The following is a 57671-nucleotide window of genomic DNA, read 5'->3' as shown; positions in this document are numbered from 1 at the left end:
GTGATCCAGCCGCACCTTCCGATACGGCTACCTTGTTACGACTTCACCCCAATCATCTATCCCACCTTCGGCGGCTGGCTCCAAAAGGTTACCTCACCGACTTCGGGTGTTACAAACTCTCGTGGTGTGACGGGCGGTGTGTACAAGGCCCGGGAACGTATTCACCGCGGCATGCTGATCCGCGATTACTAGCGATTCCGGCTTCATGTAGGCGAGTTGCAGCCTACAATCCGAACTGAGAACGACTTTATCGGATTAGCTCCCTCTCGCGAGTTGGCAACCGTTTGTATCGTCCATTGTAGCACGTGTGTAGCCCAGGTCATAAGGGGCATGATGATTTGACGTCATCCCCACCTTCCTCCGGTTTGTCACCGGCAGTCACCTTAGAGTGCCCAACTAAATGATGGCAACTAAGATCAAGGGTTGCGCTCGTTGCGGGACTTAACCCAACATCTCACGACACGAGCTGACGACAACCATGCACCACCTGTCACCGTTGTCCCCGAAGGGAAAACCATATCTCTACAGTGGTCAACGGGATGTCAAGACCTGGTAAGGTTCTTCGCGTTGCTTCGAATTAAACCACATGCTCCACCGCTTGTGCGGGCCCCCGTCAATTCCTTTGAGTTTCAGTCTTGCGACCGTACTCCCCAGGCGGAGTGCTTAATGCGTTAGCTGCAGCACTAAGGGGCGGAAACCCCCTAACACTTAGCACTCATCGTTTACGGCGTGGACTACCAGGGTATCTAATCCTGTTTGCTCCCCACGCTTTCGCGCCTCAGTGTCAGTTACAGACCAGATAGTCGCCTTCGCCACTGGTGTTCCTCCAAATCTCTACGCATTTCACCGCTACACTTGGAATTCCACTATCCTCTTCTGCACTCAAGTCTCCCAGTTTCCAATGACCCTCCACGGTTGAGCCGTGGGCTTTCACATCAGACTTAAGAAACCACCTGCGCGCGCTTTACGCCCAATAATTCCGGACAACGCTTGCCACCTACGTATTACCGCGGCTGCTGGCACGTAGTTAGCCGTGGCTTTCTAATAAGGTACCGTCAAGGTACAGCCAGTTACTACTGTACTTGTTCTTCCCTTACAACAGAGTTTTACGAACCGAAATCCTTCTTCACTCACGCGGCGTTGCTCCATCAGGCTTTCGCCCATTGTGGAAGATTCCCTACTGCTGCCTCCCGTAGGAGTCTGGGCCGTGTCTCAGTCCCAGTGTGGCCGATCACCCTCTCAGGTCGGCTACGCATCGTTGCCTTGGTGAGCCGTTACCTCACCAACTAGCTAATGCGCCGCGGGCCCATCCTATAGCGACAGCCGAGACCGTCTTTCAGTATTGTCCCATGAGGGACAATAGATTATTCGGTATTAGCCCCGGTTTCCCGGAGTTATCCCAAACTATAGGGTAGGTTGCCCACGTGTTACTCACCCGTCCGCCGCTAACGTCAAAGGAGCAAGCTCCTTCTCTGTTCGCTCGACTTGCATGTATTAGGCACGCCGCCAGCGTTCGTCCTGAGCCAGGATCAAACTCTCCATAAAAGAAATTTGATTAGCTCAAATTGTTTTGCTGGCATCAATTTTGATGTCCAAAATTTTGTTTCGTTCACTAACAAAGTTAGCTAGTAAAAACTATATTGATTACGTTTTGCTTGTTCAGTTTTCAAGGTTCATTTTGTCGCTGTTCGTTTCAGCAACTTTTATATAATACCATTTTCAAACTTAGCTGTCAACAACTTTTTAAAATATTTTATTTCTTTAAGAAGTGACAACTTTTAAATCTTACCACTTTCGAATGTTGTTGTCAACACTTTTTCGCGGTCGTTATTTAAGAAGTTTGTAATACTTAGTGTTACGTCGTCTTAACGACAAGTAATAATTTATCACGATTCTAAGATCTCTGCAAGTATTTTTCTGCAAAAATATTATTTCTTTAAAAAAACGTCATTAGTAAGCTATTAATAGTAGTTTCTAGCTACGATGTTTTTACAATTATTCTTGCTTTGAAAACATTGTTATTACTATACCTCTGTTTTTGTCATTTCTCAATAAAAAAAGAGACCCTTTTCAACAAGGATCTCCTTTTTAATTATTATTTCGTTATGTGGCGCATTGTTGGGAATAATAGTACATCACGAATTGATGGTGAGTTTGTAAGAAGCATGATTAGACGGTCAATACCAATACCTAATCCACCTGTTGGCGGCATACCGAATTCTAAAGCTTCAATAAAGTCATTATCCATTTCGTGTGCTTCGTCATTGCCCGCTTCTTTCTCAGCTAGTTGCGCTTCAAAGCGTTCACGTTGATCGATTGGATCATTAAGCTCTGTGAATGCATTCGCATGCTCACGACGTACGATAAACAGCTCAAAACGATCTGTGAAACGCTCGTCCTCTGGATTTTTCTTCGCTAAAGGAGAGATTTCTACAGGATGACCGAATACAAAAGTTGGCTGTACTAGTGTTTCTTCTACTTTTTGCTCGAAGAATTCATTAATAATATGACCGACTTCATGCGCAGCTTTGACTTCTACCCCGTGTTCTTTTGCAAGTGCTTGCGCTTGTTCCTTCGTCATTGGCTGCCAGAAATCAACGCCTGTAGCTTCTTTAACCGCATCTACCATATGAACACGTCTCCAACCTACAGCAAGGTTGATTTCATCTTCACCGTATTGTACGGATGTTGTGCCAAGAACTTCTTGTGCTACATGGGCAATTAAGTTTTCTGTTAATGACATGATATCTTTGTAGTCTGCATATGCTTCGTACAGTTCAATCATTGTGAACTCCGGATTGTGACGAGTTGAGATACCTTCGTTACGGAATACACGGCCAATCTCATAAACTTTTTCTAGTCCACCCACGATTAAACGTTTTAAGTGCAATTCGATAGCAATACGCATGTATAATTCCATATCAAGTGCATTATGGTGAGTAATGAACGGACGAGCCGCTGCACCACCGGCAATTGTATGAAGCATTGGTGTTTCTACTTCTAAGTAGCCTGCATTATCTAAATAGTTACGAATTGCACGGATAATTTTAGAACGCGTAATAAATGTTTTTTTGCTATCTTCGTTTGTCATTAAATCTAAATAACGTTGACGGTATCGTTGTTCTACATCTTGTAAGCCATGGAATTTTTCAGGCATAGGACGTAGCGCTTTTGTTAGGAACGTAAATCCTTCAGCCTTCACTGAAAGTTCTCCCACTTGCGTACGGAATACGTTACCACGTACACCTACGATATCACCAAGGTCAGCTTGTTTAAATAAGTCATAAGCTTCTTCACCAACATGATCCTGACGAACGTAAATTTGAATTTGTCCACCTAAATCTTGAATATGTGCAAAGCCAGCTTTCCCTTTACCGCGCTTTGTCATAATACGACCTGCGATAATCACTTCTTGTAGGTTTTCTTCTAGCTGTTCTTTTGTTTGATCTGCAAATTGTTCGCGCACTTCTGTAGAAAGATGTGTACGCTCAAATCGACTACCGAATGGATCTTGACCGTTCTCTTGAATAGCAGTCATTTTTTGACGTCTCACCAATAGCTGATCATTTAACTCTTCTATGTTTGACACTTGTTTCACTCCTTATTAAATTGTCCGCGTTTACGTCCATAATATTTCTATTGTACACAATTTTAAAGTTGTATTCATCTGTTTCGGTTTAAATTCCATAAGAGTTAAAATAATTAATAATTCTAAAAATTAAAGTAGACAGATCAGGTTGTTCTATATTTACTTTTACATCAATCATAACAAAAGAGACATCTCAAAATTAAATTGAGATGTCTCTTATCACATTATATGATAATTTCTTTTTGCTCTGGTACATAAATTTCAGACTCACGTTGCTCATAGTCTTGCACAATTCCATTTAATATAGCACGTAGCTCTGTTGCTGTTTCAGTTTGATTAATAGCACTGCGGGCTTTACCGTTACCACGAATACCTTTTAAATACCACGATGCGTGCTTACGCATTTCGCGCACAGCCACACTCTCTCCTTTTAATTGCATCAGGCGTTCAAAATGCAATAAACATACATCCATTTTTTCGCGAACGCCAGGCTCGTCTTTTAACTCTCCTGTTTCCAAATACTGAACTGTACGATAAATCATCCACGGATTACCTAATGCTGCTCGTCCGATCATTACAGCATCCACCCCTGTTGTATCTAGCATACGTTTTGCATCTTGGGGCGATTCAACATCACCATTACCAAGTACAGGAATATTGACATTTTCCTTTACTTGACGAATAATATCCCAATTTGCTTTTCCTTCGTACATTTGCACACGTGTACGGCCATGAACCGCTACTGCTGAAGCGCCGGCACGTTCAACAGCCTGCGCATTTTCCACAGCAAAGACATGTTCATCGTCCCACCCAATACGCATTTTTACACTGACTGGCTTTTTCACCGCATCAACAACTGCAGCTACCATTTCGTAAACTTTGTTTGGATCTAGCAGTAAACGTGCACCTGCTTCACACTTAATTATTTTATTGACTGGACAACCCATATTAATATCAATAATGTCAGCAGTTGTATTTTCGTCTACATACTTCGCCGCTTCTACAAGTGTCGTTTTATCTCCACCAAAAATTTGTAGTGAAAGGGGATTTTCACGTTCGTCAATATATAGCATACCTAACGTTTTTTCATTTTTACTAACAATCCCTTTATCACTAATCATTTCTGCATATACTAGCCCTGCTCCGAATTCTTTCACCGTTAATCGAAAAGCAGAGTTACAGATACCAGCCATTGGTGCTAATACGACACGGTTGTCCATGACAATATCGCCAATTTGAAACGGCTTTTCAGTTGTCTGACTCAACGTCGATTTCCTCCTTCTATGGGCTTTCACCCGTCATTGCTAAAGATGTATTGTTAATGCTTTTGGCATTTATTATTAAGCTCTCCACAAATCAAACTTATGCACATTATTTCATAGACGGCATCAATCTCGTATCCGCCGATTGCTTCCATAGTGTTACGCCTTCCTCTTGCAAATTCATCTGTTGCAGGGTTGCGTGTGCTCTTTGTAATTGCTCTCCAGATGGAGTAGGCGTAATTTCTATTAATGGTACTAACACGAAAGCTCGTTCATACATTCTTGGATGTGGCACAAGTAAGCTCTCTGTTTCAATATTTTCGTGATTGTAGAGTAGAATGTCAAGGTCGATGATTCGAGGCCCCCATCGAAACTCCCGAACACGACCTAACTCGTTCTCTACCGACTGACAAATCTTTAGCATTTCACAAGATGAACTACTTGTTCTAACATGAACCGCGATATTTAAAAAATCTGCTTGGTCAGTAAAACCTACAGCCGCTGTTTCATAGATAGAAGAAACCCCAATAACTTCTAGCCCTTCTTTTTCCATTAAAAGTTCGATTGCACGCTGAAGGTTGGCATAACGTTCACCAATATTTGTACCAATCGATATATATACGTCATTCATTAGAAGTCACCTCTAGTTATCTCAACTGAAACTTCTTTGTAATAACCATGTATCGGTGGATCTGGTTTAATGAGCTCAACTCGTACACCTTTGACCTTATCAGGATATGCAGAGAGTATACTATTAGCGATTTTCGCAACAAGAGCTTCAATTAGTTTAAAAGGCTCGCCCTCAACGATATCACGACAAAGCGCATACACTTCAGCATAATTCACAGTATACGTTAAATCATCTGTGTCACCCGCTTTAGTCATATCAACCGCTAATGAAACATTGGCGCGGAAGCGTTGGCCCAGTGTTGTTTCTGCTGCTAAAACACCATGATAGCCATAAAACTGCATGTCCTTTAAATGAATATAGTCCATTACGCTTCCTCCTTATAAATACGTTTACCAACTAACACATCAGCCATATGTGCAGCACGAGCCATTTCTTTCACATCATGCACACGGATTAGATGACAACCTTTTTCAATGCCATAAACAACAGTTGCGCATGTTCCTTCAATCCGTTCTTCTACAGGAAGCTGCAATACGTTGCCTATCATTGACTTACGCGAGGTTGCTAATAACACAGGGTATCCCATATTCACTAAATCCGCTAGATGCTGCATCATTGCAATATTTTGAGCCGTTGTTTTAGCAAAACCGATGCCTGGATCCAATATAATATGAGAATCAGGCACACCCGCCTTCTTCGCAATAGCAATACTCTGTTCTAAATCCGCTTTGGCTGTTGCCCAAAAATTACTTCCATAATCTTTGTTTTCGCGATTATGCATTAAAATAATTGGTACATTTAGTTCCGCAGCAACTTCTGCAATGGCAGGTTCTGATTTGGCACCCCAAATATCATTAATAATATGAGCACCCGCTTCAATCGCCGCCCGTGCTACGCTCGCTTTATACGTATCAACTGAAATAATAGCTGGCACTTCCGCTACTAGTTCCCGGATAACCGGTACAATACGCGCAATTTCATCATCATCAGAAATACGCTCATAACCAGGGCGTGTCGATTCACCGCCAACATCAATAATTTTCGCACCTTCAGCTACCATCTTTTTAGCCTGCTCTACAGCGGCATCCACGTTATTATATTTCCCACCATCTGAAAAAGAGTCTGGCGTGACATTTAAAATACCCATAATAAATGTTTCACTGTTATAATCTAAAGTAATCCCATTAATTGTTAACGGTGTTGTATAGTTTTCTAGCATTTTAATGCTCCTTCTATTGTTGTTCCACCTCTTTGATAAACGCCTCATGTAAACGTAAATAAATCGGTCCTTTATTGCCTAACAACTGAATATCTTCTAACATGCAAATCGGAACAAGCTCTTGCACAGAGTTTGTAATAAAACATTCGCTCCCTTGCTCCACATCGTTTTTAGTAAATAAACCTTCTCGTATTTCAATACCTACTGACTGCGCATGTTCTAGTACCCATGCTCTCGTAATACCAGGTAATATACCCGCTTCTAAAGAAGGCGTATATAGTATATCATCTTTCACCCAAAATATATTTGAAGTGACACCTTCAGCCACATAGCCCTCCTCTGTTAAAAAGAAACCTTCCTGCATGGCTAAAGAGGACATTTCAAACCTTCCTAAAACGTTATTGCCATAATGATGCGACTTGACACGTAAAACGCCTTCAGGAGTATTCCGTCTTACCTCTAACCATTGCGCTGTTTTTTCCTTACCACGAGGAGTATCAGGCAACTCTTTCCGAAAGACGATTACATTGGGTTGTGTATACTCGCTCGGTTGCAAACCTATACTATGCTCCCCAGCAGATACATTTAAACGAAAATAACCATCTTGCCCACCGGCAGCTAAATTTAGTTGTTTAATAACAGCTAGTAAATCCTGTTTTGTATAAGGCAGATGAATATGGAACTGCGTAAGTGCCGCTTGTAAACGTTCCATATGCGCTTCCCAAAATAATACCTTCCCATTGTAAGTACGCAACGTCTCGAAAAAACCTAAGCCATATAAAAAACCATGGTCAAATGGTGAAATTCGCAATTCCTCCGCTGCTACATAGTTCCCGTTCAACCAGCACTGCATATTACTTCGCTCCTTCTACATACAATTCGATAAAATGACGTAGAAGCTTTTTCCCCTGTTCCGTCATAATAGATTCTGGATGATATTGAACTCCTTCGATTGGATACTCTTTATGCCGAATCCCCATAATTTCTCCTTCTGCAGTCCACGCTGTCACATCAAAACAGGCTGGTAAGCTTTCTTTTTCCACAATGAGCGAATGATATCGTGTTGCTTGAAATGGATTGGGCATACCTGCATGTAGACCCTTTTCCGCATGCAACACCGGAGACGTTTTACCATGCATTAAACGTTCTGCACGAATAACATGTCCTCCAAAAACTTGAGCTATTGCTTGATGTCCAAGACACACCCCTAAAATAGGAATATTTCCCGCGAAATATCGAATGATGTTTAGACTTTCACCAGCTTCGTTCGGACTACAAGGCCCAGGAGAAATCACAATCATATCGGGCGCAAGTTTTTCAATATCCGCAATTGTGAGCGAATCATTTCTTTTTACAATTAACTCATGTCCAAATTCTCCAAAATACTGCACAAGATTATATGTAAAAGAATCATAGTTATCAATCATTAAAATCATTTTGCTCGCTCCTCCGCCATTGCCTTAGCCTGCCACATAGCTTTTGCTTTATTTAAAGATTCTTGGTATTCTCTTTCCGGAACAGAATCAATAACTATTCCTGCACCAGCTTGGATATAGGCCATCCCATCTTTAACAAACGCTGTTCGTATTACAATATTCAACTCCATATCCCCTGTATAGCCTAACCAGCCAATGGAACCCGTATATAACCCTCGACGGACTGGTTCTAATTCTTCAATAATTTCCATCGTACGAATTTTAGGTGCTCCTGTAATCGTCCCACCTGGGAACATCGCTCGAACGACATCCGCATTGGTCTTTCCTTCAGCTATCTCACCACGCACATTTGACACAATATGCATGACATGGGAATAGCGTTCAATGACCATAAACTCATCGACCTCCACTGTACCGTATGCTGATACTCTCCCTAAATCATTGCGTTCTAAATCAACGAGCATCACATGTTCTGCTCTCTCCTTCTCGTTATCAATTAACTCCTGTGCCAACGCAATGTCTTGTTCATCAGACTTTCCTCTCGGACGCGTTCCTGCTATTGGTCGTGTTGATAACTCCTTACCTTGGCGTTTCACCAATAGCTCTGGTGAACCAGACACAACCGCAAAATCAGGGGCTTCAATATACGCCATATATGGCGAAGGATTAAATGCACGTAACGCTTCATAAACATCCATTGCTGTAGCATTTAATTTTTTCGATTGACGAACTGATAAATTCACTTGAAACACGTCACCTTGTGCTATATAGCTTTGAATTTTCCTCACAGCAGCTTCAAAGGCAGTGCCTGCAAATGACACAAGCAGTTCACTTTCATCATTTACCACTTCAACAGCATTTGTCTTTTCAAATTTCCTTAACTGCAAACCTTCCTGTGCCGCTACTTGCCAAGCATGTGCTCGCTCTTCAAGGTTCACATCACAGTTTGCTAACTTCATAAACGTTACTTCATTTGTCTTAACATCATGTACTGCCCAACAATCAAATAAATAAAAATAAATATCTGGCACCTTTAAATCATCTGTTGCTAGTTCTGGCAGCTCCTCAATTTTCCGTGCGTAATCATATGACACAAAACCGATGGCGCCTCCTTGGAAAACAGGCAGTTTAGCATCATAAGTTAATTGATAGTTCGCTACTAACTGTTCTAACAAATCAAGTGGCTCCCCGTATAACATTTCGCGAGTGCCATCTCTCCACTCTATAAGCAAACCACCCTCAATTGATTGAGCAGTTGCTAATGGCTGCCATGCGGCGATCGAATAGTGCCCGCCACGTCCACTCTCTAAAAATACATGGGCTTTTTCATCTGTCGTTTGCTTTTTATAGCTATAAAAAAACGCATCTGCGTCCATTTTCACTGATTTCGTAGATAATGTATTCACGTTGCTCTTCCCCTTTGGATCATATGATGTGATTCCATCTTAACGTGAAAAATGCAGAGATGCGAATTTTTTTTGCTCCTAAAATAAATAACTATATATGCCACTTCTTGCTACAACCGATTGCCAATACTGTTCATGTCTAATAGCACGATTTCTTGCTCAAAATAGCGAGGGAATATCAGCCATTTTTGTTCCATGTAGGCGTTTTGTATATAGTCTTTTTAAGAATTAAGTTGCAGACTAAAAGTTGCTCCTTCTCGTCAAATAGCGGCTCTTCCATAAAAAAAAACTGTAGGCACACTCTCAAATTTTTGAGATTGCCTACAGTCTATAAGACTCCCTTTTAGAAGGATGTCATTTTGTCTGAAAATTAGTCTTCAAATTGGTATAAAGGTGTAGATAGGTAACGCTCACCATTTGAAGGTACGATTGCAAGGACATTTGAGCCCTTACCTAAGCGTTTTGCTGTCTCAATTGCTGCATAGATTGCTGCACCTGAAGAAATACCGCATAGAATACCCTCTTCACGCGCTACTTTACGTGCTACTTCAAACGCAATTTCATTTTCTACAGGGAATACTGAAGAATAAACGTCTGTATCTAAAACAGAAGGCACGAATCCAGCACCAATACCTTGGATTTTATGTGGACCTGGTTGACCTCCTGAAAGTACTGGAGAATCTTTTGGCTCTACAGCAATAATTTCAATTTCTGGGTACTTCTCTTTTAATACGCTACCAGCACCCGTAATTGTACCACCTGTACCAACACCTGCAACAAATCCATCTAATTTCAAGCCGTCAAAAGCTTCCACGATTTCTGGCCCTGTTGTTAAACGGTGAACAACTGCGTTTGCTGGGTTAGTGAATTGCTGTGGTAAAAAGTATCCGTGCTCTGCAGATAACTCTTCCGCCTTTGAAATGGCACCTTTCATGCCAGCTGGTCCAGGTGTTAACACTAAATCAGCACCATAAGCACGCAGTAAATTACGTCGCTCTAAACTCATTGTTTCTGGCATTACTAAAATTGCTTTATAGCCCTTAGCTGCAGCAATCATTGCTAATCCAATTCCTGTATTACCAGAAGTAGGTTCAATAATCGTACCACCTGGTTTTAACGTTCCGTCTTTTTCAGCAGCTTCAATCATCGCCAACGCTAAACGGTCCTTTACTGAGCTCCCTGGGTTAAAATACTCTAATTTAACATATACAGTACCTTCATTTTCACTTGTTGCATGATTTAATTTTACAATTGGTGTTTTACCAACTAATTCAGCTACTGAGTTCGCTAATCTACTCATTTATTATTCCACTCCTAATCCCTACTAATTTTATAGGTTTTACTTATTTTGTATTTTATCAATTTTCCAGTTGCATTGTCAATCAATAAAGCTTATATTTTCAGAATATTTATTTGAAGCCAGAAAGTACGTTACTTTCTGGCTTCCTTTTATCATTTCTTTTCTTCACCATAATACCAAGTCGCCTTAAATTCAGACCAAAATGCTTCAGGTGTTATTGATTGTTGCAATTGCTCCAACGCAAGCTCCCGTTCGATATGTTCTTTCACATCGTCATATGTAAAGGATTGACCTTCTATTACTTCTTGAACTTGCACGATTCCGTAATGGCCATTATCTAACTTAAATACCTTACTAATTTCATTTGCCGATAACGTTTTAACCGCTTTTAACAGAGCTGGATCAATATTGCCCTGCTTCTCTGTTAAGAACCCTATGTCTCCACCTAAGCTAGCCGATGCACTGTCAATTGAAATTTCACGTGCCAGCACAGAAAAATCAGACCCATTTTTTAGTTCACTTAACGCTTCTTCAGCAGCTTTTTTTGAGTCTACCTCAATAAAATTTGTACGATAACTTGTGTCAGTATTATATAACGCTTTATTTTCTTCATAGTATTTTTTAATACTGTCTTCTTTAATCACAACATCTTTTGTTAGTACTTTATCTAAAATAAGCCCAGAGCGAATTTTCTGCTTTAACTGGTCGGCCGAAAGATTTTGCAATGCTGTATCGAATTTATCTTGAGCTGAACGCATTAACGCAAGTTCTAAATCAATCTCTTGATTAGACACTTTTATTTTATATTTATCAGCAGCCTTTTCCATAACAGATTCATTCACTAAGTTTTGGAGAGTTTCTTTACCATAGCGTTCTTCCATAGCAATCATCCACTCTTGGCGTGTTATTACATCGCCATCAACGGCAGCGACTTGTTCGTCGCTACCAATTTCCTGACCTTTATTTGGAATTAACCAAGCAATAAACCATAAAAAATTCCCTAGTAATAAGATAGCAATAACTATTAAAGCCGGCTTTGTTTTTAAACGGCGTTGCAATAAGGGCGTTTGGTTGGGTGTTGAAGATGTCTGTGGTCTCCGATTACGCGTTGAGCTCATCGATAAAACCTTCTAGTTCTTCTTTTGAGAAATGATATGTTTCTAAACAGAAGTGACATTGTGCTTCAGCCGCACCATCTTCATCAATCATTTCTTGAATTTCCTGCGAACCCAAACCTAAAATTGCCGCACCAAATCGCTCTTTTGAACATTGACATTTAAATTCAACCGGCATTGAATCTAAAATTTGGACTTTTCCTTCTCCTAATACAGCCTCTAATATTTGCTCTGGTGTATAGCCCTTTTCAATCATTTTCGATACAGGCTCTAGCGTCGCTAAATGTTGCTCGATTGCGTCGATTGTTTCTTCTTCACAGCCCGGCATAAGTTGAAGAATAAAGCCGCCCGCTGCTAGAATAGAATTATCCGGATTAACTAGTACACCAAGCCCTACAGATGAAGGCACCTGTTCAGATGTTGCAAAATAGTAAGTAAAATCTTCTGCAATTTCTCCAGATATAATTGGTGTTTGGCCAGAGAACATATCACGTAAGCCCAGATCCTTGACAATCGTTAACGCGCCTTCCGTCCCGACACCAGCTCGTACATCCAACTTGCCTTGTTCGTTTAAATCAAAATGCACGTGTGGATTTGTTACAAAACCACGCACTTCACCTTGAGCGTTACTATCAATTACCATAGGACCGATTGGACCATTACCTTCGATTTTAATGGTAATCTTTTCTTGACCTTTTAACATAGCTCCCATCATGACACCAGCAGTCATGGAACGACCAAGAGCTGCAGACACAACTGGCCATGTATTATGACGGCGTTGTGCTTCTCCTACAGTTGCTGTTGTACAAGCAGCGAAAACACGCACCTGCCCATTAAATCCTAAACCTCGAACTAAATAATCTTTCATAAATGAAAAGTCCCTCTTTTCTTATTGGTTACGTTTATATAACTTATATAAACCTTTTAATGTTAAAAATGGATCAACGACATCTATCACTTGCGTCTCCCCAGCAATTAAATTGGCTAATCCTCCAGTTGCAATAACAAGTGGCTCTTCTTTACTTTGTGCCTTCATGCGATTAACAATGCCCTCCACTTGTCCAACAAAACCATAAAAAATGCCGGCCTGCATCGCAGAAACGGTTGTTTTTCCAACAATATGTGTAGATCGAAGAATTTCAATACGTGGTAATCGAGCTGCCTGCGTATAAAGTGCCTCTGTTGAAATCGAAATGCCTGGAGCAATAGCACCGCCCATATAATCGCCTTTTTCATTCAAATAACAATATGTTGTTGCCGTACCAAAATCCACAATAATTAACGGTGCTTTATAAGCATCGAGCGCTGCTATAGCGTTTACGATTCGATCTGAACCAACCTCTCGTGGGTTTTCATATTTAATGTTTAAACCTGTTTTTACACCGGGTCCAACGACCAATGGTTTTTTCCGGAAATATTTTTTGCACATTGCTTCTAACGAAAACATAATCGGCGGTACAACCGAGGATATAATAATGCCAGTAATTTGTTCAAATGAAATGCCTGCATGGTTAAAAAAAGCGAGTACTTGCATCGCATATTCGTCTTCCGTTTTATGAAGATCCGTAACCATTCGCCAATGAAAAGCGAGCTGATCATTTGTATCATAGACTCCCAATACAATATTTGAATTTCCTGCATCCAATACTAAAATCATGGCCGATGCCTCCATATCAAATTCGCCCCCATGAAACCGACTGAGTTTCATTACTATCAACAAACGTTTGTTTGTGTAACTTCACTTCATCGAACTAGAGGCGCTTATTTTCAGTTTAAGAAGGCGCTTCGCTGAACACCAAATAAAGTTTGAACACTTTAGAAAATGATACCACACTTTTAAGCCAATGAAATAGCATTACTACTTACGATAAAAGGAGCCACCCTACATTTTAAAAGGTAGCTCCGTAACCATTATTTAAAATTAAATTTTTCAGGGTCTGGTCCGCAACGTAAGCCGTCATTCATAGCATCTAACTGTGCCATTTCTTCATCAGCTAATGCAAAATCAAAAACATCTAAGTTTTCAGTCATACGTGATGGTGTCATTGTTTTTGGGATTGTTACAACACCATGTTGAACATCATATCGCAAAACGATTTGTGCTGGTGTTTTGTTGTATTTACTTGCTAACTGTTGAATTAACGCTTCCTCCAACAAAGAACCATTCATTAATGGTGACCATGCTTCAACTTGAATACGATGTTCTTTACAATAATTACGTACTTCTTCCTGTGTCAGATGGGGGTGAAATTCTATTTGATTGATAACAGGAATAACCGTTGTTTCTTTTAATAAATGTTCTAAATGATGTACATGAAAATTGCTGACACCAATGGAACGAACACGCCCGTCCTGATAAATTTTTTCAAGCGCTTTATATGCCTCAATATAGTTCGTATCTAAACCTGGCCAATGAATTAAATATAAATCTAAATAATCTAAACCTAATTTTTCCAAACTGCTAGCGTATGCGGCAAGTGTCTCTTCATAAGAAAGTCCGTCATTCCAAACTTTTGAAGTTACAAAAAGCTCCTCACGCGCAACTAGACCTTCATCAATTGTTGCGCGAATTCCTCGCCCAACGCTTTCCTCATTACGGTACACTTGTGCAGTATCTATGCTACGATAACCTTTTGCGATAGCTGTTTTAACAGCATCAGCCAAATCATCTCCATCTGGTACACGGAATACACCATAGCCTACTAAAGGCATTTCTAGTCCATTATTCAATGTTACGTTTTCCATGTTCAACACTCCTATCCATTATGCAGATGCATAACATACTATTTATATCGTAATGCTTCATGCAAAAAAAAAGCAAAGAAAAAGACTGCTTATGAAAATTTCATAAGCAGTCTTTTATGTGATTAATCACGTTTTTCGTCGATCCCTTTAGGAGCATCCTTTTGGTCGAAACCTTCTTTTGGTAAATCCGCTGTTGTTGGATTTGGCGCTTCGCTTAGCAATTCTTTTTCAAGAACAGGTTTACCGACTTTTTCTAAAGTTGGTTGTGCTTCAGCTTTAGGCGCTTGTTCTACAACGTTTTCCGCCGCTTCAGGTTCTGGTAAAACACCATGATCACGTAAATGTTCGATTTCTTGCGCATTTAATGTTTCTTTTTCCATTAAAGTATTCGCAATTAAATCAAGTAAATGGCGTTTTTCTGTCAGAATACGTTTAGTACGTTCATACTGCGTATCGATAATTTTTTGCATTTCTTTATCGATTTCATAAGCAATTGAATCTGAGTAGTTTTGATCAGAGTTGAAGTCACGACCAAGGAATACATTCCCACCTTGACTTGACCCAAATTGCATCGCACCAAGATTTTCACTCATACCATATTCTGTAACCATTGCACGTGCAATGCTTGTTACCTTTTGGAAGTCATTATGAGCCCCAGTAGATACTTCACCTAGCACGATTTCTTCAGCTACACGACCACCAAGAAGTCCCGCAATACGGTCTAACAGCTCTTGTTTTGTTGTGAAGAAACGTTCTTCCTTCGGTAACATAATCGCATAACCACCCGCTTGACCACGTGGTACGATTGTTACTTTATGAACTGTATCTGCTTCATCAAGCTCTAGACCAACAACAACGTGACCCGCTTCATGGAAGGATACAAGCTTTTTCTCTTTTGCAGAGTAAACGCGGCTCGCTTTCGCTGGACCTGCAATAACACGGTCAGATGCCTCATCAATATCGGCCATATTAATCGTACGTTTACTTTTACGTGCTGCTACAAGTGCAGCTTCGTTTAATAAGTTTTCTAAATCCGCACCCGAGAAGCCTGGTGTACGTTGTGCTACAGCTGCTAAATCGACTGAATCCGAAAGAGGCTTATTGCGAGCATGCACTTTTAGAATGGCTTCACGACCTTTTACATCAGGATGTCCCACTGTAATTTGACGGTCAAAACGACCAGGACGTAATAACGCTTTATCTAAAATATCTGGACGGTTTGTTGCTGCGATAATAATAATCCCTTCGTTTGCACCGAAGCCATCCATTTCAACTAATAATTGGTTCAATGTTTGCTCACGTTCATCGTGACCACCGCCAAGACCAGCACCACGCTGACGACCTACAGCATCAATTTCATCAATGAAAATGATACATGGAGCATTTTTCTTCGCATTTTCGAATAAATCACGCACACGTGAAGCACCTACACCGACAAACATTTCCACGAAGTCAGAACCTGAAATCGAGAAGAATGGTACGCCAGCTTCACCTGCTACTGCACGAGCAAGTAATGTTTTACCTGTACCTGGAGGACCTACAAGTAAGATACCTTTTGGAATACGAGCACCTATTTCAGTGAATTTGCGGTGATCCTTTAAGAAATCAACGACCTCTACAAGTTCCGCTTTCTCTTCATCTGCACCCGCTACATCAGTAAAACGAACTTTTTTCTTTTGGTCATCATAAAGCTTAGCTTTACTTTTACCAAAACTCATTACTTTATTGCCGCCACCTTGAGATTGACTCATTAGGAAGAAGAATAAGAAGATGATAATGATGAATGGAATAATACCTGTAAAGAACTGTACCCATCCACTCGTTTCTGGTGCTTTCAAGAAATCTATATTGCTATTCTTATCCTTAGCAGCTTCATCGATTCGATCCATCAATGATTGGTTATCGCGGGGAAGGTTCACTGTGAAACTTTCGCCTTTTTCATAACCTTTCATGGAACCTTCAACAATATATACTGATTTATCAGGTTGAATTTTTGCTTCTGTAATTTCATTCTTATCAAGAGCTTCTAAAAACTCTGGGTAAGTAATTTCTTTCGTCGGCGATTTACCGCCATTGAAAGTACCAAATATACCAATGATCACTAGGAAAATCAGTAAATAGAATATGGTATATCGAAATATTCGATTCATCTCCAGCCTCCTCATTACAAACAGAAAAATTATAAGTAAAATCTTAACATATCATGATTTCATCATACAACGAAAAGCCTTACTTAAAAAAAGTTTCGTTCGAATTTTGTCGAAATCTAAACATATTTACTCCCACTAATTACAATCCCAGCGAATTTGCAACCGGTAATTCTCTTTTGGCGCAGCTTTCGATGCGTCCGAAAGAGAATTGTTTTTTAACTAAGTCATCCGCTGGAGGCATTAACTTGTACCCACTTTTTAATCCAAGTGGGCTAAGGCATTAAAATGAATAAACTTCCGGCTTTAAAATACCAATATACGGTAAATTACGGTATTTCTCAGCGTAGTCTAAACCATAGCCAACAACAAAGCCATCGGGAACTTTGAAGCCAACATAATCAGCAGCAAGGTTTACTTTTCGCCCTGATGGTTTGTCTAAAAGCGTTACAATTTTAATGGATTTTGCTTTACGGTATTTAAATAAATCCACCAAATAGCTTAGTGTTAATCCGCTATCGATGATGTCCTCGATAATTAATACATCACGACCTTCAACACTTGTGTTTAAATCCTTTAAAATTTTCACTTCACCAGATGAAACAGTCGCATTACCATAGCTAGATACATCCATAAAATCTAGCTCAATAAAAGAATCAAAACGTTTCATTAAGTCTGTCATGAAGGGCATCGCGCCTTTAAGTACGCCAACAGCTAACGGGAATGAATCTTGATATTCCTCTGTCAATTGGGCACCTAGCTCAGCGATTCTTTCTTGCAGTTGTTCTTCTGTAATCATAATTTTTTCGATGTCATTTTGTAACATATTGATTCCTCCTCGTGTGTATCAAAAATTTTCAACCTGTATGTAGGTGAAATATTTTACAAAGACCATTAGTCTACGATGAGCACTGTATCATCGCTTGGTTGCGGTGTAGTTGAAAAATAAACACCCATACGCACACCAATTACCGCTACGACCTCGTTAGATTGAGAAATCAGTAACGGCCAGCTATTTCGCTCATTTAAAGGAATCTTTTCATCTATAAAAAGGCGAGATAAACGTTTTGGCTTATCCATTCCTTTTAACAGCATTCGGTCTCCTTCCTTACGTGCCCTAATATAGAGTGGAAGTGTAAGTTTGTTAGCGTTAAAGTAAAAAAGTTGTGCACTATCCGTAAGCAATTCGGATGCTAATTCAGACAGCTTAACGACAGATAGACGGACACCATTTTTTAATGTTGTCCTATCATTAGCAGTTAAAACAATTCCTTTTTCAGGGTAAATTTCACTTTCTAATGATTCGCTTTTCTGAATCGTCAATTTGCCATAACAGCGAACTGCCATAAAACCTTCTGGTAAGTGAATTTCTGCATACCCAGATGTTGTTTCACAAAGCTTTAAAAGCGAAGTTAAGATAGCATAACTTTGTATCGTATTTGAATCTTTGTAAAGATAGTTTAATAGTATTAAAATGAGCCTCCTTTGTAAAGCAGGTGCTACCATTTCAAATGCTTCTATCTCCATACTATACATATTTTCGTTGTATATTTTTACTGTTTTTGAAAATATGTCTTGTGCAAGTGTCATTAAGTACGCATCATCCTCTTGCAAATGCTTTGTAAATCGACTCGTCTGCTCAGCTACACGTGGGTTTTCCGCCTCCAATAGGGGTACTACGTGGTGTCTATAACGATTTCTTACGTAGGAGTCTTTCAGATTGCTCGCATCTTCACGATAATTCAAACCCTGCTTCCGTAAATATTCCCTTATTTCAGACTTTGTAACCGTTAAAAACGGACGAATTAATGATTTTCCTGCAAAAATACGCTTTGGACGAATACCTTGCATACTATTCATCGTAGCATTTTTCGTCAGGGCCATTAATACTGACTCCAGTTGATCGTCCGCATGATGTGCAGTTACAAGCTTGGTTGCCATCGTTTTATGTATAACTTCTGCAAAATAACGATAGCGTTCTCTACGACAAACTAACTGTGAGTTGCCATTTTCCAGTGCTAAAATTTCTGGAATGGGAATGGCTGTTGCATGCAACCTAATGCCATATTTATCGCAATAGCGTTGGACAAAAGCTCTATCCTCAGCGGATGCCTCACCTCTTAACATATGATCGACATGCACTGCCTCGACCTCAATGCCCCATTGCTCTTTAGCTTTCACAAAGTAATGGAGTAGTGCCATTGAATCTACACCACCCGAAACGGCGACGAGAAGATGGTCGTCTTGCTGTAATAATTGCTCTTCATCAATATATTGTTTGACCTTTAATTCAAATGACAAACGCTTCTCCTCCCCTTTTCGTTTCTTTTTACGAAGATTTACTCATGGAATATTGAGCCGGTTTAAATACAGCCCATGTTGGCACGACGTGGGTAACCTCTAACATCAATACCGTACAGTCATCCTCTATTGCATAGTACGATTGGAAGGACTGCATGATTGTTGTTAACTTATCTTGTATGGTTTTATTTGTGCTTGCTACCTGCTGTGCGAATGCTAAAAAGGCTTCTTCTTGCTCATCCCAATCGGCAATACTTGAAAACAGGCCATCGGAATGCATTAGTATAACATCGCCCGCCTTGAGCTTTCTTTTTTCAGCTTCAACCGCCGAAATCGACAAAAACCCAACAGGTGCTGCGTTACTCTCTACTTTCAATACCTCTTTGCCTCGTAAAATATAGGTGGACATGCCCCCCGCCTTCCACGACCATAAATCGCCATGTTGTAAATCGACTAGAGCAAAGTCGAGCGTAGCGTACATATCATCCTGTTGCTTAAGAGACATCACATAATGTAAGGTATGCATCGCGGTCTCCGGATTCATATTGAAATTCAAACATTCCCGCATTAAATGAATCAATTTTCTACTCTCATGCTGTGCTTCTTTACTCTGTCCCATACCATCAGACAACAATATGGCAAATAACCCTGGATGCAGTTGGAATAGCGCGTGTGAATCACCTGAATATAGCGTTGCATCTTTTGACATGCTATATATATCATACTCTACTTCAAAGCTAATAGCTGATCTAAAGCTTACTTGAATGTGACGAAATGGTACATCACACGCAACAACTTTATCGATTTCAAACGGTTCTTCAAAAATATCGTATAAAATTGGCAAAATCATACGCTCTGCTACTGTTGTATCCTCTTCCCAATTAACACGTGCAGGAGCTAGTGCACATACGATTTTTCGCGCTCCCGCCTTATTGCTCAGCACATCAAGCTGAAAACACTCGATATGAGCATCCTTCAAGCGTTGAATAATATCCTTCTCTACGCTGACGAAAGAGATTGTTTCTTCTTTCATCTCTGCAATTAACTGACTAAGATGATTACTCATATCGCGTAACTGAAGGGCAATCATTTTTTTACCATGAAAATACTGTCCATTAATACGCTCCCTATACAGTTCCGTCTCCAATTCCTCGAAAATTTTTGTTGATTTAACACATTTATATCGAATTTGCTCTTCCACACGGTGGATAGACGATTCTTTCCCTACACCTTTCATATGAAACCAATCTGTCATAAGCTTGTCCATGCCATTATTTTGCGCTCCCCAGCACCGATCATGGCGAAAACAACTTAAACATGTATTCATAGGAGCCACTTCTTCTTTCACTGCTACAGGGGCCGTCATAAAGCGTTCAAATACAAGTTCTTTCATGAAATGAACGAAATGTTGAAAGTGCTCTAGCTTAAATGTAACATGTTCTGTCAACCAATGTTGCCTAGCTAATAACACTTCTTCACGTTGTGGGAAAAGCTTGTTACGCACTTTATCTGAATAGCTTTTAGGAAGAACTAAAAAAAGCAAACTGCCTATAGCAATTGACGTGAAGTACACGCTATCTAATGGCAACGTTGCGTCATAAAATAAAAAAAACACACTCGGCAAAATGCTACCAATTGCTACACCAAATCTCCCTGCACGAGCCCCCATACCTGCACAAAGCCCCGTTAAGGTTGCAACCGACAACATCCCTGTAAAAGATAACTTTGCCACACCTATAAGTGCTCCTAATACCGCTCCTATTACAGTAGCTAGCGGCACACTTCCCACCGATGCACCAAAACAAATAAGTAGTTGTAATAAAAAAATGGGTAGAGAAAAATAGCTAATGACGACGGCCTGCATCCCCGTAAGCATAGCCGCAAATACAACTAATGCTGAGCCTAGCCGTTCATATGTCCAATGGCTTGTAAACCACTCATAGGAGTTAACAAAAAGCACTTGCATAAATAACGTCATAATGAGCGCTAAAGCTACTTCACATCCTACATAAAATTGTACAAGCACTGGCGGAAGCCCTTGGTGCATTACTCCTTGCCATAATACTTGTACGATAAGTACTGCAAGTGAAACGGCAATACTTTGAGGTAACTGCCAATATCGGAAACGTTGTATACATTCATACATGCCTATTTGTAATGCTAGAATGAGGACTTGTCCAAAACCAAGGAAATAACAGCCTATTAAACCGCCTATTAAGACGAACTTCGCATACTCTTTATATTTACTGCGAATAATCGCCCAAAACGGGACAGAGAAAGGTACAGCTGCTTCAAACACCACAGATTGAGCTAAAAAAAAGGATGTTAAGAAAAATAGGGAACCTATCAGCAATTGCCTTTTTCTTGCCCCCGATTTTTGGTCGTCTACATTCGCTGTTTCATACCATTCAACACTAGTCATTACATAATCCCCTTTCTACACTTTTTCGTTATTATAAGAAATTATGTGTGGAAAGATTGTCTGACGATGGCAAAAAAAAATATAAACATTTCGACGAATACATATGCATAAATACGTTAATTGTCAGCAAGTACTAAAAAAATAGGATACTGAGCAAAATTACAGTAAATATTTTTCGGAATATTCTATTATTACGTGTTTTTATGGTGCTAACGTCATTTTTTGCGCTGATATTCATGCGCTCATGGTGTTTGTTCTCATACAAATAGATGCTTTTTCATTTTTTTAAGATTTTTATTAAACTTTTTTCATAAAGAATATTGACACTTGGTTTAATGGATTGTATTATTTAACTTGTCCTTAAAAAAGAAATGCGGAAGTAGTTCAGTGGTAGAACACCACCTTGCCAAGGTGGGGGTCGCGAGTTCGAACCTCGTCTTCCGCTCCAATAACATTTCGGCGGCCTAGCTCAGCTGGCTAGAGCGTACGGTTCATACCCGTAAGGTCGGGGGTTCGATCCCCTCGGCCGCCACCATAATTGGCCCCTTGGTCAAGCGGTTAAGACACCGCCCTTTCACGGCGGTAACACGGGTTCGAATCCCGTAGGGGTCATACTGCAAAATGGCTTAGAAGTATTTTCTAAGCCGTTTAAATTGTCGATAAAAGGCATCAAGAGTGAAGTTTAACTCCTTGATGCCTTTTATTTTTTTTGTGTTTTTAACAATACTGAAGTGAAACCTTTTGTAAACAAGAACCGATAGTACTTGTTGAGCATCACATGGCAAGTCCATCCTCAGTGCAAATCAACATCCATATTAATTGGCTATAATGCCTTACCAACTTACATCAGCACTTTTCGTATGCCTCTTTGCCAAAACTATGGCATACTTATGATAAAATGCACATGTTATTAGGAGGTTACCTTTCTTTGAGTTTATTAACGAAAGCAGCTTTAATTTGCGGGAGTGGCTCCATGATTATTCTCGTATCCATACTCATTAACTTACCGTTTGCCATACAAATATTTTTACTCCTTACTGGACTAGTCGTAAGCGTATACGGCGTGTACTTACTCGTAAAAATGGTGTCCCAGCCAGCGCAAAAGACAGTTAAAACAACACAGGAGCAACCTGCACCTGCTCCTAAGAAGAAGAAAAGACCAACCTCAACATTATAAGGTGTTTTCTTTATTTGCGTAGTTTCAATCTTTTGGAATTACGTTTTTTTTGACCCTTATCATTCCAAATATACATATTCTATAGACTTTAAACCAAAAAAGATTAGCCTTTGTCATAAACAAAAGCTAATCTCCGTTCTATTTAATACACTTTTTCTACGATTAAAACAGTCAGCAAACTACCCTCTTCTAGCCCCGCGACCACCACGTTTTGACTCTGTAGCACGTTTTAATGTTGCTAAACGCTCATCACTATCTTTTAAGAAACGTGCCATTTTTTGCTCAAAGTTTTCCTTCGGCTGATGGCGTTCGTTACGATCGTTAGAACGATTGTCACGACGCGGACGTTGAGGACGCTCTGGTCTCTCAGCTTGAGGCTTTGCTTTACGGATTGAAAGACCGATCTTTCCATCCGCTTCAACATTCATCACTTTTACTTCAACTTCATCTCCAACTTTTAGATGCTCATTGATATCTTTTACATAATTGTCAGCAACTTCACTGATGTGTACTAAGCCTGTTTTGCCGTCTGGCAGCTCAACGAATGCTCCAAAATTTGTGATTCCTGTTACTTTACCTTGTACCTTGCTGCCTACTTCAATTGACATAAAAAAAATGCTCCTCCTTAAAAATTAAGCGACTCTTTTGAGCCATGTAATCAATTTAATCAAACTTTTTACTTCAATAAGTTTCTCTTTTCATTATATATAACTAAAAAAGAGTGTCAACAATACATAGCTTTTCAGTCGTCTTTTTTATCTTCCTTATCTGGCATAATGAAAATAATTTCGCCTTCCTCAGATAAGAAGTACTCTTTACGCAATAACTTTGCAATATACTCATCATCTTCTAATTGTTTAATTTTAAGATTGAGTGAATCCTGTTCCTCTTTTACCTTCATCAAATGCTGATTGGCTTCTTCTTTTTTCTTTTCCTTTGTAGCTAGCGTTTCAGACTGATGGGCAAGTATATTTAAGAGAAAGGCGATGATAACGACTGGCGCAATCGCAAAAAAGACAATACGACGCATTTTTCGTTTACGCGATTGCACTTTACGATTTATAGCCTTATCCGTGTTACGGACATAGTCATTATCAAGCTTGGTGTAGTTTTTCTGTTCATCTTTTGATGAATGACGTCTAGTCATGCCCGCACCTCCGAAGTTATTGTTGTCTTTTATTATACTTGATATATCGAAATTTTTTTAATAAAGTGTAGGACAAATACGAATAAATTTTGACAAAAGGCCTTAAGACGAACGCAGCAATTTTAATGAATATCTGTAATATTTGTCGAATAATAGCGATTATTAATCGGACAATAAACCAAAAAGGTCTCCATGTTATATTCACTACAATGCGTGCCATGAAACGTAAAAAGGTTTGAAAAAAAGTCTGATATAAAAATATACCAGCAATCTGCGCTAGCGGGTCGTAAGCCCGCCACGCGCCATCTTTTAGCCAAAATAATAAATAATACGTTAACCCTCCAAGCAGAATCCATGTCAGTAGCTCTAACACCATCATCCACTTTCGGAGGCTTGACTTTTTTGGAGTTGAAAAAACTATGAGCCTTACACTATCAATTATAAATCCCACTGCTATACCGCTCACAACCATGACTAATAGCTGAACGAATTGCTGACTAACAATCATCCAAACAATTTATGAAGGAAACCTTTCGAGAAGCCACTTTCCTCCTCGTCATACTGCAAGGTTTTTACAGTTCCTTCAAGTGTCAATAACCCTTTGTCAACATCTAAGTGAACGATATGCAGTTCCTCTCCACGAATCAATAAATGCCCTTGGGACGTCTTGATAAAAAACTCTTCCTGATCAAAGCGTTCAATTGATTTTACAGAAGTCATGTCCATTCTTTTACGATTACGAATCGTTAAAATATGCTCTCCAGATGGAATTGTGTAACGATTACTTTCTTGATGTAGCGTCATTTTTTTCCTCCTTTAGTCGTCCTAGCTTCTGTTCACTTTATGCGGACAACCTTCAAAGCATGACAAACTTTATGGAAGTTGCCTTACTTTTAAGAAGAAAAATTTACAACGTTACCTACACTGCTATCCATGACACTTTGGCAAAACTGCCATTCAAATTGTTGGCAATCCTGCACAACTATATATTATCACTAGCACCTTCTCGTCTTTTTAGCTAGCGTTTTGCCCGCCTACATTAGCGCAGGTTTCTACTAAAGTAATTTTTATTAGTCCTCATCATCAATAAATTCAGGCTCAACCTTTTCAAGACGCTCTTCTTTTAAAATTGTAAACATCTTTGCTGCATCTTCTTTTTTCACTGTATCACGTAATTCTTCCACACGTGCTGTAACAATTTTTTGACCGAAGCGAATTGCTAATTCATCGCCAGCCTTCACACTGCTACTAGCCTTCGCTACTTTACCATTAATAGTAATACGACCTTGGTCAGCGACTTCTTTTGCTAACGTACGTCGTTTGATTAATCGTGAAACTTTTAAAAATTTATCTAATCGCATGTTTTTACTCCTTCTCAAGCTGCTTGGCTTCATCCCAAAAAGCATCTAATTGTTCTAGTGTATAATTTGAAAATGGCTGACCGCTCGCCTTTACCTTCGCTTCAACATAGCCAAAACGTCGTGCAAATTTCTCATTTGCATGCAACATTGCTTCTTCAGGTGATAGCTTATAAAAGCGCGCTAAGTTTACAAGTGTAAACAAAACATCGCCAAATTCATCGAGTCGTGTTCCATTAGACCCTTTCGCCACTTCCTGACGAAATTCCTGCCACTCTTCCGCAAACTTATCCCAAGCACCTTCTACATCTGGCCAATCAAAGCCAACTTTTGCAGCCTTTTTTTGATAATTGTATGCCGTTTGCAACGCGGATGACGGGCGGTATTCTTCTTCTAGCAGTGGTTTGTCACTAATACCCTTTTCTTCTGCCTTAATCGCTTCCCAATTAGCGACAACACCATCTGCATCCTCCACTGATACATCTCCAAATACATGAGGATGTCGACGAATCATTTTTTCACTAACGGAAGCCAACACGTCCTCAAGTGTGAAGTAGCCTTGATCTTCTCCTATTTGTGCATGTAAAAATACTTGTAGTAACACATCTCCAAGTTCTTCGATCATCGCAAAATCATCTTCTGCATCTACAGCGGCCAAATATTCATGTGCTTCTTCTAGTAAATATTTTTTAAGTGATTCATGTGTTTGTTTTCGATCCCATGGGCAGCCATTTGGCCCACGTAAAGTGGCAATTATTTGGCGGAATGTTGTCCAATCACGTAAAGCCTCTTCCTGTGATGTGACTGGAGGTACATAAACCGTTGTTAAATTATTTACTTCAACGCTTTGATCTAGCTCATACAGTGGCACTGTTACAAGCTTCTCTTGTGAGGAACCCGCTGCCGTAACAACAGTTACCGGATATTCATCATCATATTTTTCCATTAAAGTCAGCTTTACTTCAGATGCACTAAATGTATCATATACTTGCGCAATTAAAATGTGCTGACGCATATTAATGTCATGCATGGAAAAGCTTGTGCCATCGAGTAATTGAAAGCCCTCAATCGGATCGATTTTTAACGCACCAAAAATAGGATCTAAGAAGCTTTGTCCGCCTTCAATCACTACCTTCACTTTACCTTCATCCGCAGCTTGAATTAGCAATTGCACTGTTTGCTCTGCCACTAGCGGATGGCCTGGAACAGCATACATCACATCTCCAATTTTAGTCGCTTCAATTAATCGTTGTGCAATTTCTTCATACACTGGCTGGAACGTATGATGCTTTTCATATATTGCATCAAAGCTTTCAAATTGTAAGCCTTCGTTAGCTAACTCATCTAATACTGGATGATCCACCGTCCGAACAAATAACTTTTCGGCTGCCATTAATTTTTTATATACGCCCATTTGCAACTGATTGAAATCACCAGCGCCAAGACCAATTATTGTTAATGTATTATTCATTCATTCCACCTACTTCTTTCGATTTAACCATAGTTGATACACTGCCATTCTTCGACCGAAAGGCAGTAGATACCATTCTTTTTCAGCCAGTACTCGTAGCTTGGCAATGCACGTAATCATAACAAATGCACCAATACAAACCGCACTAAAACCAGCAACCACTGCCACTAAACGTTGAGATAATAAACCATCTAATAAAGATGGGGTAATTTGAAGCCAAAGTATGACTGCTATTGCCATACATAATGATGCAATGCTAATCTTTTTGTAAAAACTAGCAGGTGCTAATTGCATACCCGTTAATTTTTTTAAGTAAAAAACAAGCGCTAACGCTGTGAACAACAGACCCACATTATTTGCAATAGCAGCACCTAAAACACCTAATGTCCTAATTGTGAACACATTTAGCAGTACTTTCAACGAAAAACCTATCATTAAAAACAGGGCTGGCTTTTTTAATTTCCCAAAACCTTGCAAAATGGCTGTAAATGTCAAAATAATAGACAACGGTACAATTTGGAGTACATATAGCATCAGTACTTCCGATAATGCATCTGTTTTAAACAGCATTGTATTTATATAAGGCATCACTAATATTAACCCTAGTGAAGCAGCCCAGCCAAATAATATAGAAGCTCTATATGTCAATTGTATAAATGGCAACGCACTACGTCCATTTTGCTTATTTGACATATGGGCAACGAGCGGAACGATTGCTAGAGATAATGAGGCAGCGATGACAACACCAAGTTGCACTAATGGTTGTCCACGATCGTAAATCCCTTTCGTTTCCTTCGCTATCGTGTGGTCCATCCCGCTATCTATTAATAGCGAATAGATAGTAAAAGAATCGACTAGTTGATAACCAAGCAGTAATAAACTACTCATACTTACACTTAAACTTAGTAGTGTCACTTCTTTTAACACCGGAAAACTGGCTAAGCGTTGTTGCTGTTTTCCTATAAAAGAACCAAAGCGTTTTCTAAAGAGATACGCAATTAGTAATAAGCCTACGCCTTCTCCAATAACGGTCCCGATAATCGCCATCTGACCAGCACCGTAGAGAGATTTTGACGTCGCCATTATGATAAACGTACCGGTCAAAATAACAGCAACCCTTACCGTTTGCTCCAAAACTTGTGCATAAGCAATTGGCTCCATGATCCCTCTGGATTGAAAGCCTCCCTTAAAAATAGCAAGTGCCGGCATAACCAATACAATAAATGACCCCGTCCGTAATAAAGGAGCAAGATTTGCATCTCCCATCATTTTCGCAATGACGTCCGCACCAGCAAATAATGCAATAAAAAATACCCAGGAGAGTATCGTTAAATAACGAAATATAATCCGCATAATGCTTCGTCTTCTCTGTGTACGTTCTTCCACATCGACCACACAATCATTATCGGCTAGCATTTTGGAAATTGCTACAGCAAAACCACTCGATGTCCATACTACAAATATGGATATTACAGGATACACTTGTTGGTAAATATAAAATCCTTCGTCACCTACAAGGTTTTGAAAAGGCACACGATAAATTGCGCTTAAAATCTTCACAATGAGTGCCGCAATGGTTAATAATGCTGCACCCTTCATGTAACTTTTCATACCAAATCGTTCCGACATACATTGTCCTCTTTCCTTCGTTTAACAATGCCAATAGTATAGCATACCTCAAAAGTTTGACGCTCACCTGAACAATCTTTGCTATCAGCAATGCTTTATGTATACAAAAAAAGTTATTGTTCACCCTAAAAAGAGTTATGACAATAACTTTCGATGTTCATTAATTATTCATTTGTTTTGATAAGAAGTTAGCAGCTGTTTCCACAACTTTTACTTCTACTTCGCCAACAAAATGTACTTTAGATAAAACAATAATACAACCAATAGGATCCCCGTTCACCATGATTGGTGTTGCACAATAGGATTTAACTTGCTCATATTGTCCAGGAACAATTTCAATTGTTGTTTCCATCTTCTCAATTTTTGTTGAACGCTCGTCCATAAAACCTTCCGCAAAGGATGTAATACGACGATTAATGTATTCCTTCTTACCAATTCCTGCAACAGCGATTACTTCGTCTCGGTCTGTTACAAATGCCGGCGTGCCTAGTGTTTCATATAATGTTTCCACATATTCACGGGCGAATTCTCCTAAATCATTAATTGGAGAATATTTTTTCAAAATGATTTCACCTTCACGGTCCGTATAAATTTCTAACGGGTCACCTTCACGAATACGTAGCGTTCTACGAATTTCCTTTGGTATTACCACACGTCCTAAATCATCTATACGACGAACAATTCCTGTTGCTTTCATGCTAAACTGCCTCGCTTTCGTATTCATTAAAATTTTTCTTCAACAATAGTATGGTTTTTCTTGAGACAATCTATGCAAAAAATGAACGAAAAGGATTATGAATCCAACATTAATTTTTTTTAATAAAAATTTGTCTTTTCATACAATAAGGCTGAACTTGCCAATTTGTCAACAAGTTCAGCCTTTTTTCACATATTTTTTTTGGAATTTGCAATAATCTGCATTATTTCTTCTAATATATCAAAATGATGGTATTTTATGCATTTACGCTCATCAATTGTCAATATCAATTGCATACTATCCATACCGAAGCCAACAGCTCGCTCAAACTTCATCGTCTCGCTTACAATTTTACTTCCATCCACCTTGGCTGAACCTTCCTCAGATAGCAAAATGGAGATGACCTTTTGCTTTTCCTTAATAGAAGAAACGCCCATTTCTAATCCCCAAATCTTCATGCGTGCAATACGCAGCAATCGTTCTGTTTCAATTGGTAAATCACCAAAACGGTCTTGTAATTCTTCCATAATTTCTTCGTATTCATCCACTTGGTCCATCGCTTTAATGCGCTTATACATCTGAATTTTTTGATAGCCGTCTGGTATATACGCATCAGGAATATAAGCATCCACGTTGAGTAAAATTTCTATCTCTGGTTTCTCTTCTTTTTTCACGCCAGTTTGTCGCTCTGCAATGGCCTCTTCTAGCATTTGGGAGTACAAGTCAAAACCAACTGAATCAATAAAGCCATGTTGTTGCGCACCTAATAAATTGCCAGCCCCTCGAATGGATAAATCACGCATAGCAATTTTAAATCCAGATCCGAGCTCTGTGAACTCTTTTATCGCTTGTAATCGTTGCTCAGCTACATCCGTAAGTACTTTGTCACGTTGATACATAAAGTAAGCGTATGCCACTCGATTTGAGCGACCTACACGGCCACGTAATTGGTAAAGCTGTGCTAAGCCCATGCGATCTGCATCATGGACAATCAGTGTGTTTACATTCGGAATATCAACACCTGTTTCGATAATTGTAGTCGTTACTAAAACATCATAATCCCCTTCAATAAAGGCTAAAATCACAGATTCCAATTGCGATTCCGTCATTTTGCCATGAGCATAGCCGATACGCGCTTCCGGGACAAGCATTTGAATCTCCTCAACTTTACGTGCCATATCCTCTACTCGATTGTATAAGTAAAATACTTGACCACCACGCGCCATTTCTCGCTCAATGGCTTCGCGCACAAGTGCCCCACTATGCTCCATAACATAGGTTTGTACTGGGAATCGATTGGCAGGAGGTGTCTCAATAACCGATAAATCACGAACACCTACCATAGACATATGCAACGTTCTCGGAATAGGCGTTGCGGTTAATGTTAAAACGTCCACATTCGTTTTTAATTGTTTTATTTTTTCCTTATGGGTAACACCAAAACGCTGTTCTTCATCTACAATTAATAGGCCAAGATCTTGGAACGTTAAATCTTTAGATAAGATTCTATGAGTCCCTATTACAATATCTACTTGCCCTTCTTTTAATCCTTTTAAAGTCGCTACTTGCTCTTTTTTCGTACGGAAACGAGATAATAAGCCGACATTGATAGCAAAATCCTGAAATCTATCACGGATTGTCTCGTAGTGTTGTTGCGCTAAAATCGTCGTAGGCACTAAAAAGGCAACTTGTTTACCGTCCTGAATGGCTTTAAAAGCTGCACGAATGGCTACTTCGGTTTTACCATAACCCACGTCACCACATACAAGGCGGTCCATCGGTCGTTCACGTTCCATATCACGTTTCACTTCCACTATGGAACGAAGCTGATCCTCAGTTTCTTCATAAGGGAACGATGCCTCAAAATTACGTTGATCGTCATTATCCGGTGCGAAAGCATGCCCTTTTTCTGCTTCTCGCTTGGCGTATAGCTTTATTAAATCATCTGCAATATCTTGTACGGCAGAGGAAACCTTTGCTTTCGCTTTTTTCCACTCTGCTCCACCTAATTTATGTAGCTTCGGTTCGCGGTCTTCAGATGCCACATATTTTTGAATTAAATCGATTTGCTCCACAGGTACATATAATTTATCGTCTGCACGATAGCGTATATGCAAGTAATCCTTATGTGTGCCATTAACTACTAGCGTTTCTACACCAATGTATTTCCCAATCCCATGATGCACATGCACGACAAAGTCGCCAGCTTTAATTTCTGTATAGCTTTTAATACGCTCTGCATTTGTCATCTTTTGAGGGCGCGATTTTTTCTTTGCTTGTTGTTTAAATAATTCATCCTCTGTCACAATTGCCAGACGCTGCAATGGTAGTTCAAAACCACTCGATAATCCGCCTTCTACAATGTATAGACCTGGGTCATGAGGCTCTCCAATTGTTGCATGAATATCATATTCCTCAAGCATTTCCTGTACACGTTTCACACGGTTTTTATCTCTAGCAACGATTAGAACGGTAAATTTACCAAGCTGCCATCGTTCAACTTCACTTTGTAATAATGCCATTTGTCCGTGGAATTGTTGCATCGGTTTACATGAAAAATTAGTCGTTTTAGAAAAGGTAATACCCGCAAATGTACGAGAAAATAGCGAGAAATAAAGCTTCTGCTGCGACAGCATCGCCAGTATTTCCTTTAAAGAAAAGGCTGGTTTCACATCATGTACCATTTTCCCTTCTTCAATTAACGATAAAAACCATTCTTCCTCTTCACGTTCCCAGGCATCCATTACCTCCTGAATACGACCTAGCTCATCAAATAATACAATACCATTTTGTGCAAAATAGTCGCCTAAATAAGCTGTTTTATCATATAGCAACGAGCCATATTTATTTACAAAGTCAGGTAAGTTCCCTTGTTGCAACAATTCAATATCATACTGAATATGTTGATACAGCAGCTCTTTTGTCTCCTGCTTCTTAACTTTTTTCAAGCTTGTCGCTAGCGCACTTTCTAATCGACCTGCTAAAGCAATTCGCTCTTCCATTGTCAAAATTACTTCTGATGCTGGTAAAATACGCACTTCTCGCAATTTATCAATCGAACGCTGGTCATCCGCAGAAAATGTACGAATGGAGTCCACTTCTGTATCAAATAGCTCAATTCGAATCGGCGCCTCTAAATAGGGCGGATAAATATCCAAAATCCCTCCACGCAACGCAAACTCCCCAGGTGTCGTTACCATTGAATTACGAACATAGCCCATAGCTACGAGCGTCTGTAACCATTCCTCAATTTGTACTTCGTCTCCGACTGCTGTCTGTAAAAAATAATGAATCCACTGCTCTTTTGGCGGCATCATTTTTCTTAAACCAGCAATTGGGATAATATAAACAGCTTTTTCACCTCTCGCAAGGCAATCAAGCGTCGCAATACGCTCTGCTCGAAGCTCTGGCGAGGCAACTGCTAAGTCAGCAGCAATAAATTCATCGGCTGGGTAATAGTGAACATGTTCCTCTCCTAATAACCCAACAAGCTCATCCGCCATCTTTTGCGCCTGCAATAAATTGGGTGACACAATATAGATGGGTTTTTGCACATGTTCAAATAACGCATCAACCATAACTGGTCGTGCGCTTCCTGTTAAACCTGTAATAAGCTGTGATGCTGTATTGCCGCTCTGAATCTCCTGTAAAAATGATGTGATATGTTTGTCCTGCGACACAAGCTGTCGTAAAACTTCCACAGTCAAAAGCTCCTTTCAGTGCGAAAATTCTAATTATTCAATGTGTTTTATACTATTAATCTAGTACACTATTACACATTCCCATTGTCTAATTATCATGTTCACCTTTGTGTAATTGTCCTAGTTAGTTCACTTTTAGTTTAAAAAGATGATTCTCTATGTGTATCGATTTTTTTCATATTATTAAAAGCAGTGTAACCATGTGCTTCAAAAAATAAAAACGGAAAAAGCTTTGGACGCACATATTGTGCGCCAAAGCATCCTTCCAATTATTGAATCCATTTATTGAGTGCGTGATAATCTGGATATTGTCTAAGCGAATCCTCACATTGCTCACAAATGCAGTGGACGGTTGTTTCACCATGTTGATTCTTTTCAACATAATCGTCTGCCTCACCTAACTCAAAAATATGCAACTTTCGAATTGTATCATCTGCATCAAATGGTAGTGTTCCTATTTCTACTTCACAATGCCTACACCGGTAGCGAATTGCCATCTCCAAATCATCCTCCTTTAAGCAACTTACTACTTAAAGTATAGACATTTAGGAAAAAGATTATGCACCGTTAAATTGGTTCATCACATCAAGAAATGGTTTTGAAAGAGACGCTTCTATTGCATGAACACTATTATCAATAGCATCAGCCATAATAATATTCTCTTCTTTAGAAAACTTAGATAGCACATAATCCGCTACCTTCATGCCTGCTGGTGGGCGACTCACACCAATACGAATTCGGTTAAATTCCTGTGTTCCTAAATGCTGAATTAGCGATTTAATACCATTATGCCCGCCCGCACTGCCTTTTTGACGCAAACGCAATTTGCCTGTTTCTAAATCTAAATCATCATAAATAACGATTAGATCCTTCACATCTATATCAAAATAGTCCATGAGAGGTCTAACACATTCCCCTGATAAATTCATATATGTTAAAGGCTTAACAAGTAGAACCTTTCCTTCAGGACGATGTACAGTAGCATACATGCCATTAAATTTCGAATTCGTTAATGGTGCATCCCACTTTTTCGCTAATGCATCTATGACATCAAAGCCAATATTATGTCTTGTATGCTCATAAGGTTTACCTGGATTTCCTAAACCAACGATAATTTTCATAAGTACCTCACTTCTTTCAATCTAATAGTCATTATTTTACCATACTGCGCTCTAAGAAAGCATTTCGTTCATACCACTTCTGAACAATTATCCATATGCTAAAAATCCATTCACCATTAATATCATTATCGCTTTTCCAATAAAAAAAAGACTATCAAGTCCGTCTTTTACGACTTCCTCGATAGCCTTCCCTACTAACGTCTATTTAACCTTATGCCTCAACACTTTCTTCGACTTCTTCATCTTCTGCCGATACGGTTGGTGCCATAATTGTTGCTAAGATATGATCATCTTCGTTCACAATTTCAAAGTCTACTTGATTGCGAATATCTGCTACCATGATAGATTCTCCAATTGCTAGTTTCGTAATATCAATTTCTAATGTTTCCGGAATATCAGTAGGTTTTACTTTAATTCTTACTTCTAAGTTTGGCTGCATTAAAATGCCACCTTCACTTACACCAACGGATTCTCCAATAAGTGTTACTGCAACATCTACTTCTAATTCTTCAGTCATATTAATTGCTAAAAAATCAACATGATTCACTTCATCTTTCAGTGTACATTTTTGTACTTCTGATACAACGACATTTACCCGTTCACCATCTAACTCCACCGGAATAACACCATTACGCCCATTTTTTTGAACGAATTGCCTAAATTCTTTCGCTGAAATAGAAATTGGGGTTGAATCTAGTTTGTAGCCATAAATAACAGCAGGAATGGCTCCCCCTTTTCTAAGTTGGGTTAATGTCGAACGATGCCCAGTTTCGCGCTTATTTACACTTAACACGGTACTCATATCTATACCTTCCCCTTCCAAGAAAAATTAATGATTTATTTCACCGTAGTCGCAACCTATTTACAGAATTTTAATATAAATATTTATTCGTTCTGTTAAGAGTTTTTAACAACGCTGAAATTTTTTATAATATTTACATTCATTTTACATATGAATGCAGATATTAAGCAGTAACAATTACTATTATACCCCTTAATGAAAATCTTCACACATAACCGCTACGCAAAAAGGACAAATCTACTCATAAATGTAGATTTGTCCTTTTTTTGTCACATATTATGCTAATTCTTTTACGTAAAACTGAAATGAATCCCATAATTTGTATTTCTAGCTTTGCAGATAACCATTTTAAAAGCTTTAAAATAAATATAATATATATATTTTTGCTAAGCTAAGGCGGTCACTTTCCTTCGATGGAGTGCGCCGCCTTTTGCTTTATAAAAATGCATCTATCCAGAAAAACATTATAAACTGAACTTAATTAATCGAATAAAGTACTTACTGATTTGTTTTCGTAAACGCGAGAAATTGCATCTGCCATTAATTTAGCTACTGAAAGCTCTGTAATTTTTGGTGATTTTTTCTCTTCAGAAAGTTGAATTGTATTTGTTACTACTAATTCTTTAATCGCAGAGTTTTCAATACGCTCGATAGCTGGACCAGACAGTACTGGATGTGAGCAACATGCATACACTTCTTTTGCACCCGCAGCACGTAATGCATCAGCGCCAATCGTAATTGTACCTGCAGTATCGATAATATCATCAATCAAGATTGCCACTTTACCATCAACATTACCAACGATGTTCATCACTTCTGCAACATTTGGTTTTGGACGGCGTTTGTCAATTATTGCAATTGGTGCTTTTAAACGTTCTGCCATTTTACGTGCACGCGTTACTCCACCATGGTCAGGTGAAACAATTACGATTTCCTCAGCAGGAATACCTTTTGATTTGAAGTAATCAGATAGTAAAGGTACCGCCATTAAGTGATCGATTAAAATATCGAAGAAACCTTGGATTTGTGGTGCATGTAAATCTAAAACGATAACACGTGTTGCACCAGCCGTTTCAAGTAAGTTTGCCACTAATTTAGCTGTAATTGGCTCACGCGCTTTTGCTTTACGGTCTTGACGAGCATAACCATAGTAAGGCATTACAACGTTAACTGTACGTGCAGATGCGCGTTTTACAGCATCTACCATAATTAAAAGCTCCATTAAATGTTCGTTTACAGGTGCAGAAGTTGACTGCACGATAAACACGTCACAACCACGAATACTTTCTTCAATGCTAATTTGAATCTCTCCATCGCTAAAGTGCTTAACAGAAGATTTCCCTAATTCAACTCCCATTTCTTGCGCAATTTCTTGGGCAAGTGGATTATTAGAATTGAGTGAAAATATTTTTAATTGTGAGTTTGCATATTGATACGGCATGATGGCCTCCTGTTTAGTTGATAATTATTTTGAATTTAATTTGCTTACATAATTCGGTTTGTTTTCTTGTCTTGCACGAGCAATTGCTAGCGCATCTTCAGGAACTTCTTTTGTAATTGTAGATCCTGCTGCAATAAATGAACCTTTTCCAACTTTCACTGGCGCTACTAAGTTAGTATTACATCCTACAAATACATCATCTTCAATAATTGTTTGGAATTTGTTTTTCCCATCATAGTTCACTGTAATAGAACCACAGCCAACATTGACGTTATTTCCTATTTCAGCATCTCCAATATAGCTTAAATGGGATACTTTTGTATCATGACCTAGTGTACTTTTCTTCACTTCTACAAAGTTACCGATTTTAACATGGCTACCGATATCAGATAGTGGACGAATATGTGCAAATGGTCCAATCGCTGTATCTTCCGCTACAGTGCTTTCTCTTACAACAGAGGAATGTACTGAAGTACGGTCACCAATACGACTATCAATAATTTGTGAATTTGGGCCAATAATACAATCTTCTCCTATTACCGTTGCTCCTTCAATCATAGAGCCAGGTTGTAGAACAGTATCACGTCCAATGACTGCGTCTGAACTAATGTAAGTAGCAGTTGGGTTAATGATTGTTACACCATTACGCATATGACGTTCATTAATACGTGCACGCATTAATGTCTCCGCCTGTGACAATGCCACACGGTCATTGACACCGAGTGTTTCTTCAAAATCATCGGTTACATATGCTTCAACGATATCGCCTTGCTTTTGTAAAATTTCAATTACATCAGGTAAATAATATTCGCCCTGTGCATTGTCATTTTTCACAAGCTTTAACGTCTCAAACAACGCCTTGTTATCGAAGCAGTATGTCCCCGTATTAATTTCTTTTACTCGTTGCTGCTCTACACTTGCATCTTTTTGTTCAACAATTTGTTCCACCTGTCCATTATCGCCACGTAAAATACGACCATAGCCAGTTGGATTTTCAGCAACAGCTGTTAAAATTGTCGCTTTTGCATTATTTGCTAGATGATGCTCAAATAACGCTTTCATCGTTTCAGGACGAATAAGTGGCGTATCACCGCAAACAACTAATGTTGTTCCTTGCTCGCTACCTAAAATTGACTCTGCTTGTTGTACTGCATGTGCTGTACCTAGTTGTTCAGCTTGTAAAACATACTCACTTTTATCGCCAAGTTGTTGTTTTACTTTTTCTGCACCATGTCCTACAACCGTTACGATGCGCTCGACATCTAACGTTTGAATGTGATCCACTACATGTTGTACCATGGGCTTCCCACATACTGGATGGAGCACTTTATATAATTTGGACTTCATACGTGTACCTTGACCTGCAGCCAAAATGACAGCAAAAATATTGCTCATCAGTAAGTCCTCCAATACGCTCATTTTCTCTTATGACTATATAGCAAAATTCATCTATTTTCAAGGCATGTAGAATTGACTAAAAAGTGAATTCCTAAATCAAACACGGCTTATGCTCGATTGTTATCAGCTATGCACTAAAATCTGCCCGTTTTCTCTTTTTTGAAAAATAAAAAGAACCCTTCATTCATTGAGGAGTTCTTTCTATTTTTCATCGCCAAAAAGTCCTTATTTTGTAAATAACCTTTAAACGACCATTTATTTTCATAAAACTATACGCCAATTCCTTCTAATTCGGCTGCTTGTTCTGACTCAGGCGTGTCGCTCGAGTTATGATAAGCGTTTAAAATAATCTCTTGAATTTTGTTACGTGTCGTTGAATTAATCGGATGCGCAATATCTCTAAATTCTCCATCCGGTGTACGTTTACTTGGCATAGCAACGAATAAGCCTGTATTGCCATCAATTACACGGATATCATGTACCACAAACTCATTGTCGAGTGTAATGGAAGCAATCGCACGCATGCGACCATCCGTTTGAACATGACGTAATCTCACATCAGTAACTTCCATTTTCTCACCACCTCTCATCTTAGATGCCTAAATGAAAATATTTATATTCCTATTACCGAATATTTTCCTTTTCATAGTCTAACAAATTTTCTAAAAAATTTGAATACTTCATTTTTAATTCACTATAATATTTTCTCTAGTTCATCGTAAATTTGACAATAGTTTGTCAAATTTTTGGAAAACTAACGAATCTTTTATGTTTTTCTGTAATCCAGCTACATTTTCTAAGTAAACAATTTTTTAGATATCTAAGATAACTACTTAAAATGGCACTCGTAAGAAATTGTGAGTATTAGTAAAAAACCCTTTAAAAGAGTTATTGTTCTTTTAAAGGGCGCTTATTTTATTTTACAACGGCTATTACTTCTATTTCGACTTTCACATCTTTTGGTAAACGAGCTACTTCCACTGCCGAACGAGCTGGCTTATGTTCGCCAAAGTGACTAGCATAGACTTCGTTCATTGCCACAAAGTCATTCATATCCTTCATAAAGACAGTAGTTTTTACTACATTGTCTAATGATGAACCAGCAGCCTCTAACACTGCCTTTAGATTAGCAAAGACTTGGTGTGTTTGAGCGGCGATATCACCTTCTACTAATTCCCCTGTTGCAGTAAGCGGAATTTGACCTGAACTATAAAACATCCCATTTACAATTATGCCTTGTGCATATGGTCCAATTGCTGCTGGTGCATTTGTTGTAGATACTACATTCATTTGTCATTTCTCCCTTTTTGTAAAATAATTTCCTTCACTTAATGCAATCGTACGATCTTTTTCATTTACCTCATGAAGCTTTACAAGTGAATAGTAATCATCTACTAAAGTTTCATCGGCATGCTCTGCTTCAACAAGAACCGCGATACCTGCTAGTTGACAGTCAAACTCTTCTAGTAGATTTTTCATACCGTTCATCGTACCTCCGACCTTCATAAAATCATCGGTAATCAGTACGCGCTGTCCACTCTTCATGCTTCTTTTTGATAATACCATTGTCTGAATTCTACGAGAAGAACCAGATACGTAGTTTATGCTGACTGTAGAACCTTCTGTTACTTTGCTGTCTCTACGAACAACTACTACCGGTACATTTAAGTGTCTTGCTATGGCATGGGCAATAGATATTCCCTTTGTTGCCACTGTCATAATGACATCAATTTGTTGGTCAGCAAAGGCAGATGCAAAGACCTTACCAACTCGATTAATTAAATCTGGATTGCCCAGTAAATCCGTCATAAATAAATAGCCACCAGGTAACAAACGATCAGAATGTTCAAGTTCTGCTTTTAAATCCTGAATAACTAAACGAACTTCCTCTTCGGACATTTTAGGAATATACTTCACACCACCTGCAGCCCCTGGCACTGTTGTCAATAACCCGATTCCTTTTTCTTCGAAAGTTTCTTTTACAATCGTTAAATCTTCGCTAATTGAAGACTTTGCTGATTGATATAATTCTGAAAAATAAGTTAGCGGGATCAGCTGATGTGGATGTTCTAGTAAATAGTACGTCATATCAACTAGTCGTTCACTACGCTTCCATTTCATGCGACCCTCTCCTAAACACGAATATTTATAGGTAAAATTAACACAAATATGCGTTTTTAAGCAAGCGTATTTCGCTCCCCTAAAATGCGCACAGCATATACTTCTTCACAAAAGCCTCGTAAGCCATTGTAAATTCGACTTACACGAGCCTCACTATCCACAAGGCCAAAGACCGTTGGACCGCTTCCGCTCATTAATGTCGCATCTGCTCCAAAACGTCGCATCTGCTCTTTTAACATAATAACTTCTGGATGCAACTTAAATGTTACAGTTTCCAAAACATTTCCTAAAGATGCACATAATAGTTCATAATTATCCGTCTCAATCGCTTGAATCATTTGCTTTGTATTTGGATGCTCAAGTCCTTCAACTTTCAATCCTCCATATACTTCCGCTGTTGATACACCTATTTTAGGCTTGGCTAATACAACCCAACAGCTTGGCGGAGCAGGTAATTCTTGAATTTTTTCTCCACGTCCAGTTGCTAGCGCTGTACCTCCGTATACACAAAAAGATACATCAGAGCCGATTTTAGCACCAAGCTCTGCTAACTCATCTATGGACAAGTTTAAATTCCAAAGTTCATTTAAGCCTTTTAGTGTCGCCGCTGCATCACTACTGCCTCCTGCAAGACCTGCAGCGATCGGTATTTCTTTTTCAATTGTAATGGATACACCTTGTCTAATGCCGTATGTATCTTTTATAAGACGCGCTGCTTGATAAGCAAAGTTGCGGTGATCATTTGGTACGAAATTATCCGTTGAAATAATTTCGATAACTCCATCTTCTCGAGATTCTAAGCTAATACGATCTGCCAAATCGACAGTCGTCATGACCATCTCCACTTCGTGATAATTATCTGGTCGTTTATAAAGAACATCTAATGTTAAATTAATTTTTGCAGGCGCCTTTACATAAAGCATCTTACTTCCTCCCTCATAACTACACGCAGAAACAGCCATTCATTTTTCGCGCAAGATAATTCATTTTATTTTACCATAATGAGAAAGCAAACTGAAAAAAGAACCGTTTTATAACGGTTCTCTCTCGTCAGTTGTTTTGTTGTGTTCAGCATAGGCAACCCTAGCTAAATGAAGTAAATAAATGTAAGCAACCTATTTTAGGCAAAGTAGACTACTTACGCTCTTGTTCACTGCTTGCTCTTTCCGCCATCTCAATGGCACGTTTCACCATATTACCAGCATCTCGAGCTTTAATGCCGCCCCAACCTTCTTTTTGCACAACATCATAAAATCCAAGTTCTTTGGCGATCTCTTCTTTTAAACGAGGTGACATGATACCTTTTCTAGGCATATAAACTCCTCCTTGTAACAACTGACGACATTAGTATGTCCGATAAAACGAAAAGCACTCATGTAGTTTTTGACATACATGAGTGCTCCAAAATATAGAAATAAGTACTAGAAACTATTTCGCGACAGCAGCCTTTGCTTCGTCTAAAAATGTAATCTCTACTGCCTCAGTTAAAATATCTGTGTAGCTATACGATACGCGTTTGCACGTATTGTCTTCTTGATCAAGCTCAACTACAAAAATTGCACGATATGTTTCGCGCAATATCCCTGCACACTCGATCGTTTTCTTGCGACCACCGTTTGCTTTTAACTGCAAACGTTTACCCAAATGACAATCCAACGACTTTTTAATGTCCGCTAAAGTTTTTGGCATTTTCGCTTACACCTCACTAATACCTAGTATAAGTGATACGCCCAAAAATGTCAACAAAATATAATATTTTATCAGCCCTTCATAAATGTTGTCAACTTATTTTTTTTGAAAAAATACGTTTTTTTTTCATATCACATGAAAATGTAACAAAATTTTTTACTTTGCAAAGGTTGGATAAAGAGCATCTGCAAGCTTCCCAAACTCTTGAATGGAAAGTGTTTCACCACGACGAGTTGGCTCAATATTTACAGATTCTAAAGCCTCGATGATTTTATCTTTATTGGCCTTACCATTTGGTAAACCCGATTGTAAATTATTTAAGATGGTTTTACGACGCTGTACAAATGACGCTCTTGTGACAACAAAAAGAAAATCCTCATCAATCACATTAACCGGTGGCGCATCATGCTTAATAAGACGAATAACTGCTGAATCTACATTTGGTTGTGGCATAAAAACAGTTTTCGGTACAGTCATCGCAATTTCTGCTTTCACGTAATACTGAATGGCAATCGATAATGAACCATATTCTTTTGTTCCTGGTTTCGCTGTAATACGATCCGCTACTTCTTTCTGCATCATCACCACAAAACCACGGATTGGTAGACGATCATTTAACAACTTCATTAAAATAGGCGTCGTAACATAATAGGGTAAATTAGCAACAACCATAATATCCTCAATACCTGGCATTTCTTCCTCAATTACTTTAGCAACATCTGCTTTTAAAATATCGGAATGCACGATAGACACATTATTATATGGACTTAATGTATCGGCTAGTACTGGTAATAAACGCTGATCGATTTCAAACGATACGACCTTTTTTGCGCTGCGTGCCAAATGCTCCGTTAATGCGCCAATACCTGGACCTACTTCAATTGCACCACTGTTTTCTGTCAAATTCGCATGACTAACAATGTTTCTTAAAATGTTCGGATCGATTAAAAAATTTTGACCTAAGCTCTTTTTAAATGAAAATCCATATTTTTTTAAAATTTCCTGTGTTCGAATGGGTGTTGCAATATCCTTATGCATTATTTTCCTCCTGATCTACCTGTGCGACAGCAGCACCAAATTGCTGTTCTGTTATTTGAAACATTTTCAATCTTTTATGAAGTTGTTTACCATTTGTTGCACCAATATTCAATATTTCACCTAGACGATCACGGCGTCTTTTCGCCAATGGATGACCGATTAAACGAGCGGTCATTAAATCTTCTAGCGTAATATCATCGGTAATGGGCTCATTGTTATTTGGCGTATAGACAAGACTTAACGCTTCGCGAATATCCTCATCTGCCGCATGCTCAATGCCTAAACCTTTACCGTTTTTTGCAATTGTTTTTGATTTTGGTAAAAAGGCATGTTTTACCCCTGAGACATGTTGCTCAATAATAGCTCGAATTCGCCGTCCTGGATAATCAGGATCTGTAAACACAATGACTCCTCGTTTATCCTGTGCATGCTGAATTCGTTTAAGCGTCTCCTCTGAAATTGCAGATCCATTTGTTTCAATAGTATCTGCTTGAACAGCTCGCTTAATGGCTGTTGTATCATCTTTTCCTTCAACGACAATGACTTCTTGAATTTGCAAAAAGGCTCCTCTTTTCTACCTTATCTTCAGACCATTTTACAACTGCCCTGTGTGATTGTACAGAAATACAAAGTTAGTCGGTTCTATACGTGAAAAAAGCTTTCCCGCCAGTCAATACAGGAAAGCCAATGCTTAGTGAAAAACATTTTGTTATATTTTACAATTTTTTTAATTTAATACTTTAATACGCACTTTCTTACGTCCCCAGTTGCGGGCTTGAGCATCTGTTTGTACAAGTATATCGATCTTATTACCCTTAATTGAACCACCAGTATCCCCAGCAATAGCTGTTCCATAGCCTTCAACCCATACCTTTGAGCCAAGTTTAATAACGGATGGATCTACTGCGATTACCTTTAAGCCAGAACCTGAACGCAAGTTAATGCCAGTAGCTGATGTACCTGAACAGCCTTTACAATACGGTGTATATGCTGTTGCCGTTACATAAAATTCTTTCCCACTAGCAGGCTCCGCTGAACCACGAGACACAGTTGTTGCGCTAGCTACTAATTTTTTTGCACCAACAGCAACTACTTGTTTCTTTGGCTCTTTTATGACGTTTTCAGATTGTAAATTTTTTGCCACAATTTTGCCGTTTTCTTTCACGACTTCATACGTTCGAGAAACTGTACCCTTCTCGCCCGTCGTGACAACTTTTTGTTTTCCTTTAAGCAAAGAAGCATCTTGCTTCTTTTCAATTGCGAAATCAATAGAGTCTTCCACTACATCGATAACCTTTTCTACGCGAACTACTGCGATTTTACTCTCTGGAGTGATAACGTCCTCCAGGTTATTCTCGACACGATCGAATTCATTAAGTTGAATTCCTTGTTGTTTTAAAAAGTTAGCGACCGTAGTCGAAGTGGACCAAACTTGTCTGTTTTCTAAACCATCGACAAGCGTTACCTGAAACGCTTTTTGAATATCGATTTTGTTATCTGCTCCTACTTCTGTATCCAAACCTTGCGCTAATGAATCATGTTCTGATACTTCGATATTTGCTTCCTTCAAAATGTCTTTCACTAGTTTTTCAGTTGTCCAAACTTTTGACTGATTTCCATCAACTGAAATTGTTACTTCTTTTGCCTGTTCCCAAGTAATTGCTAAACCATTAACAATTTTGGCATTCAGAGAGGGTGATATTTTGTCATGCGCTGCTACGTCTATATTTTGATTTTGTAATAGTTCTTCTACAGTTTTAGCATGTGTTGATACTTCAATTGCTTCTCCGTTAGCGTTAAGCGTTACGGATTTTTTAGTACCTTGATAAAGTACGAATGAAATTACTGACACAAACAGGACAAGTGAAACAATTCTTATCACTGTTTGCTTACTCCTCAATGATCCTAAGAACAAGTTTTTCATGGAATTATTTGACATGAAAAAACGCCTCCTTAATACAAAGTTGGATTATACGGACTAGATTTAGCACTGTCAACCCGAATGTATTTCAAAAAAATTTGACCATGCTATTTTAGCCAACCGCAAACACAGTATTGGAGGCACTTTAGCTAGTTAAACGTCAATCCTAAAAAATTTTTTTGCATTGGCAGTCGTTACATTGGCAACTTCCTCAATTGGTATTTCTTTTAAACGTGCAATTTCTTCTGCAACTAATGGCACCAATGCTGGTTCATTACGCTTACCACGATAAGGATGTGGAGCTAGATATGGCGCGTCTGTTTCGATCATCAAGTGCTCTAAAGGTATCTCTGTTGCTACTTCTTTCGGCATGCGAGCATTTTTAAAAGTCACCGGTCCGCCAAGACTAATCATAAAATTCATTGCGATGCATTGACGTGCTGTTTCTACACTTCCGCTATAGCAATGCATAACGCCTCCAACAGAAGCAGCATTCTCTTCACGTAAAATATCCACAACATCTGCTGTCGCATCTCGATTATGAATGATAATTGGTAAATTTACTTTTTGCGCTAAATGAATTTGCTTGCGAAAAAGAGCTTGCTGAACATCCTTTGGTGATTTATCCCAGTAATAATCTAAACCTGTTTCACCAATTCCAACGACTTTAGGATGTGCTGCCAATTCCTCAATCCATTGTAAATCTTCTTCAGTGCAATCAATAGCATCTACTGGATGCCAACCAATCACACCATAAATAAAATCGTATTGTTCTACTAATTCCATTGTTTTTTCAATCGTTTTACGATCAAAACCTACAACTACCATGGTTTCAACCTTTGCTTCAAGAGCTCGATCTATGACTTCTTGTAAGTCTTCTTGATACTGCTCTGCATTCAAATGTACATGTGTATCGATAAACATTGTCATTCCCCTAACCTTGATTTTATTAAAGATTATTATTTCATATTTTTCATCTGCATTACAATTTTGTTACAAACAAATTAGTATTGTGACAATACACTTATAAATATTCGGCAAAACTATTACCATGTACCTAAAATTCGTCAATTTACGCGTTGCATAAGTTATAGTAAAATAACTTTTAGCCGAATAATAGTCCAAATTTAGAATGGCCTGCTGAATATTTTCTACTCAACAGGCCATACTGCATTTTTTATTTTACTTTTGCACCATTTTCAAGTTTTGGATCAACAGAGGCTAGCTTTAAAATTCCATCTTTTTCACCCGCTAAAATCATCCCTTGTGATAATTCACCACGTAATTTTACAGGTTTCAAATTTGCAACAACAATCACTTTTTGTCCGACTAGCTCTTCCGCAGTATAATACTTAGCAATTCCCGAAACTACTTGGCGTTGCTCATATCCAAGGTCAACTTGAAGCTTTAATAATTTATCCGCTTTCGGAATCGGTTCACATGCTGTAACCGTTGCCACACGTAAGTCTACTTTCATAAAATCATCAATAGATATTTCTGGAATTTCTGGAATTTCCACAACTTTTGATTCTGTGCTTGGTTCTTCTTCTTGAGAAGTTTTTACAGAGCCGCGCATTTCTTCACGAATGTAAGTAATTTCAATTTCACTATCTAAACGTGGGAAAATTGGTGTACCTTTTTCTACCACTTTAATGTTTGCTGGAATAGTATTACCGAATGTTTCAATTGTTTCCCATGATAAAAATTTGTCGTCTAATCCTAATTGTTGCAATATGCGTGTCGGTGTAGATGTCATAAATGGTTGTAACATAACGGCAATATGATGTAAACTCTCTGCCAAATTCCGCATAACAGCCCCTAATTTTGGCTTATCTGCTTCTTCTTTTGCAAGTACCCAAGGCTGTGTTTCATCAATGTATTTATTTGTACGAGATACTAGTGTCCAAAGGTCAGCTAATACAACACTAAATTGCATTTTTTCCATACTTTCTTCATATTTAATACGTACAGTTTCTGCATGCACTTTTAATGCCTCATCAAATTCTGTCGATTGAAGATTTTCTATAGGAATATTGCCATCAAAATACTTATTAATCATAGAAATTGTACGGTTTAATAAATTACCTAAATCATTAGCTAAATCAAAATTTGTTCGCTCCACAAATGATTCTGGTGAAAATACGCCATCTGAGCCAAATGGTAACTCTCTTAATAGGAAGTAACGTGTTGCATCTAATCCATAACGTTCGATTAACATTTCAGGATAGATAACATTTCCTTTTGATTTCGACATTTTTCCGTCTTTCATCATAATAAATCCATGCGCGAACACTTTTTTAGGTAATGGTAAATCAAGAGCCATTAAGAATATCGGCCAATAGATTGTATGGAAACGTACGATATCTTTTCCTACAACATGTACATCGGCTGGCCAATATTTATTAAATAACGTTTCATCTTCTGATAAGTAACCTAAAGAGGTAATATAATTTGTTAACGCATCTACCCAAACGTAAATTACGTGTTTTGGATCTCCCGGTACTTTAATGCCCCAATCAAATGAAGTTCGTGAAACTGATAAATCTTCAAGCCCTGGTTTAATAAAGTTATTAATCATTTCGTTTTTACGAGATTCCGGTTCGATGAATTCTAAATTTTCTTCATAATAAGCGAGTAGGCGATCTGCGTATTTCTTCATATTAAAGAAGTAAGATTCTTCTTTAACTTTGTGTACAGCGCGACCACAGTCTGGACACTTTCCATCTTCTAATTGCGTTTCAGTAAAGAATGACTCACAAGGGGTACAGTACCATCCTTCATACTCACCTTTATAAATATCGCCGTTGTCTAAAAACTTTTGGAAAATCTTTTCGACAGTTTTTTTATGACGTTCTTCCGTTGTTTGAATGAAATCATCATAAGAAATATCCATTAATGCCCAAAGTTTTTTCGCTGCCTCGGCTATCTCATTTACATATTCTTGAGGATGCTTGCCAGCTTCTGCAGCTTTTTCTTGAATCTTTTGTCCGTGCTCGTCCATCCCAGTTAAGAAACGTACATCATAGCCACGTAAACGTTTGTAACGTGCAATCGTATCAGACGCTACTGTCGTATACGCAGTACCAATATGAAATTTTCCACTTGGATAGTAAATCGGGGTTGTTATATAGAATGTTTTGTTTTGTTCGCTCACGAGAACTGCCTCCAATGTTTCACAGTATAATATCTATTCTATCGAAGTACGAAATTCGTTTCAATGAAAGTTTATCGAATGCGAAAAATGTCGAATATTATATTAATCCATTTAATGTCTTTTATAAGAAGCTTTTTTACTATAAAATAAAATCTATAATAAAAACCTTTTAAAAACGTACAAATAACAGTTTTCTCCTCAAAAATTTTTACAAACAAGAAATAATTACTGTATTAATTAATTGACGTTTATGGCATTACTTGGTATGATAACTATCAGACAAGGAAATTATGTCGAAATTTGACGAAACACAAATATAACTTTTACTTATAGGAGGAAAAATAATTATGAAATCAACAGGTATTGTTCGTAAAGTCGATGAATTAGGTCGTGTGGTAATTCCAATCGAACTTCGTCGTACATTAGGTATCGCTGAAAAGGACGCTTTAGAAATCTACGTAGATGATGACAAAATCATCCTAAAAAAATATATGCCAAACATGACTTGTGCTGTTACTGGTGAAGTTTCTGATGATAACTTCCGTCTAGTTGGAGGCAAATTAATTTTAAGCCCTGAAGGCGCAGAAATGCTGATGAAAGAAATCCAATCTAGCTTAAAAAAATAAACCCTTTCCTGCACCTAAATCGACAACAGCGGTTTAGGTGTTTTTATTATTTAATAAAAATTTCTTTTTATAATGGTAAAGTATTATATATACTTCCCATATAATGTCCATGTCAGACCTCTTTTAATAAGATTACTCGCTTTTACAATTATTATCAATTTAAACATTTGCATTTTAATAAGGATAATCATTCTCAATTGTTATGATTTGGTAAATATTGTTTGTTGCGAATAAAAAAGATTGCCTCCGTGGAGACAACCTTTTCATACTCACTCACTATGGTATTCGTTATAAATATCACGCTTCGCTACTTGGCGCAGTTTCGCTACCTCTTTTATTGCTTCCTTAGAAGTAACGCCTGATTCGGCAATAATATAATCGACATGTTCCACAACATTCATGTCAATCCAATATACATCTTCTTGCATATCTTCTTCTGCATTTTGATTTCCTTCTAAAACAATACAAAATTCTCCACGGATTTCTTCGGTTTGAGACCATTCCACCGCTTCTGATATAGTACCACGAAGAAACTCCTCGAATTTTTTTGTCAGTTCACGCGCCAGCACAATGCGGCGATTACCAAGAATTAATTCCATATCCTTTAGTGTTTCTTTTAAACGATGGGGAGCCTCGTAAAATAAGATGGTTTCTTGTCTTTTTTTTAATTGCTCTAATTGTTGTCGTCTCTCTTTTTTTCCACGATTTAAAAACCCGTAAAAGAAAAAGGGTTGTGGTGTTAAACCAGAAGCAATTAAAGCAGAAATTGCGGCATTTGCACCTGGAATTGGTACTACAGCTATTCCTTCGGCAATTGCCTTACTCACAATATCTGCCCCTGGGTCCGAAATACAAGGTAAACCAGCATCACTTACTAATGCCACCGTCTTTCCTTGACGTAAAAAACTTAGTAGCTTCTCTCCCCCGGCATCAATATTATGTTCGTGATAACTTACAAGTGGTGTTTCAATATCAAAATAGTTGCAAAGCTTCTTTGTATTCCGTGTATCTTCAGCAGCGATCACATCCGCTTCCTTTAAAATACGTAGTGCACGTACACTCATATCCTCTAAATTGCCAATGGGTGTTGCTACAAGATATAAATGTCCTTGATGATCGTGCATCGTACTTTTTTGTGATTTCACGATTTATCCCTCCCTATATAGTTCGTTTTTTGCGCCCGTGTTAACTGCTTAAAAGCATATTCTGCCCGCATCGCTTCTTGTTTTGTGTCGAAAGCTTCGACATAAATACATTCAACTGGTCCTCTAGCCCGTGTATATTTGGCACCTTTCCCTGCGTTATGTGCGGCAACACGCTTTTCTACATTATTTGTATAACCTGCGTAATAAGTCTTGTCCGCACATTCTAACACATAAAAGAAATGACTATTCGTTTTGTCCATAAAGCATTGCTCTCACTTCAGCTGTATATTCATTATTTGAATCATAGACATACAGTGGGGGTAATATTTTCAAATCTGGTTTACCATCCTTTATTGCTTCTATTAATAAAGTATTGGCTTCCTTCCCTACTTTCGGATAAATCAGTTGCATGCGTTTTGGTTCTAATCGATTTGCTCGCATAGCTGTGACAATATCCAATAACCGACCAGGGCGATGTACAAATGCTGCTTTTCCACCTTGTTTTAATAATCTACTTGCCGATTGCACTGCTTCATCGAGTGTTAAATGTAACTCATGTCGTGCTATCGCGTAATGTTCGGATAAATTTTTATCACTTGCTTCATGCGCTAAAAAATATGGCGGATTACAAGTCACTACATCATATTTTTCTATTCCTAATTGAGATGGAATTTCCTTTACATCCCCAAGTACCATATTGATTTGTTGCGCTAGGTTATTATACCGAATACTTCGCTCTGCCATATCAAATAAACGAGGCTGTAATTCTACACCCGTAATATGCCCTTTCGTTCTAGCACTTAAAAATAACGGAATAACACCATTGCCTGAGCATAAATCCACTATTTCCCCTTTATGATAAGGTACATTGACAAATTTCGAAAGTAACACTGCATCCAATGAGAAAGAAAAGACAGATGGGCTTTGAATAATACGTAAATTCTCTGCCAACAAATAATCTAACCTTTCATCATCCTTCAACCAATTTTCCATGAGCCTTCCTCCTACTATACAAAACAAAAGACTGATACCACCGAAGCGGGAATCAGTCTTCTATTACACATTTTGCTTATTTAAAAATGATAGACAAAACAGACAATCTTCACCTTTACGTGAACTTCCAAAATGAACATGACAAACGTGGAAGCCCTCTTGGTATAGACGTGCTAAGTTATCATATCCCTCGCCAATATCTAATGGATTCTCTTTCTTCTCATCTGTAGCCTGTACGGTGTTCTCTTTAGAAAGTAGTTCTTCTAGACGTGTACGAAGGTGATGATTTTCTGTTTCGAGTGCCTTATGTTCTTCCATCATTAACGCTACAAATTGCTTCAATGCACCAAATTGCGCCTGCATTGCTTCGAGCTGTTGTTCGAACTCCATAACGGTATCTAAGAAATTACGGTCCTTCACCCAAGCCACCTCGTTAAATTCTCTATCTTATATAAGATTTTTTTCGCATGCTAGCAGTTCTTCGAGCGTATACTCAACCGTGCGCTCTTGCTCCTGTAAATATACTTGAATAAGTCTCTCTAGCACATTTAAACCAACAACTCTCCCACGGCCATCTGGTGTCATTGTCATTTCACCAATATCCGGCATACCCTCTTTTGCTTCTTCGTATTCATCGTTTTCATACTTCAAGCAGCACATTAAACGACCACATAACCCAGATATTTTAGATGGGTTTAAAGATAAATTCTGATCTTTTGCCATTTTAATAGACACCGGATCAAAATCACCTAAAAATGTTGAACAGCATAGCATTCGGCCACAAGGACCAATACCACCTAATAATTTTGCTTCATCTCGAACACCAATTTGGCGGAGCTCGATACGCGTTCTAAAAACAGATGCTAAATCTTTTACTAAATCCCTGAAGTCAACACGACCTTCTGCCGTAAAGTAAAAGATTATTTTATTGCGATCAAATGTATATTCAACATCAACAAGTTTCATCTCTAGTTTATGTTCTATAATTTTTGCATTTGCTAGCTCAAATGCACGTTTTGACTCTATCGCATTTTCTTCAACTTGAATACGATCACGTTCATCTGCTGGTCGTAGTACTTGTTTAAGTGGCAATACGACATCATTTTCCCCTACTACTTTTTGAGGGACAACTACTTTCCCGTATTCTACACCACGAGCTGTCTCTACAATGACATATTGACTGTCCTCTAGTAGAAATGATGCTGGATCGAAATAATATATTTTACCCGCTTTTTTAAAGCGGATTCCTACTACATTATACAAATGTATATCCCTCCTGCAGATTTAGCATTAGCTGCTCCATCAATAACGTCCTATTCATGTTACGCTGTAAAGATGCACGCGCCTGTAAAATGGACTCCATTTGACTAGATAGGCGTTCAAAAGTCGAATGTAACGCAGCTTCTTTAAAAGTCTGTAACATGTCTGGATAAGTACAAGCTGCTTCGGGATTAGCTTTTATTGACACTATATCACGGTAAGCAAATAGTAGTAAATCCAATGCTTGCTCCATTTCGCTTTTTTCCTTAAATAGTGGCAACCATTCCTCATGTACAACTATCATAGCTTCATGTACATTTTGGCGAATTGCCTCTACTAATTTTAACACTGTTTTTCGAGCCTGTGCAAACTGCTCATCTTTTGCTAAAAAAATAGCGGTTTCGAGCTCGTTCGTCATCATGCTAACCGTAGAAGCCATGGAGTGGGGAACGTCATTTTCTTGCAAATGCTTTAACAACAATTGACGCGGCATCTTTTGAAACTTAATATGCTGACAGCGCGAACGAATAGTAGGTAATATTGATTGCATCTGCTCTGTTAACAAAATAGCCGTAACTTCTCCATCGGGTTCCTCTAAAAATTTTAAAATCATATTAGCAGATGCTATATTTAAACGATCTGCATGATGCAGAACGTAAATTTTACGTCCTTGCTCAACACCCATCATTTTCATCTCAGAAATAAGATCACGTATTTGATCAATTTTAATAAATTGACCTTCCGGATAGATTTCGTGAATATTCGGATGATTTCCCGAATCAACACGTCTGCAATTTCGACATGTTTCACATGGAACATTTTCATGTGGATGTTCACATAGCATTAATTTTACAAAAAAATGCATAATATCCACTTTCCCTGTTCCTTTTTCGCCATCAAAAATGTATGCATGGGCTAATCTATTTTTGTCAAAAATCGTTTGAAGCTGCTTCATTACGACTGGCTGTAGTGTGAAAAGCTCTTCAACATTCTTCGCCATTTTTTATTATATTCCTTCCTATATCTATAAAGCCTTTTGGACTTGTACATGTAAATTTATTTTTGGTAGAAGCAACGCTTTACCAATTGTGATAGTAAGGAGTCCTACTGATCAAATTTGAAAAAAGCCCGCGCCTACAAGTGAACAAGACACGGGTTTTACATATATAAATTAATTAATAGACCTTTAATCTCGCCAATTTTGTCAAGAAGGTCAATCGCTTCCTTTTCTTCATCTAAAATATCTTGTGCAAGCTCCACAAGACGCGTATCAATTGTCTCAATGATTTTCAATCGTCTTCCTTCACCAAAACGATTCCATGTATGCGATTGTTTTAATTCCATACCATGCTCTACAGTTTCCTGTAAGAAACGCTTCACAAGCATTTTAAAACGAGCAAGCTCTCGCAAATTACGGGATCTTGCGACACGGTCACCAGCAGTTGAAATATCCCCCAACAATCGTGTTAGTTGTTCGGTTTGCAATTTGGAGCCTTGCTTGACGACCATATCACCAAATCGGTTATTTTGATTATTATTTTGTAGAGGCTCCTTACGATTAGTATTGATCCCGACACGTATATCTTGATTGATCTTCAAGCTTCATTCGCCCCCAATTGCTTTATTATCAATGTCATCTATAGTTATGAATTTTTACTGCCAGTTTGGCAATGCTCACTAAATATTAAATACTGTTAAAAGTGGTGAAATTGTTCGATTGGTAAAACAAAGACGGTAGCGCCCCCTACCTCTACCTCCACTGGATATGGGATATAGGAATCTGCATTACCACCTAATGGCGACACGGGTGCAACCAATTGTTCCCGTGCTCGACAATTATCACGGATAATATCTAAAACTTTGGGTATGAGAGAGTCTTCTGTTCCAATTAGAAACGTCGTATTACCAGAGCGTAAAAAACCCCCTGTACTCGCTAATTTTGTTGCGCGAAACTGATTTTTCGTTAAAGCATTCGATAAGCGGCTACTATCCTGATCTTGTACAACAGCTACGACTAACTTCATTCGCACTCACCCCTTTATATAATTGGCCTTGATAGAATTTATTCAAAACAGCAACATCTACTAACAATTTCAATCCACACTTAGAACGAAAAGGACGCTAACAACATTCATGTTAAAAAATCTTTGCGACAATTTGTCTTTGTTCATACGCGTATTAGATGAAAGTAGGCACATTGCATTCTTCTTAGCACTTATAAGGTAAAGTTTTCTTTTATCCGATGCAGTAAATGGGTCATCAGATGTTACCATTATATCACAATATGGTAGTTAACTTCATGTTTTTACTGCATTGCCTTATACACTATTGTCCATACATCTTCAACTACATGCTCCATACTTTGGTCGGCATTAATAACTCTTATACGTTCTGGATATCGTTTTACTAATTGTAAATATCCCTCACGCACCTTTTGATGAAAGGCCAAGCTTTCAACATCAAGGCGGTTTACTTCACGATCCCCATGTGCGTGTATACGCGCTAAACCAACCTCTGGTGAAATATCAAATAGGATAGTTAAATCGGGTAATTTTTTACCAATTGCAAATTCATTAATTGATAGTACTTCATCTACACCGATGCCACGTGCATATCCTTGGTAAGCTAACGATGAATCAATAAATCGATCACAAATAACCATTTTCCCAGCATCTAAAGCAGGACGTACTTTTTCAAAGTAATGCTGACTTCTCGCTGCTGCGTACAACAATGCTTCCGTCCGTTCATCCATTGCTGTGTGCGCGGGATTTAAAATGATTGTTCGAATTTTTTCGGCGATTTCAATGCCTCCAGGTTCTCTCGTTGCTAAAACATCTATATTTTCTTGTGCTAATCGTTCAGCTATTTTTTTAATTATGGTTGTTTTCCCGGCACCTTCTGGACCTTCAAATGTAATAAATAAATTGCAATTCATGCTGTTATTGCCTCCAACTATTTAATGACCTCGATCATTTTTTCCTCTAACCTGTGATTTCCTTGAAATGTTGCACCTGTTGCAAGTAATTCCTCTAACTGACTTAGTTTAGCCACCGTAATTTTTTCTCCTGGAACGAGTAATGGGATGCCAGGAGGGTAAGGAATAATCATACTTGCAGCCGTACGTCCCATTGTCCGCATGTAGGGTAGCCATTCCTTCTTCATATTTGCAATTTCATCAAATGAATATGCTGGTTCCGTAATAGCCGTGAAACTATAGGCATTGTGCGAAACGGCTTGTATTTCTGTTTTTTCAGTGTTTAATAATGCTGTCACAGCCTCTTTTATACGAACACGAATCTCTGCAAATGGAAAGCTATACCCTTGTTTTAAAAGTGGCAATACAAGTAATACCTGATGAGCATCGGCAAGCTCTGCATATACCTGCTTCGCTTCTAATGCTTCCTGTAGTTGATAGCCACTATAACCTTTAACACGAAGCAATAACTTTATAGGGTCATCTACCTCGATGACTTCAAGCGAACCAATTGAACGTAATGCATCGACCCATTGATTTTTTTTCTCTATTATATATGCACCATCGCTCTCCATATATGTCTGTATATAATAGCGTGCATCATCCAAAGAAGCTAACAATATATAAGATGGACTGCTGGATTGTAACATGCGTAAATAGTGATGGATACTATCAACATTCACTAATTGTGAGTTCACATGCATAAAAGAAGCCATGGTCATAGCGGGCAATGTTTTGTGCGCTGACTGCACAACAACATCCGCGCCGAAGGTTAAAGCAGATGGCTGGAATAAAGAACAAGCATTAAAATGAGCCCCGTGCGCTTCATCTACTAAAACGGGAATGTTTTTTTCATGACAATATGCTATTTGCTGCGATAGTTCTTTAGATATCATACCGTAATATGTTGGATACGTTAAAACCACTGCCTTAACGTCTGGATACTCATCAACTGCCTGTTTTAGATCGTGATAGGAAACATGTGTTGCAGTTAATGTTCGGTCGTCCCAAAGTGGAGAAACATAAACAGCCTTTGCTCCAACAAGCTCAATTGCATGAAAAATAGATTTATGAGCATTACGTTGTACAATGATCGTATCGCCTCTTTTACATGTAGCATATATCATCGCTAAATTCCCAACTGTTGAGCCACCTACTAAAAAAAAGCTTTTCGTCGCACCATATGTTTCAGCTAGTAAATTTTCAGCCTCTAATATCATTCCCTCAGGATAGTGCAAGTCATCCATTCCTGGTAACTCTGTTACATCGTAGCGCATAACATCTTTAAAAGCCTGTGGTAAACGAGAAAATTCTCCATGTTTATGCCCTGGTACATGAAAGGATATATTTTGTTGTTGTCGAAAACGCTCTAAACCTTCTACAATTGGCTTTTTCTTTTGCAAAACAAGACACCCTTTTTCGTTTATTATATTCTTTAATTATACGGGATTATGGCACGATAAAAAAGCTATCCTATAAAATAGGATAGCTTAAGATTTAAGATGCAAGAATAACCATAAAACAGCATTTGGTTTTCATTCCAACTGCTACAACGATTCAAAAAGTACCAATAATTTAGTTGGGACAGCAAAATGCAGAAACTTCTCTCTTATTCCTAAAAAAGAATGGCCCCTCTCAATATAGCAAATTCTTTAAGTATCACTTTTTCATCACTTTCACCATTTACAATACCTCTATCTATTTCTTACCGTCTCTATTGATGTATGATGTCACTCATTCTCCAATAGTTTTCTCAGGTTAACGATACACATGCTCATACTTTTTGGGCTAAGCAACTAATCATGATATTACAATGTGTGATTGTTTCTTTAGCGCTTTGGATACGTTAGGATTTCAAATAAAAAAAGACTGAAGATTTCTCTTCGGTCTTTTTAAGTTGCCTAGCGACGTCCTACTCTCACAGGGGGAAGCCCCCAACTACCATCGGCGCTAAAGAGCTTAACTTCCGTGTTCGGTATGGGAACGGGTGTGACCTCTTTGCCATCATCACTAGACTATTTACGGCTTTCAATATACATCGTATTTCTTTGTCAGCTTCATTCGTTCAGTCAGTCACGTACAGACGTACGCTCCTTCCTTCTCTCAATCGCTTCCGCGAACTACTCGTATCTTGAAACCCTTTTATGAAAGGTTGTTCTTTCAAAACTGGATAAACGGTTCATTGAATGTTTCAAACTTTTTGGTTAAGTCCTCGATCGATTAGTATTCGTCAGCTCCATGTGTCACCACACTTCCACCTCGAACCTATCTACCTCATCGTCTTTGAGGGATCTTACTTACTTGCGTAATGGGAAATCTCATCTTGAGGGGGGCTTCATGCTTAGATGCTTTCAGCACTTATCCCGTCCACACATAGCTACCCAGCGATGCCTTTGGCAAGACAACTGGTACACCAGCGGTGTGTCCATCCCGGTCCTCTCGTACTAAGGACAGCTCCTCTCAAATTTCCTACGCCCACGACGGATAGGGACCGAACTGTCTCACGACGTTCTGAACCCAGCTCGCGTACCGCTTTAATGGGCGAACAGCCCAACCCTTGGGACCGACTACAGCCCCAGGATGCGATGAGCCGACATCGAGGTGCCAAACCTCCCCGTCGATGTGGACTCTTGGGGGAGATAAGCCTGTTATCCCCGGGGTAGCTTTTATCCGTTGAGCGATGGCCCTTCCATGCGGAACCACCGGATCACTAAGCCCGTCTTTCGACCCTGCTCGACTTGTAGGTCTCGCAGTCAAGCTCCCTTGTGCCTTTACACTCTACGAATGATTTCCAACCATTCTGAGGGAACCTTTGGGCGCCTCCGTTACCTTTTAGGAGGCGACCGCCCCAGTCAAACTGTCCGCCTGACACTGTCTCCTGCCCCGCTAAGGGGCATGGGTTAGAATTTCAATACAACCAGGGTAGTATCCCACCGACGCCTCCTTCGAAGCTGGCGCTCCGAGATCTCTGGCTCCTACCTATCCTGTACAAGTTGTACCAAAATTCAATATCAGGCTACAGTAAAGCTCCACGGGGTCTTTCCGTCCTGTCGCGGGTAACCTGCATCTTCACAGGTACTATAATTTCACCGAGTCTCTCGTTGAGACAGTGCCCAGATCGTTACGCCTTTCGTGCGGGTCGGAACTTACCCGACAAGGAATTTCGCTACCTTAGGACCGTTATAGTTACGGCCGCCGTTTACTGGGGCTTCAATTCGCAGCTTCGCTTGCGCTA

At 38.8% G+C, this 57671-nt stretch carries 54 protein-coding genes, 3 tRNA genes and 3 rRNA genes (2 of these 60 cut by a window edge); 5 read left to right on the top strand and 55 right to left on the bottom strand.

Annotated elements, in window-relative coordinates:
- The 18 genes from T479_RS00515 to T479_RS00430 form a co-directional block, all read right to left on the bottom strand.
- Positions 1-1545: ribosomal RNA gene (locus T479_RS00515) — 16S ribosomal RNA — on the bottom strand (it extends 7 nt beyond the left edge of the window).
- Between the two features lie 550 nt (positions 1546-2095).
- Positions 2096-3598: a lysine--tRNA ligase gene (gene lysS, locus T479_RS00510; protein WP_174412966.1), complete on the bottom strand. Its 1503-nt coding sequence runs from the start codon at positions 3596-3598 to the stop codon at positions 2096-2098.
- 215 nt (positions 3599-3813) lie between these two features.
- Positions 3814-4854 (bottom strand): tRNA dihydrouridine synthase DusB, encoded by a 1041-nt coding sequence (gene dusB, locus T479_RS00505; protein ID WP_025218339.1) that lies wholly within the window; start codon positions 4852-4854, stop codon positions 3814-3816.
- 106 nt (positions 4855-4960) lie between these two features.
- Positions 4961-5482 (bottom strand): 2-amino-4-hydroxy-6-hydroxymethyldihydropteridine diphosphokinase, encoded by a 522-nt coding sequence (folK, locus tag T479_RS00500; RefSeq protein ID WP_025218338.1) that lies wholly within the window; start codon positions 5480-5482, stop codon positions 4961-4963.
- The gene (gene folB, locus T479_RS00495; protein WP_024362617.1) at positions 5482-5847 is read right to left on the bottom strand and encodes a dihydroneopterin aldolase; all 366 of its coding nucleotides are present in this window, start codon (positions 5845-5847) and stop codon (positions 5482-5484) included. Before folB ends, folK begins: the two co-directional genes overlap by 1 nt.
- Positions 5847-6701, bottom strand: a complete 855-nt coding sequence (folP, locus tag T479_RS00490; protein ID WP_025218337.1) for a dihydropteroate synthase — start codon at positions 6699-6701, stop codon at positions 5847-5849. Before folP ends, folB begins: the two co-directional genes overlap by 1 nt.
- A 13-nt stretch (positions 6702-6714) precedes the next feature.
- Positions 6715-7554: an aminodeoxychorismate lyase gene (pabC, locus tag T479_RS00485; RefSeq protein ID WP_025218336.1), complete on the bottom strand. Its 840-nt coding sequence runs from the start codon at positions 7552-7554 to the stop codon at positions 6715-6717.
- Between the two features lies 1 nt (position 7555).
- Positions 7556-8137 (bottom strand): aminodeoxychorismate/anthranilate synthase component II, encoded by a 582-nt coding sequence (gene pabA / locus T479_RS00480; protein ID WP_024362614.1) that lies wholly within the window; start codon positions 8135-8137, stop codon positions 7556-7558.
- Entirely contained in the window at positions 8134-9543 is a 1410-nt protein-coding gene (locus tag T479_RS00475) for an anthranilate synthase component I family protein (protein ID WP_024362613.1), read from the bottom strand. The genes pabA and T479_RS00475 overlap by 4 nt, the downstream gene beginning before the upstream one ends.
- A 370-nt stretch (positions 9544-9913) precedes the next feature.
- A complete protein-coding gene (gene cysK, locus T479_RS00470) occupies positions 9914-10843 on the bottom strand; it encodes a cysteine synthase A (protein WP_024362612.1) in 930 nt (309 codons plus the stop codon).
- Between the two features lie 152 nt (positions 10844-10995).
- Positions 10996-11961, bottom strand: a complete 966-nt coding sequence (locus T479_RS00465) for a peptidyl-prolyl cis-trans isomerase (RefSeq protein ID WP_024362611.1) — start codon at positions 11959-11961, stop codon at positions 10996-10998.
- A complete protein-coding gene (gene hslO, locus T479_RS00460; RefSeq protein ID WP_024362610.1) occupies positions 11945-12826 on the bottom strand; it encodes an Hsp33 family molecular chaperone HslO in 882 nt (293 codons plus the stop codon). Before hslO ends, T479_RS00465 begins: the two co-directional genes overlap by 17 nt.
- A 21-nt stretch (positions 12827-12847) precedes the next feature.
- Complete coding sequence (locus T479_RS00455) at positions 12848-13615, bottom strand: type III pantothenate kinase (protein ID WP_025218335.1); 768 nt, start codon at positions 13613-13615, stop codon at positions 12848-12850.
- Between the two features lie 254 nt (positions 13616-13869).
- Complete coding sequence (locus T479_RS00450) at positions 13870-14703, bottom strand: aldo/keto reductase (RefSeq protein WP_025218334.1); 834 nt, start codon at positions 14701-14703, stop codon at positions 13870-13872.
- A gap of 122 nt (positions 14704-14825) precedes the next feature.
- Entirely contained in the window at positions 14826-16853 is a 2028-nt protein-coding gene (gene ftsH / locus T479_RS00445) for an ATP-dependent zinc metalloprotease FtsH (RefSeq protein WP_025218333.1), read from the bottom strand.
- A gap of 280 nt (positions 16854-17133) precedes the next feature.
- Complete coding sequence (hpt, locus tag T479_RS00440) at positions 17134-17676, bottom strand: hypoxanthine phosphoribosyltransferase (protein WP_025218332.1); 543 nt, start codon at positions 17674-17676, stop codon at positions 17134-17136.
- Between the two features lie 68 nt (positions 17677-17744).
- Complete coding sequence (gene tilS, locus T479_RS00435) at positions 17745-19151, bottom strand: tRNA lysidine(34) synthetase TilS (protein WP_025218331.1); 1407 nt, start codon at positions 19149-19151, stop codon at positions 17745-17747.
- Between the two features lie 28 nt (positions 19152-19179).
- Positions 19180-21573 (bottom strand): SpoIIE family protein phosphatase, encoded by a 2394-nt coding sequence (locus tag T479_RS00430; protein WP_024362604.1) that lies wholly within the window; start codon positions 21571-21573, stop codon positions 19180-19182.
- Positions 21574-21946: 373 nt separating this feature from the next.
- Here T479_RS00430 and T479_RS00425 point away from each other — a divergent pair.
- The 4 genes from T479_RS00425 (at position 21947) to T479_RS00410 (ending at position 22750) form a co-directional block, all read left to right on the top strand.
- Positions 21947-22021, top strand: a tRNA-Gly gene (locus T479_RS00425).
- 10 nt (positions 22022-22031) lie between these two features.
- Positions 22032-22108: transfer RNA gene (locus tag T479_RS00420), tRNA-Met, on the top strand.
- 5 nt (positions 22109-22113) lie between these two features.
- Positions 22114-22185 (top strand) — tRNA-Glu (locus tag T479_RS00415).
- A gap of 316 nt (positions 22186-22501) precedes the next feature.
- Entirely contained in the window at positions 22502-22750 is a 249-nt protein-coding gene (locus tag T479_RS00410) for an SND2/TMEM208 family protein (protein ID WP_024362603.1), read from the top strand.
- Positions 22751-22929: 179 nt separating this feature from the next.
- Here T479_RS00410 and T479_RS00405 read toward each other — a convergent pair whose 3' ends face one another.
- From T479_RS00405 to metG, 25 genes are all read right to left on the bottom strand, one after another.
- Positions 22930-23358, bottom strand: coding sequence for a S1 domain-containing RNA-binding protein (locus T479_RS00405; RefSeq protein WP_024362602.1), 429 nt, complete (start codon positions 23356-23358; stop codon positions 22930-22932).
- A gap of 134 nt (positions 23359-23492) precedes the next feature.
- On the bottom strand, positions 23493-23897 hold the full coding sequence (locus T479_RS00400; RefSeq protein WP_024362601.1) for an FtsB family cell division protein: 405 nt from the start codon (positions 23895-23897) through the stop codon (positions 23493-23495).
- A 16-nt stretch (positions 23898-23913) separates the two neighbouring features.
- Positions 23914-24405 (bottom strand): spore cortex biosynthesis protein YabQ, encoded by a 492-nt coding sequence (gene yabQ, locus T479_RS00395; protein WP_024362600.1) that lies wholly within the window; start codon positions 24403-24405, stop codon positions 23914-23916.
- Positions 24402-24701, bottom strand: coding sequence for a sporulation protein YabP (gene yabP / locus T479_RS00390; RefSeq protein ID WP_004229167.1), 300 nt, complete (start codon positions 24699-24701; stop codon positions 24402-24404). The genes yabQ and yabP overlap by 4 nt, the downstream gene beginning before the upstream one ends.
- Positions 24702-24967: 266 nt before the next feature.
- On the bottom strand, positions 24968-25258 hold the full coding sequence (locus T479_RS00385) for an RNA-binding S4 domain-containing protein (RefSeq protein WP_024362599.1): 291 nt from the start codon (positions 25256-25258) through the stop codon (positions 24968-24970).
- A gap of 4 nt (positions 25259-25262) precedes the next feature.
- The gene (gene yabN / locus T479_RS00380; RefSeq protein WP_024362598.1) at positions 25263-26726 is read right to left on the bottom strand and encodes a bifunctional methyltransferase/pyrophosphohydrolase YabN; all 1464 of its coding nucleotides are present in this window, start codon (positions 26724-26726) and stop codon (positions 25263-25265) included.
- Positions 26727-26735: 9 nt separating this feature from the next.
- Positions 26736-28355, bottom strand: a complete 1620-nt coding sequence (locus T479_RS00375; RefSeq protein WP_025218330.1) for a putative polysaccharide biosynthesis protein — start codon at positions 28353-28355, stop codon at positions 26736-26738.
- 160 nt (positions 28356-28515) lie between these two features.
- Complete coding sequence (gene spoVT, locus T479_RS00370; protein ID WP_024362596.1) at positions 28516-29052, bottom strand: stage V sporulation protein T; 537 nt, start codon at positions 29050-29052, stop codon at positions 28516-28518.
- Positions 29053-29240: 188 nt separating this feature from the next.
- On the bottom strand, positions 29241-32753 hold the full coding sequence (mfd, locus tag T479_RS00365) for a transcription-repair coupling factor (RefSeq protein ID WP_025218329.1): 3513 nt from the start codon (positions 32751-32753) through the stop codon (positions 29241-29243).
- Positions 32754-33022: 269 nt separating this feature from the next.
- A complete protein-coding gene (locus T479_RS00360; RefSeq protein WP_024362594.1) occupies positions 33023-33250 on the bottom strand; it encodes an anti-sigma-F factor Fin in 228 nt (75 codons plus the stop codon).
- 60 nt (positions 33251-33310) lie between these two features.
- Positions 33311-33874, bottom strand: coding sequence for an aminoacyl-tRNA hydrolase (gene pth, locus T479_RS00355; RefSeq protein WP_024362593.1), 564 nt, complete (start codon positions 33872-33874; stop codon positions 33311-33313).
- 211 nt (positions 33875-34085) lie between these two features.
- Positions 34086-34676 carry a 50S ribosomal protein L25/general stress protein Ctc gene (locus tag T479_RS00350; RefSeq protein ID WP_038509329.1) on the bottom strand — a complete coding sequence of 197 codons (591 nt, stop codon included), beginning with the start codon at positions 34674-34676 and terminating at the stop codon, positions 34086-34088.
- 481 nt (positions 34677-35157) lie between these two features.
- On the bottom strand, positions 35158-36117 hold the full coding sequence (locus T479_RS00345) for a ribose-phosphate diphosphokinase (RefSeq protein WP_024362592.1): 960 nt from the start codon (positions 36115-36117) through the stop codon (positions 35158-35160).
- Between the two features lie 24 nt (positions 36118-36141).
- Positions 36142-37512, bottom strand: a complete 1371-nt coding sequence (gene glmU, locus T479_RS00340; protein ID WP_025218328.1) for a bifunctional UDP-N-acetylglucosamine diphosphorylase/glucosamine-1-phosphate N-acetyltransferase GlmU — start codon at positions 37510-37512, stop codon at positions 36142-36144.
- 272 nt (positions 37513-37784) lie between these two features.
- Positions 37785-38087: a septation regulator SpoVG gene (gene spoVG / locus T479_RS00335; protein ID WP_024362590.1), complete on the bottom strand. Its 303-nt coding sequence runs from the start codon at positions 38085-38087 to the stop codon at positions 37785-37787.
- Between the two features lie 343 nt (positions 38088-38430).
- Positions 38431-38805, bottom strand: coding sequence for a RidA family protein (locus T479_RS00330; RefSeq protein ID WP_024362589.1), 375 nt, complete (start codon positions 38803-38805; stop codon positions 38431-38433).
- Positions 38806-38808: 3 nt separating this feature from the next.
- Complete coding sequence (gene purR / locus T479_RS00325) at positions 38809-39636, bottom strand: pur operon repressor (protein WP_024362588.1); 828 nt, start codon at positions 39634-39636, stop codon at positions 38809-38811.
- Between the two features lie 56 nt (positions 39637-39692).
- Positions 39693-40559, bottom strand: a complete 867-nt coding sequence (gene ispE, locus T479_RS00320) for a 4-(cytidine 5'-diphospho)-2-C-methyl-D-erythritol kinase (protein WP_024362587.1) — start codon at positions 40557-40559, stop codon at positions 39693-39695.
- Positions 40560-40770: 211 nt separating this feature from the next.
- On the bottom strand, positions 40771-40950 hold the full coding sequence (locus T479_RS00315; RefSeq protein ID WP_004229193.1) for a small, acid-soluble spore protein, alpha/beta type: 180 nt from the start codon (positions 40948-40950) through the stop codon (positions 40771-40773).
- A gap of 114 nt (positions 40951-41064) precedes the next feature.
- Entirely contained in the window at positions 41065-41325 is a 261-nt protein-coding gene (veg, locus tag T479_RS00310; protein ID WP_024362586.1) for a biofilm formation stimulator Veg, read from the bottom strand.
- 156 nt (positions 41326-41481) lie between these two features.
- A complete protein-coding gene (gene rsmA, locus T479_RS00305) occupies positions 41482-42363 on the bottom strand; it encodes a 16S rRNA (adenine(1518)-N(6)/adenine(1519)-N(6))-dimethyltransferase RsmA (protein WP_025218327.1) in 882 nt (293 codons plus the stop codon).
- Positions 42356-42922, bottom strand: coding sequence for a ribonuclease M5 (gene rnmV / locus T479_RS00300; protein WP_024362584.1), 567 nt, complete (start codon positions 42920-42922; stop codon positions 42356-42358). Before rnmV ends, rsmA begins: the two co-directional genes overlap by 8 nt.
- A 168-nt stretch (positions 42923-43090) precedes the next feature.
- Positions 43091-44302, bottom strand: coding sequence for a resuscitation-promoting factor (locus T479_RS00295; protein WP_024362583.1), 1212 nt, complete (start codon positions 44300-44302; stop codon positions 43091-43093).
- A gap of 135 nt (positions 44303-44437) precedes the next feature.
- Positions 44438-45208 carry a TatD family hydrolase gene (locus T479_RS00290; protein ID WP_024362582.1) on the bottom strand — a complete coding sequence of 257 codons (771 nt, stop codon included), beginning with the start codon at positions 45206-45208 and terminating at the stop codon, positions 44438-44440.
- Between the two features lie 253 nt (positions 45209-45461).
- A complete protein-coding gene (gene metG / locus T479_RS00285; protein WP_025218326.1) occupies positions 45462-47438 on the bottom strand; it encodes a methionine--tRNA ligase in 1977 nt (658 codons plus the stop codon).
- 347 nt (positions 47439-47785) lie between these two features.
- Between metG and T479_RS00280 the strand changes: the two genes are divergently transcribed.
- Positions 47786-48064 (top strand): transition state genes transcriptional regulator AbrB, encoded by a 279-nt coding sequence (locus T479_RS00280; protein WP_024362580.1) that lies wholly within the window; start codon positions 47786-47788, stop codon positions 48062-48064.
- Between the two features lie 269 nt (positions 48065-48333).
- Here T479_RS00280 and rsmI read toward each other — a convergent pair whose 3' ends face one another.
- The 12 genes from rsmI to T479_RS00220 form a co-directional block, all read right to left on the bottom strand.
- The gene (gene rsmI / locus T479_RS00275; RefSeq protein ID WP_024362579.1) at positions 48334-49209 is read right to left on the bottom strand and encodes a 16S rRNA (cytidine(1402)-2'-O)-methyltransferase; all 876 of its coding nucleotides are present in this window, start codon (positions 49207-49209) and stop codon (positions 48334-48336) included.
- Positions 49206-49469, bottom strand: a complete 264-nt coding sequence (locus T479_RS00270) for a GIY-YIG nuclease family protein (protein ID WP_024362578.1) — start codon at positions 49467-49469, stop codon at positions 49206-49208. The genes rsmI and T479_RS00270 overlap by 4 nt, the downstream gene beginning before the upstream one ends.
- Positions 49453-50202 (bottom strand): tRNA1(Val) (adenine(37)-N6)-methyltransferase, encoded by a 750-nt coding sequence (locus tag T479_RS00265; protein WP_024362577.1) that lies wholly within the window; start codon positions 50200-50202, stop codon positions 49453-49455. The genes T479_RS00270 and T479_RS00265 overlap by 17 nt, the downstream gene beginning before the upstream one ends.
- A 63-nt stretch (positions 50203-50265) precedes the next feature.
- Entirely contained in the window at positions 50266-50622 is a 357-nt protein-coding gene (yabA, locus tag T479_RS00260) for a DNA replication initiation control protein YabA (protein ID WP_024362576.1), read from the bottom strand.
- A gap of 27 nt (positions 50623-50649) precedes the next feature.
- The gene (locus T479_RS00255) at positions 50650-51465 is read right to left on the bottom strand and encodes a PSP1 domain-containing protein (protein WP_024362575.1); all 816 of its coding nucleotides are present in this window, start codon (positions 51463-51465) and stop codon (positions 50650-50652) included.
- On the bottom strand, positions 51458-52462 hold the full coding sequence (gene holB / locus T479_RS00250) for a DNA polymerase III subunit delta' (protein ID WP_024362574.1): 1005 nt from the start codon (positions 52460-52462) through the stop codon (positions 51458-51460). Before holB ends, T479_RS00255 begins: the two co-directional genes overlap by 8 nt.
- Positions 52463-52620: 158 nt before the next feature.
- Positions 52621-53061: a YaaR family protein gene (locus T479_RS00245; RefSeq protein ID WP_024362573.1), complete on the bottom strand. Its 441-nt coding sequence runs from the start codon at positions 53059-53061 to the stop codon at positions 52621-52623.
- A gap of 95 nt (positions 53062-53156) precedes the next feature.
- Positions 53157-53486, bottom strand: coding sequence for a cyclic di-AMP receptor DarA (locus T479_RS00240; RefSeq protein WP_024362572.1), 330 nt, complete (start codon positions 53484-53486; stop codon positions 53157-53159).
- A gap of 281 nt (positions 53487-53767) precedes the next feature.
- Positions 53768-54397, bottom strand: coding sequence for a dTMP kinase (tmk, locus tag T479_RS00235; RefSeq protein WP_025218325.1), 630 nt, complete (start codon positions 54395-54397; stop codon positions 53768-53770).
- Between the two features lie 17 nt (positions 54398-54414).
- Entirely contained in the window at positions 54415-55839 is a 1425-nt protein-coding gene (locus tag T479_RS00230; protein WP_025218324.1) for an aminotransferase class I/II-fold pyridoxal phosphate-dependent enzyme, read from the bottom strand.
- A 496-nt stretch (positions 55840-56335) separates the two neighbouring features.
- Positions 56336-56451, bottom strand: a 5S ribosomal RNA gene (gene rrf, locus T479_RS00225).
- 185 nt (positions 56452-56636) lie between these two features.
- A 23S ribosomal RNA gene (locus tag T479_RS00220) occupies positions 56637-57671 on the bottom strand (it continues 1893 nt past the right edge of the window).

The sequence above is a fragment of the Lysinibacillus sphaericus genome (assembly GCF_000600105.1).
GTDB classification, from domain to species: Bacteria; Bacillota; Bacilli; order Bacillales_A; family Planococcaceae; genus Lysinibacillus; species Lysinibacillus sphaericus.
The sequence above is the reverse complement of the archived record's forward strand: the minus strand, read 5'-3'. Positions and strand labels throughout refer to the sequence as shown.

Excerpts from the sequence above, each read along its gene's own strand:
- T479_RS00385 (WP_024362599.1), bottom strand. The coding sequence starts at position 25,258 with ATGCGATTAGATAAATTTTTAAAAGTTTCACGATTAATCAAACGACGT.
- spoVT (WP_024362596.1), bottom strand. The coding sequence starts at position 29,052 with ATGAAAGCAACAGGAATTGTTCGTCGTATAGATGATTTAGGACGTGTG.
- T479_RS00350 (WP_038509329.1), bottom strand. The coding sequence starts at position 34,676 with ATGAGTACCGTGTTAAGTGTAAATAAGCGCGAAACTGGGCATCGTTCG.
- glmU (WP_025218328.1), bottom strand. The coding sequence starts at position 37,512 with ATGAGCAATATTTTTGCTGTCATTTTGGCTGCAGGTCAAGGTACACGT.
- yabP (WP_004229167.1), bottom strand. The coding sequence starts at position 24,701 with ATGACGCTACATCAAGAAAGTAATCGTTACACAATTCCATCTGGAGAG.
- folK (WP_025218338.1), bottom strand. The coding sequence starts at position 5,482 with ATGAATGACGTATATATATCGATTGGTACAAATATTGGTGAACGTTAT.
- hslO (WP_024362610.1), bottom strand. The coding sequence starts at position 12,826 with ATGAAAGATTATTTAGTTCGAGGTTTAGGATTTAATGGGCAGGTGCGT.
- T479_RS00240 (WP_024362572.1), bottom strand. The coding sequence starts at position 53,486 with ATGAAGTTAGTCGTAGCTGTTGTACAAGATCAGGATAGTAGCCGCTTA.
- cysK (WP_024362612.1), bottom strand. The coding sequence starts at position 10,843 with ATGAGTAGATTAGCGAACTCAGTAGCTGAATTAGTTGGTAAAACACCA.
- T479_RS00465 (WP_024362611.1), bottom strand. The coding sequence starts at position 11,961 with ATGAGCTCAACGCGTAATCGGAGACCACAGACATCTTCAACACCCAAC.
- T479_RS00315 (WP_004229193.1), bottom strand. The coding sequence starts at position 40,950 with ATGCCTAGAAAAGGTATCATGTCACCTCGTTTAAAAGAAGAGATCGCC.
- holB (WP_024362574.1), bottom strand. The coding sequence starts at position 52,462 with ATGGCGAAGAATGTTGAAGAGCTTTTCACACTACAGCCAGTCGTAATG.
- T479_RS00345 (WP_024362592.1), bottom strand. The coding sequence starts at position 36,117 with ATGCCGTATCAATATGCAAACTCACAATTAAAAATATTTTCACTCAAT.
- hpt (WP_025218332.1), bottom strand. The coding sequence starts at position 17,676 with ATGTTACAAAATGACATCGAAAAAATTATGATTACAGAAGAACAACTG.
- T479_RS00295 (WP_024362583.1), bottom strand. The coding sequence starts at position 44,302 with ATGTCAAATAATTCCATGAAAAACTTGTTCTTAGGATCATTGAGGAGT.
- T479_RS00280 (WP_024362580.1), top strand. The coding sequence starts at position 47,786 with ATGAAATCAACAGGTATTGTTCGTAAAGTCGATGAATTAGGTCGTGTG.
- folP (WP_025218337.1), bottom strand. The coding sequence starts at position 6,701 with ATGCTAGAAAACTATACAACACCGTTAACAATTAATGGGATTACTTTA.
- yabN (WP_024362598.1), bottom strand. The coding sequence starts at position 26,726 with ATGAATAATACATTAACAATAATTGGTCTTGGCGCTGGTGATTTCAAT.
- pabA (WP_024362614.1), bottom strand. The coding sequence starts at position 8,137 with ATGATTTTAATGATTGATAACTATGATTCTTTTACATATAATCTTGTG.
- tmk (WP_025218325.1), bottom strand. The coding sequence starts at position 54,397 with ATGAATTGCAATTTATTTATTACATTTGAAGGTCCAGAAGGTGCCGGG.
- rsmA (WP_025218327.1), bottom strand. The coding sequence starts at position 42,363 with ATGCATAAGGATATTGCAACACCCATTCGAACACAGGAAATTTTAAAA.
- T479_RS00330 (WP_024362589.1), bottom strand. The coding sequence starts at position 38,805 with ATGAATGTAGTATCTACAACAAATGCACCAGCAGCAATTGGACCATAT.
- T479_RS00400 (WP_024362601.1), bottom strand. The coding sequence starts at position 23,897 with ATGACTAGACGTCATTCATCAAAAGATGAACAGAAAAACTACACCAAG.
- purR (WP_024362588.1), bottom strand. The coding sequence starts at position 39,636 with ATGAAATGGAAGCGTAGTGAACGACTAGTTGATATGACGTACTATTTA.
- T479_RS00265 (WP_024362577.1), bottom strand. The coding sequence starts at position 50,202 with ATGGAAAATTGGTTGAAGGATGATGAAAGGTTAGATTATTTGTTGGCA.
- veg (WP_024362586.1), bottom strand. The coding sequence starts at position 41,325 with ATGCCAAAAACTTTAGCGGACATTAAAAAGTCGTTGGATTGTCATTTG.
- T479_RS00290 (WP_024362582.1), bottom strand. The coding sequence starts at position 45,208 with ATGTTTATCGATACACATGTACATTTGAATGCAGAGCAGTATCAAGAA.
- pth (WP_024362593.1), bottom strand. The coding sequence starts at position 33,874 with ATGAAAATTATCGTTGGTTTAGGAAATCCAGGTAAACCTTATGAGCAT.
- T479_RS00375 (WP_025218330.1), bottom strand. The coding sequence starts at position 28,355 with ATGTCGGAACGATTTGGTATGAAAAGTTACATGAAGGGTGCAGCATTA.
- T479_RS00270 (WP_024362578.1), bottom strand. The coding sequence starts at position 49,469 with ATGGACAAAACGAATAGTCATTTCTTTTATGTGTTAGAATGTGCGGAC.
- T479_RS00405 (WP_024362602.1), bottom strand. The coding sequence starts at position 23,358 with ATGTCAATTGAAGTAGGCAGCAAGGTACAAGGTAAAGTAACAGGAATC.
- T479_RS00450 (WP_025218334.1), bottom strand. The coding sequence starts at position 14,703 with ATGGAAAACGTAACATTGAATAATGGACTAGAAATGCCTTTAGTAGGC.
- ftsH (WP_025218333.1), bottom strand. The coding sequence starts at position 16,853 with ATGAATCGAATATTTCGATATACCATATTCTATTTACTGATTTTCCTA.
- ispE (WP_024362587.1), bottom strand. The coding sequence starts at position 40,559 with ATGCTTTATGTAAAGGCGCCTGCAAAAATTAATTTAACATTAGATGTT.
- T479_RS00430 (WP_024362604.1), bottom strand. The coding sequence starts at position 21,573 with ATGACTAGTGTTGAATGGTATGAAACAGCGAATGTAGACGACCAAAAA.
- spoVG (WP_024362590.1), bottom strand. The coding sequence starts at position 38,087 with ATGGAAGTTACTGATGTGAGATTACGTCATGTTCAAACGGATGGTCGC.
- yabQ (WP_024362600.1), bottom strand. The coding sequence starts at position 24,405 with ATGATTGTTAGTCAGCAATTCGTTCAGCTATTAGTCATGGTTGTGAGC.
- T479_RS00455 (WP_025218335.1), bottom strand. The coding sequence starts at position 13,615 with ATGATTTTAGTATTGGATGCAGGAAATTCAAATATTGTATTGGGAGTC.
- folB (WP_024362617.1), bottom strand. The coding sequence starts at position 5,847 with ATGGACTATATTCATTTAAAGGACATGCAGTTTTATGGCTATCATGGT.
- T479_RS00360 (WP_024362594.1), bottom strand. The coding sequence starts at position 33,250 with ATGGCAATTCGCTACCGGTGTAGGCATTGTGAAGTAGAAATAGGAACA.
- pabC (WP_025218336.1), bottom strand. The coding sequence starts at position 7,554 with ATGCAGTGCTGGTTGAACGGGAACTATGTAGCAGCGGAGGAATTGCGA.